Below are 53,289 nucleotides of genomic sequence, written 5' to 3'. Positions count from 1 at the left end.
CGTAAACCATCTCTGTCATCTGAACACCGCTACTGCCTCGAACTGCCCGGTTTGTCCCGGGTCTGCCGACCAGTGTAGCGCAGAATTTCCGATCAAGCCAAAGGTTTCCGGCGGCTCTTGGGACGATGTGCCCCCACCGACACGCGTCGGCGGGATCTACGCCGCCCTCAGAACCGCGGCCGCCATTCCACGTCCTCGCCCCGCCGCGCCTTCTCGCGCGCCTCTTCCAGCCAGGTCAGGTGCTTGCTGCGGTCGCGCAAGCGGCGCTCGCGCTCCTCCCGGTCGCGCTGGTCGATCTCTTCCAGCGCCTGAACATCCCAGGGAGAGACCAGCCCCGCCACCACCTGCCCGCTGCGCGTGATCAGGAAACGGTCGCCTATCATCTCCAGCTTGCGCAGATAGCGCGCCATCTCGGCGCGGAACACTCCGGCGGGCACTTCGGTGGCCCTAAACATCATGATCGGTTTGCGTGTCATGCCGCGACCCTGCCCCGCAGATGGTAAACGCGCCCCTTTCTCACCGTGCGCTGCTCGGTTAAGAGCAGGTTACCGCTTTGTACAAAATGCGGAAATCGACGTACAAAACGTACAAAACGTACAAACTCCGGACCCCCATGCACGTCACCACCCTGATCCTTGGCGCCGGCGCCGCCGGCATGATGGCCGCCGCCTTTGCCGGGCCGGACGTGCTGGTCGTGGATCACGCAAAGACCCCCGGCGAAAAGATCCGCATCTCCGGCGGCGGGCGTTGCAACTTCACGAATATGTACTGTGATTCCAACGCCTTCCTTTCCGAGAACCCGCATTTCTGCAAATCCGCGCTGGCCCGCTACACGCAATGGGATTTCCTCGATCTTGTCGGGCAATACGGCATCGCCTGGCACGAAAAGACCCTGGGCCAGTTGTTCTGCGACGGAAAATCCACGCAGATCGTGGACATGCTATTGAAAGAAATGGAAAAATCCGGCGCACAACTCTGGCTGAAGACCGGGATCAGGGAGGTCCGGCATGCCGACGGCCGTTTCGTCACCATGGTCGAACGCGACGGCAAACCTGTTGAAATCACGTCAGAAAATCTTGTCTTGGCCACGGGCGGAAAATCCATCCCCAAGATGGGCGCCACGGGGATTGCCTATGACATCGCAAGCCAGTTCGGCCACACCCTGATCGAACCCCGCCCGGCGCTGGTCCCGCTGACCTTCGGAGAACGCTTTGCGCCGCTCGCCGGTGTTTCTACCAACACGCTGGTTTCAAACGACAAAACCAGCTTCGAAGAGGCCCTTCTTTTCACCCATCGCGGGCTGTCCGGCCCCGCCATCCTGCAGATCTCAAGCTATTGGCGCGAGGGCGAAGAGATCACCGTCAACCTCTTGCCCGGACAGGATTTTCCCGAGGTACTCAAGGCCTGCCGCCAAACCGAAGGCCGCCGTGCACTGACCACGGAACTGGCCGCGCATCTGCCGGCGCGCCTCGTCGAATTCCTGGGACAGGACATTGATCTGAAAGGGAATATCGCGGATCTCTCCGATCGCCGCATCGCCGAGTTATCGCAGGCCCTGACCGGCTGGCGCCTGAAACCCACCGGTTCAGAAGGCTACCGCACCGCCGAGGTCACGCTGGGCGGGGTTTCGACCGAGGGGATCAACTCCAAGTCCATGATGTCAAAGCATCTTCCCGGCCTCTACATCATCGGAGAGGCGGTGGACGTGACCGGTTGGCTGGGCGGCTACAACTTCCAGTGGGCGTGGGCCTCCGGCGTGGCGGCCGGCCGCCACATCTCCTCCTAACCCACTCTACTCCCTTGCCAATTCCGTCTCGACGCAGGCGATGAAATCCTCGCCGCGCTTCTCGAAATTGTCGTATTGATCAAAGCTCGCGGCCGCTGGCGCCAAGAGCACCACCTCACCCGGCTCTGCATCCGCTGCAGCACGGGCCACCGCCGTGGCCATGTCGCCGCAGATTTCCACTTCGGTATCAGTCAGTTGCAAGGCAAAGCTCTCGGGTTCCCGCCCGATCACATAGGCCTTGGACACATGCGCCAACCCCGGCTGCAAGGCCTCCAGCCCGCCTTCCTTCATCAACCCGCCGCAGACCCAGCGCACCTTCGGGAAGGCCATCAGCGCCTTCAGCGCCGAATCCACGTTTGTGGCTTTGGAATCATTGACATACGTGACGCCCTTCGACTCGCCTACCCGTTGCGAACGGTGCGGCAAGCCGGTGAAGGTCCGCAAGGCGGCCTCGATCTCACGCGGGCCAAGACCCAGGCTTCGGCATGCAGCAAAGGCCGCGCAGGCATTCTGATGGTTATGCGCTCCCGGCAGACCGACGATCTCCCGCAGGTCAATCGAGGCCACCTGCCGCCCCTTGCGCCATTCGGACAGAAATCCTTTACGCGCAAAGACATACCACCCGGGGCCCGAGAGTTTCTGACCGCTCGCCACACGGATCACCCGGTCATCCGCGCGCCCCTCGGACAGTTGTCCGGCCAGGTAGGCGCCTTCGATTTCGTCCACCCCGATCACGGCCCGGTCCGGCCCGCCCTCGGCAAAAAGCCGGCGCTTGGCCGCGAAGTACCCGCCAAGACCGGCGTGCCGATCCAGGTGATCGGCGGAAAAGTTCGTGAAAACAGCCACATCCGGCGTCAGGCTGCGGGCAAGATCGGTCTGGTAGCTGCTGAGTTCCAGCACCACCACACCGCCATCCCCCGGCGGGTCGATGTCCAGCACACCCCGACCGATGTTGCCCGCCAACTGGCTGTCCCGCCCCGCGGCGCTCAGGATGTGATGGATCAACGCCGAGGTGGTCGATTTACCGTTCGATCCGGTGACGGCCACAACCTTTGGCGGCTGGTCATAACTGTCCCAGCCATGCCCCAAGCTGCGGAAAAACAAGCCGATATCGTTGTCCACGGGCACACCCGCACGCAGCGCCGCCGAGATCACCGCGTTGGGCTGCGGATACAGATGCGGGATCCCCGGCGAGGTCACCAGGCAGGCCACATCGTCGAATGCATCCTCGCGGTCCAGCCGCCGCGCCTCGAACCCCTCGGCCTCGGCCCGCTCCCGGGCAGCCGCCGTATCGTCCCAGACCAACACGCGCGCCCCGCCTTCGCGCAGCGCCCGCGCCGCCGAGAGACCGGATCGCCCCAGCCCCAGCACCGCGACAATCGCTCCGTCAAACCCGCGTACCGGGATCATGCGCCCACTCCCGTCACTTCAATTGCACCGGCCAAACCGCTGGTATCCTTCAACGAACCTTCAGCGTGGCCAGCCCGATAATCGCCAGGATCAGCGAGATGATCCAGAAGCGGATCACGATGGTCGGCTCGGCCCAGCCCTTTTTCTCGTAGTGGTGATGGATCGGCGCCATGAGGAAGACGCGCTTGCCCGTCCGCTTGAAGTAGAGCACCTGGATGATCACCGAAAGCGCTTCGACCACAAAAAGTCCGCCCACGATGGCCAGCACGATCTCGTGCTTGGTCGCCACGGCAATGGCCCCCAGCGCGCCCCCAAGCGCCAGCGATCCGGTGTCTCCCATGAAGACGGCCGCCGGCGGTGCGTTGTACCACAGAAAGCCAAGCCCCCCGCCGACAACACCTGCCGCAAAAACAAGGATTTCCCCTGTCCCGGGCACATAGTGCACGTCCAGGTACTCGGTGAAATCGACCCGGCCGACCGCGTAGGCGATAACGCCCAGCGTCGAGGCGGCGATCATCACCGGCATGATGGCCAGCCCGTCCAGCCCGTCGGTCAGGTTGACTGCATTGGCCGCGCCCACGATCACGATCATGGCGAAGGGAATGAACATGTAGCTGAGATACAGCAGCGTGTCCTTGAAGATCGGGAAGGCGACGCTGTAGGTCAGGTCTTCAGGATGGTAGGCAGAGGCCCAGAAACCCGCGATCCCCGCGATGATAAAGCCCAGCAAAAGCCGCAACTTGCCGGACAGACCAGCTGTGTTCTGCTTGCTGACCTTGGCATAGTCATCGGCAAAGCCGATAGCCGCATAGGCCACGGTGACGAAGAGAACCATCCAGACAAAGGCATTGTCCAGCCGCGCCCAGAGCAGCGTCGAGGTCACCAGCGCGCCGATGATCAGCAAGCCGCCCATCGTCGGCGTCCCGGCCTTGACGACATGCCCTTCGGGACCGTCGTCGCGGATCGGCTGGCCCTTGCCCTGCCGCTTGCGCAGCACGTTGATCAAGGGACGCCCAAAGAGGAAACCAAAGATCAGCGCGGTCAGAAAGGCGCCGCCCGCGCGAAAGGTGATATAGCGGAAAAGGTTGAAGGCGTCCCCGCCGTCACTGAACTCTGTCAGCCAGAAAAGCATGGCCTGTCCTTTTACCCGTCCAAGTCCGGTGTCGCTTGGCGCAATTTGCGTATGGCGTCAACTACGCGCCCTACCCCCATCGAGAGTGACCCCTTGGCCAACACCACGTCACCCGCATCGAGATCGCGCGCGACCCGTTCTGCCATCTTGTCGCTGGTCTCGGTCCAGTGCCCGCGCTTGTCGGCGGGCAGTGCGCGCCAGAGATGCTGCATCAACGGACCGATGCAATGCACCATGTCGATCCGTTGCAGCGCCGGATTGCCGGCAATGGCACGATGCAGGTCCACCTCGCCCTTGCCGAGTTCCTTCATGTCCCCCAGGTAGGCGATGCGCCGCCCCTTGGCCACGCGTCCGACATCGTGCCGAGGCTGAGCGGCCGCCAGAACCTCCAACGAGGCGGCAAGCGAGGCCGGGTTGGCATTATAGGCATCGTCGATCAGCTCGACGCTGATCCGCGTATCCACGGGGTCCAGCATGATCTTCTCTCGCTGGCCGCGGCCCGCGCCGGGATGCCACTGCCCTATCCCCATGACCGTCACCGCCGGGTCAAGTGCCAGCGCCTCAGCCACCGCCAGAACGCCCAAGGCATTGACCGCAAAGTGCCGCCCGGGGGCCATGACCTTGAAAAGACGCGGTTCCGTGCCCGCGCGTCCGATCGCCACTGTGCAGGCGTCGCGCACGGTGACGCGGTACAGACGGTACTGGTTGCAGGCACGCTCGCCAAAGCTCACCGCCCAGCGACGCCCCTCTTCGGCCTTTTCCCGCAGAATGGGGCTGACCGGCAGATCGCCGTTGAAGATCGCGGTTCCGTAGGGTTCCAGCCCGCCGAAGATCGAGGCCTTTTCATGTGCGATGCCCTCGATGTTCTCGAAGGCGGCCAGGTGCGCGGGGGCGACAGTTGTGATCAACGCCACATGCGGGCGCGCCATCCGCGCCAGCGGGGCGATCTCGCCCGGGTGGTTCATTCCGATCTCGATCACGGCAAAATCCGCGTCACGCGGCATCCGAGCCAGCGTCAGCGGCACACCCCAATGGTTGTTGTAGCTTTTCTCGGCCGCGTGCACGCTGCCATGCGCGCCCAGCGTGGCGCGCAACATCTCCTTGGTCGAGGTCTTGCCTACCGATCCGGTAACCGCCACGACCCGCGCCCGCGTCCGGGCGCGCGCGGCTTTGCCCAACGCCTCCAGCCCCGCCTGTACGTCGTTGACAAGCAAGAGCGGCGCCGTGTCATCCACACCCTCGGGCACACGGCTGACCAGCGCCGCTGCGGCGCCCTTGTCCAGCGCCTGTTGCACGAAGTCGTGCCCGTCGCGGGCGGCCTTGAGCGCCACGAAGAGATCGCCGGGTTCCAGCGTCCGCGTGTCGATGGACACGCCCGTAGCCGCCCAGTCGCATGGGGTGCTCCCTCCCGTGGCAGCGACCGCCTCGGCAGAGGTCCAGAGAGGATCGCTCACAGCCCCCTCCCATCCAGCGCCGCCACCGCGACGCTGGCCTGCTCGACATCATCGAAGGGATAGACCGTGTCGCCGATCGTCTGGCCCGTCTCGTGGCCCTTGCCGCAGATCAGCAGCGCATCGCCCGGTCCCAGGCCGTCGACACCGCGCAGGATCGCCTCGGCCCGGTCAGGCACCTCGAAAGCGTCGGGCGCACCGGCCAGAACCTCGGAACGGATGGTCGCCGGGTCCTCTGTCCGCGGGTTGTCGTCGGTCACGATCACCGTGTCGGCATGTTCCGTGGCCGCCATGCCCATCAGTGGGCGCTTGCCCTTGTCGCGGTCGCCCCCGGCGCCAACGATCGCCACCAAACGCCCCATCACATGCGGGCGCAACGCCTGGCAGGCTGTCGCCACCGCGTCGGGCGTATGGGCGTAATCGACAAAGATCGCGGCGCCGTTGTCACGCTTGGCCGCCAGCTGCATCCGTCCACGCACCGTCCCCAACAGCGGGAGCACGTCAAAGACGTCCTCAGGATCGCCGCCGCAGGCAATCACAAGCCCCGCCGCCACAAGGATGTTTTCCGCCTGAAAGCCACCGATCAGTGACAGCCTTTCCTGCCGGACGGTTCCTTCAAAGCTGAGCCGGATTTCCTGCCCCGTCGCGTCGAAACGCTGCGCCTCAAGGCAGAGATCGGCGGCTTCGCGCCCCACGGTAATGACCTCCTGCCCACGCGCCCGGGCGATGGCCAGCATGTCCACGCCGCGCGGGTCGTCGATGTTGATGACGGCCACGCCGTCCTCGGGCAGGACGCGGGCGAAGAGCCCTGCCTTTGCGGCAAAGTATTCGTCAAAGCTCGCGTGGTAATCCAGGTGGTCCTGGGTAAAGTTCGTGAACCCGGCTGCCGCCAGCGTCACACCGTCCAGCCGCCGCTGTGCCAGCCCGTGCGAAGAGGCCTCCATCGCCGCATGCGTGACACCGGATTGCGCTGCCCCCGCCAAAACGCGGTGCAGGGTTATCGGCTCTGGCGTCGTGTGTTTCAGCGGCGTCTGCCAGTCCCCCTCGACACCGGTGGTGCCGACGTTGACAGCCCGCAGCCCCAGCTCCTGCCAGATCTGGCGGGTAAAGCTGGCGACGCTGGTCTTGCCGTTGGTGCCGGTGACAGCGACCATCGTGGCCGGCTGCGCACCGAACCACAGGGCCGAGGTATAGGCCAGCGCCTGGCGCGGATCCTCGGCAATCACCAGCGCCGCGTCGGCAGCAGCAAGGTCATCGGCTGCGATCCTTGCGCCCTCGGCATCGGTCAGAATCGCGGTGGCGCCCATGCGCAGGGCGTACTGGATGAATTCGCCCCCGTGCACCCGCGTGCCGGGCAGCGCCGCGAACAGGAAACCTTCTTGTACTTCGCGGCTGTCCACCGCCAGCCCCGTCACCGTCACATCGCGCCCACCACGGGCATGAAGCCCCAATTCCGACAGGCTTTTTGACAGGATCTTGCGTTCCGACGCCATCTCTCGTTTGCCCCCAAGGTCGTTTGCTTGCCCGCCGGCCCCGGCCATGAGGCGCGCGGCGGACGACCTCAGTCCGAGGCCGTCGTCAACGTCTTCACTTGCCCCTTATCATACTCCGGAGGCAAGCCCAGAAGCGGCGCGATCCGTGCGATCATTTCGGCGGCCACCGGCACGGCGGTCCAGCCCGCGGTGCGCCGCGGCCTGGAGCCGGTGGTCTCTACCGGCTCGTCCAGCATCACGACAAGGGCATAACGCGGCGCGTCGGTAGGGAAAAGGGCCGCGAAGGTGGCGATGACCTTGTCCTTGTGATAACCACCCGTCTTCTTGGGTTTTTCCGCCGTCCCCGTCTTGCCGCCGACACGGTACCCCGGCACCTCGGCAAAGGTCGCCGTGCCCTTCTCACCGATCACGACCTTGCGCAGCATCCGCAACGAGGCCTCTGCCACGTCGTCCCGCAACAGCTTGTCCCCCACCCTCGGGCGGTCACGTTTCAGCAGTGTCGGTTCAACGACATGCCCACCGTTCCCGATCATCGCATAGGCCGCCGCCAGATGCAGCGGCGAGACAGAGATACCGTGCCCGTAGGAAATCGTCACCGCCGACAGGTCCGTCCAGCGCGACGGTACCAGCGGCTTGGCCCCCTTGGCCTCGACGATTTCCAGTTGCGGCGGCTCGAACATGCCCAGGTTTCGATAGAATTCTTGCTGGCGTCCCCGCCCGATCATCATGACGATCTTGGCCGTGCCGCGGTTCGAGCTTTGCGCGATCACGTCCGTCACGGAAATCTTGCCGTAGTTCTTGCCGTTGAACTCGCCCACCTTGAAGCCCAGTACCTCGTAGGGCGGCGAGGTGTCGATCATGGTTTCAGGATGGACCAGCCCCATCTGCAGCGCCTGTGCCACCGTCAGGATCTTGAAGGTCGAGCCCAGTTCGTACAGGCCCTGCACCGCGCGATTGAACAGCGGGCTGTCATCGGGCTGCCCCTCGACCGGCGGACGGGGCCGGTCATTGGGGTCGAAATCGGGCAAGGAGGCGAGAGCGATCACTTCGCCCGTATGCACATCCATCAGGACACTGGCAGCCCCCCGGGCGTTCAGCATTTTCATGCCCGCGTCCAGCACCTCCTCGGTCGCCGCCTGCACCGACAGGTCGATCGACAGCGCCAGGGGCGCACCCTCACGTGCCGGGTCCCGCAGTTCCTCGTCAAGGTATTTCTCGATCCCGGCGGTGCCCACCACCTCGGCCGATGCAACCCCCTGCCGGCCGAAACGCGCACCACCAAGGAGATGGGACGCGATGGCACCGTTGGGATACAACCGCATCTCACGCGGGCCGAACAGCAGCCCGGGCTCACCGATGTCATGCACGGCCTGCATCTGCTCGGGGCTGAGTTTCTGCTTCACCCACAGGAACTTGCGCTTGGGGTCCGTGAACCTGCGCGCCAGAGCTTCGGCCTCCATCTCGGGGAAGATCCTGGCCAGTTCCTCGGCCGCCCGCAGCGGGTCGATCATCTGCTGCGGATGCGCGTACAGGCTGTGGGTCGACATGTTGGTGGCCAGCACCCGGCCCTTCCGGTCGACGATGTCCGCCCGACTGGCAATGATCGATGCGCCGCTGGCCTGGGCGCGCGGCTCTTCGGGCTCCGAGGCGGACAACATCCCCATCCGGGCCCCCACGACGCCATAGGCGCAGAGGAACATCATCGCCAGCACCAGCAGGCGACCTTCGGCGCGCAGGCGCATCCGGTCACGCATTTCCTCGTGACGCAGCCGGCGGTTCTCTCGCTCGATGGCATCGGGGTTCTCGCCGTTCTGGCGGGCCTCGAGGATACGGGCTAGCGGTCGAAGTGGGATACGGGTCATGGATTCGTCGCCCCGGAAGAAGTCACGTCGATGGGTTGGGTCAGCTCAAGGATCTGAAGCTGGGGAAAGGCGACCTGATCGACCTTGGCGAAATGGTTCGGTGTCAGCGGCAACAGGCCCAGTCGGTCAAAGTTCAGTTCAGCCAGGTCGCGCAATCGGTCGGGCCGATTCAAATAGGCCCATTCCGCCCGCAGGATGGCCAGCCGCTCGCGCGCGGCCCCGATTTCGCGCCGCAGGTCGTCAACATGGTCCAGTTCCGCCTTGGTACGGTAGTTCTCATGATAGGCCCAGTAGCCGGAGGCGATGACGGCCGCGGCCGCGAGCAGGAACAGAAGGCTGCGCATTTCATCTTCTCCTTGTGGTCGGTTTCATCTGCGGCGTGGACAGTTCCGCCGCCTCGACGGGACGCGCGGGAACGGTGGTACGTCGCCCCACCCGCAGCTTTGCGGAACGGGCACGAGGATTATCCTTTAGTTCGGCTTCATCCGGCCCGATCGCCTTGCGTGTCAGGACTTCGAAGGGCTCCGTGACCTCGGGCGCCTCGGCGGCATAGCGGTTGACATGAGTCTTCTTGTCGCCGTGCAACTGGAAGAAACGCTTTACCATCCGGTCTTCGACCGAATGAAAGGTCACGACCGCCAGCCGCCCGCCCGGTTTCAGAACCCGTTCCGCGGCCATCAGCCCCTGCCACAACGCGTCGTATTCGCCGTTCACGGCGATGCGAAGCGCCTGGAAACTGCGGGTGGCCGCATGGGCCTGACCGGGCTTTGTGCGGCCGATGACCCGCTCGATCAGTTCGGCCAGCGGCAATGTCCGATCAAAGGGCCGATCCTGCACGATGGCCCGCGCGATACGGCGAGATTGCCGCTCTTCGCCGTAGATATAGAGGATGTCGGCGAGCTCCGACTCGTCTGCAGTGTTGACGATGTCAGCGGCAGTGCGCCCCGCCTGCCCCATGCGCATGTCCAGCGGCCCATCCTTCATGAAGGAGAAACCGCGATCGGCCCGGTCAAGCTGCATCGAAGAGACGCCCAGATCCAGAACCACGCCATCTACGGCCTCTGCGGCCTCGTCCATCTGTGCGAAATTGCTTTCGACCAGTTCCAGCCGGTCGCCGAAGGCCGCCCCCCAGTCGCGCGCCAGGTCATGCGCCAGTGGATCACGGTCGATCCCGATCACCTTGTCGGCGCCCGCCTCCAGCAGGCCACGAGTATATCCGCCAGCGCCGAGGGTGCCGTCGATCCAGATACCCTCGACCGGCGCAACCGCCTCCAGCAGCGGGCGCAGCAGCACCGGAACATGAGGTGCGCCGCCGTTATGCGCCGCGGGATCACTCACTCAGACCTCCTCGACCTCGTCCAGCCATTCCATCGGGTCCTCGGGCAACTCGTCCATCAGGTCGCCTTCTTCGATCGCATCGGTCGGCTGATAGCGGTCCGCCGCCCAGATCTGGAACTTGTTCAAGCTGGCCACGGCATAGGTTTCGCCATCGATGCCATAGCGCGCACGCAGTTTGGCCGGGATCACGATGCGCCCGGTGTCGTCGACCGAGGCATTGACCGAACCCGAGGAGTAGATCTTGGACAGAATCCGCTTGCGCTCGCCCGATTTCATCGCGTCGATACGGTCCTCGATGCGCTCCATCTCTTCGACGGTATAGCACTCCAGGTAGGGCAGACGCGGGTTGCCGTAGACCATGACAAATCCCGGGTTGCCATTGTCCTTGGAGTCCTTTTCCCAATCGGGGTCACCGGCCTCGAGGACACGACGAAAGGAGGCGGGAATGCTCATCCGCCCCTTGCCATCGACCTTTAGTCGATGCTCGCCTCTGAACCTCAGCCTGCGGCTCACTGCCCTCGGCCCCTCAACTCCCCCGCTTGAAACGAAATACGGCGGGTTGATCAGCTGCCATTGATCAACCCGCCGCTTGACCCGCTAAGCGGGTGTCTCCGACTGCGCGCGCCACCTGGGGGGATGTCTGCTCGCCCGCGCGCCGGATCCTTGTTGTCACGATGAGAGCGAACGCCTGTATGAAACCTGCTCTTTTGTTTTTGTGAGTTCGGTGCTGGGCCTTGGGTGCCCCTGCCTCCGCGTCTCATCGTGTGAACTATTGATGCCATGTCACTTCATGGTAATCAATCCCTTTTTGGGGGAAACTGCGGAAAGCACTGGTGATCAGAGCCTTGCAAAAAAGGGAAAATCGCGACCACAGGGCAAATCTGACACAAACCTAGCGGGACGCCAGAAACCCAATACAAGATATAGACACGAACAGACGTGAGAAAAAACTTCCCCTACAGTCCCATGAAATCCTGGGAAAAGGCGTGCCGGGCGGTCGCGCCCCCGGCCACACGCGTCAAATGCCTGATCTCGGCCCTCGAATCACCCTAAATCTGACCGCACCTGGCGCTCCCGGCGCAGATCTGCCCAATCGACCCATGGTTTCCCACCCCGGGTGCCATCAATTCCCAAACGGGCCACGGGCGGAGCCAGTCGACCCGCTCGCTGTGCAGCCCGGCTTTAGCCAGTGTAGCGTGACGCTGACTTTTGCAGTGAATTACACTAGGATTTACAGCAACGCTGGTCCTGCGTTGCCCTAGCGCGCTGGTTCATGGAACAGCGGGATCAGCCTATGACGGATATAGAAGGGCAACCCGGTTCTGTTGAGCTTGTGTTTGGTACGAAACCATAGGCGCTCTTCAATTTTGTCCTCAACAACTGAGATCTCGGCTTCTTGTTCCTCAACAAGATCCTTCCACTTGCTGAGAACGTGTGCCCCGTCGCGCACTCGACAATAGATAACGATCTCACCGTGGTCTTGCCCATAACCACCAGTGGCGTACCTGGTAGAGAGTTGAAGGAAACCTTTGACCAACCATTCGTAGTCTTTATGGATTTTCGCCTCGCCTATCCACAAGAAATGGTCTTTTCCCTCAACGTGGATGTCACAGTGCCCACCTGTCTGAGTGTCGTGGGTGGCCTGAATGGACAAACTCCTAAGTTGCTCGACGATGGTGACTGAGAGCTCGTCTTCGCCCTGCTCCTTGTTAAGGTGGCTGTTCCGCACCAAGCTCGCGTAAGAAAATTCCAATATCTTCTCGAGGGCCTCAACCCGCGCACTGTGGTCTTTGGCTAAGTGGTATTGAAGCACAGCCCCGTCGCAAAGGTTGCCAATGATGCCCTCAAGTTGGGCCAAGGTCACCCCGTCGGTCATCCCGCCTGCACTTCAAGTTCTGCAGGAAAATTGACAACAAAGTACGGCATGACCTTGGTGCGGGCGTCCGGGACCGGATCTCCGGTTGCTGGGTGGATGAGTTCGCCAGTGGCCAAAAGATGCTGGAAATCGTCATCATCCAATGAGAACTCGGAACCATCATCTGCAACAAATTGTCCGTGCGCTTCAAGCAGCGCCCACCTCGAAGAGGTCAGAAAGTTGATTGCGGACACCATGTCCGTGTCAACTTTGTCGCGCCCAGCAAGACCACTTAGAGCGTTGTACGTAAGCATCGCCCTTCGATCCTCTGGCAACCTAGCGATAACATCGACAAGTTCAGAGCACAGGTCAGCAACGTCGGATCCCCCCAACGCTTCGTTGATACCTCTTTTGAACTCTTCGATGTCCATAGCAGACGGTTGTTCGCTCCCTGTTCTTGTTCAGCTACTTCGCTTCAAGTGCTTTGGCCAAGATACTTGTGTATCACCTCCAAAACGCGGCCATAATCCGCCAATCCAACGCAGTTGCGGACAACAGCACCCGACATACCGACGGCCCCTGGTAAGCCCACTGTGGAGCGACCGCGCGAGGTTCCAATCAGCCCCATCTCTGGGGCAGAAACGACGTTGTCTCCGAGAGGCACTTTCCAGCGAACGAACATTCTGAAGGGTTCAATGGGCGTGCCTAGCCCTTTCTTGCCGTGGATATGATAAGGCTCCTTCCGAAGATCTAGCCCGCTACGGCGCATTTTCTCATTCTTTACGGATGCCGATGTCGTTGTGAAACTCAGCTCGACGACAGTACCTTCACCATCGGCGTCGTAAACGGCGTCTAGCACGGGGAAGAGGTCGATGGGATCGACGAGTTCGACTGCTCCCAGCTCATTGCAGATCAACCGAATTTGCTTTTGGATGCCATGAACCAAGTCCATCGTCATCCCAGCAGGCAGATCTGAGCGGATCTCTACATACGGAAAGTTATGCGGCACCCAGATGACACTGAACAACTGGACATTTCGATATTTGAGGCCAACGACCTCATCGTAGAGAGCTTCAAGTGCGGATGGATCTTCCAAAATTTGATCTAGGTCGATGTGCACCCGAGTTGTCAGCCTGGTTGCATGCGCATAAACAGCTCCAACGCCGTCATCGTTTTGGACGACGTCAACTAACTTTGGCACACCTGACAAGTCGTTGATGGCGTCCGAAGGAACCGACTTCGGGTAGGCTGAAGAAAAGCCATTTTCCACCACCTCGAGTAGCTTGATCTTTTCTTGCAGAGCCAGCCTATCTTCATCATCAACCCGATATAACTTAACGAATTTCTCACCGCAAAGGTTGTGTTCCTCAAGTGCATCCTCGAGCTTGCCCTCTGGCAACTGAACCTTGGATTCCGCTAATTTTTCGATGGTGTTATCCCAACCTCTGCCGACGTTGACACCTTCGCGAACCAAAATCATTCTGCCAACTGCCTGCCACGGCATGCGTTCACGCATGCTCTCTATCACTGCACTCATGGTCACCTCGAATAATCCTTTGGAGCACACGCTACACGGCAGGATGTGATTCGTCACAGGTGACACATGGCACAGCGTCGAGTTGCTTTCCGAAGTGGCGATAGAAACGGGCATCGAGGCGCACCGCCTCACATGCCGCAACTAAGGAACCGGACGCCCTCACCGAGCAGACCTTGAGGCGCCACCTTGGTGGATTCCCTCTTCATCCCCCCTTCAACACCCCCTTCAAACCCCGATGGAGATGCCCTGCACGCCGGCCGCGAAGGCGGCGAGATCGCGGGGTAAGTGGCGTCACACGAAGATCGTGCCGCCGCTAGCGGCGATGCGTGCCTGCACGCGGGTCCAGTCGGCGTCCAGCACGGTTTCAGGATCGCGCCCCGATGCGTTCAGGTCCTCCATGAACCCCCTGTAAAGGCGCACGTCAGTAGCCAAGGCATCCTCCGAGCTATACGCCCCATTAACAGCGGTGCGGGCGTCTCCCCAGACCGGCGCAAGGCCGGTGTAGTCCTCGACGTTTTCATCCCCGACCGGCATGGTGGTTGACACCGTGCCGTCCGCCGATTTCATCCGAAAACCCTGCCCGTCCGCATTGCGCCAGTACGAGAGCTGGCACAGCTTGTCATAGTGCGCGCTGGTCGGGGTCAAGCTCAGAGAGTCCCGCGCGGCGCCGACCGTGTTACGTTGACGGGTGGCCCGGATTTGCCCGTCTATCTGGGCAAAACTGAGCGGTTCCGGCTGGGTATAGTACCCGTTGGCAGTCTGGCTTGAAAACATGTGTACGAAGCCTCCGCTCGGCTTCCATTTCGCCTGCGTCGGCATCTTGAAGTAGGCGCACACCATGAAATAGGCATTGTCTGCTGCATGGATCGGGTTCCATGCATCGGCCGGCCCCCTGACGCCCCAGGGGTTCCTGATATCCGTGGCCCCGAAATCGAACCCTCCACCGGCATAGGCTGCCGTCGGGGCCTCGAAGTAATCCGCATTTGTGTATGCGCCGTCAGACCTTTCGCAAAGGTCATAGACAACCTGCTCCCGAACCGGATCGGTCTGCGCGGGCCGGGACGCCAGGGGACCGCCAGGGTAGCACCACGAAAAATCGAGATCGAACGCGAAACGCATGGCCCCGGCGTCCAGCCCCGACAAGAGAGGATCGCGAACCAGGGACGCGCTCCCGGTTCCACCGGGGACGGCCAGGGTGGATATACTGTAATCGGTCATTTCTCTTTCTCCTCAAATCGCCGGGGCGATCATCCTCAGAATGGCATCTGTCACCTGCATCCCCCCCTCCGGTCGGCTTGGGTGCCCGGCATTGCCGCCGCTCAAAGGCTCCAGGAATGGCGTGTTGGTGGTGTTCTCATAGATGTCGGTGCTGTCCCCAACTGCATATTGCAGGTCGAGATAAGCCCACCCCCCGGAGACCGAGGCGGTGCGGTGCGCGGCGGCATAGTCCGTCATCGGGTAGACAGAACCACCGCTGCGAATATTCTCGAACGGGCTGATCCACAGGAGGTCCATCGTCGGGGCCTCATCCCGCAACGCGGTCATGAGCGTTGTAACATTTACTGCAGACTCATCTGGCGTTGCAGTAGGAGAACCAGACTGGTCGTTGGTCCCGTGCAATCCGGCCGTGAAATCGGCCCCCAGCACCGCCACGCGGCCCGCCCACTCTGCCACATCGACAGACGCCCACTGGTTGCTGTTCGACCCGGACGCGCCCAGGGCATTTACACGCACGCCGTCCGCGCTGCTTTTCATATCGACACCGGCCAGCGAGACATTGCCGCTCACCCGCTCGATGCGCAGCGATCCACTGGCGGTGGCGGGGACATTGGAAAGCGCAACATGGGACACCCCCACCGTCGAGAGGCTGGTGTTGGCCTCCCAAGTCGCGCCGCCGTCCCAGCTATGACGGATCACCCCGGTGCCGTCCCCAAAATAATGCAGGTCCGCGGCGTCATGGGTCGCGCCGGTCCAGGAAAACCGGACATAGCCGGAACCACTGGTGCAAGTCACGCCGCCAATCGACGGGTTTGCAACGGCGCCCGTGCCGCCGTTGTTGTTTGACCATGTGCCATCAATCACCGGCGTCGTCACCAGGTCGTCACGCGCGTTGCCTTGCAGGGTGTTCGGTTGCGTGCCGCCGTCCGTGTATGCCGTGGAGGCCGTTGCGCTGAAATGCTGGAAGCCAACCCACCCGAGGCCCGCGATCCCATAGACATCATGCAGCGCCTTTGCGAGATACGGCATGATAAACGGCCCCTCGATCCAGCTATCGCCAAAGAAATTCAGGACCAGTTGCGTGCTGTATCCTTGCTGCAAGAGCCGCAACTTGTTGCGTGCGCTCCGCAGCTTCCACTCGCCCCAGATCGGCCCAAGTAGGTCACCGTAGTCCGTCAGGCCGCGATCCAGCCTCTCGGTGAGGCTCGCCGCATCACCCCGCGCCGCGTTGATTTCCGCTTGCGCAGTCGCCGCATCCGCCACGCCCGCCCCAACCTCGGAAAGGTCGGCAATGACGTTACCGCTTTCATCCACCAGGTAAGGGCCGCCCTCCGCCAGCGTCTCGAAGGTCGAGAACTCCAGGGCACCCGATGCGTCCAGCTCCTGCTGCACAAATTCGGTCGTCGCGACCTGGGTCGTGTCGGTGCCGGTCGTCGCCGTGGGCGCGGTGGGTGTCCCGGTGAGCGCCGGCGAGGCCAGCGGCGCCTTCAGGTCGATCTGGTCCTGAAGCCCGGTAAAATCGCCGCTGTCCACAAAGATAATGTCGTCGGTATCCAGCGTCGTGACCTCGGTGTAGGTCACGTAGACTCGCCCACCGTTCGCCATGCCACCGGATACGCGCACCGCGGTGCCTTGCACCTCGCCTGCCGCGTCCATGTCTGTCGCGCGCGACCAGGCGCCCGCCGCGGTGACGTAGATCCCGTTCTCGCTGGCGTCTGCCTGGTCCTTGACCAGGATTCGGTCGGTGGACGTCAGCACTCCGTCGATGGTCTGTTCGCCGCTCAGCGAGATGTTCGCCGTCGTAGCACAGGCGACCGGCCCGCCGGAGGTATATGCCGCGCCATCGACACCCGACGCTTCCAGCGCCTCAACCCGCGTATCCAAACCGTCCGTTACGGTCGTGTCAGCTTTGCCAGTTTCCAAGTCGTCAACCCGACCGGCCAAGGTGGAGACGTCAGATGCAGACGCCGTCAACGCCAGTGCATCCGCCACGGCGCCGGAGGCCACGAGTGCGGTCGCCAATGCGGTCGAAGACAGCGGTCCCGTTGATCCGTTGTGAAGGGCAAAGACATAGTCGAGCCCTGCCAGGGCGTCCTTGTCCGAGATGCGAATTCCTGTGCTCATGTGATGCCTCAGACGATTGTAACTTTGATTTCCGACGACACGGCCGAGCCGATGCCGTCGCTGTTCAGGGCCGCAAAGCGGTACTCGAAGTTGCCCTGCGGGGCGCAACCCGCGGTTTCCCGCAGCATCTGGACGGCCTCGATCGTGCCATCGAACCCGCCGTAACAGCTGATCCGCAGGTTGTTGTTGCCGCTCAGGGCCGTCAGCTTGATCAGCGTCACGCCATTCTCGGTGATGAGATCGCTGACCACCGCTGTACCGCCGGACAGACGCACGTCGAAGCTGCTGGCGGTCCGCCCGGAGACGGTGACCGCGATGCGGTAGGTCTCGCCCGCGACAAAGGCGAATGCCTGGTCCAGCGTGTCCGCCGTGCCCGGCGTGTGGGTGGAGGGTAGCGTTGCACTGTTCCAGCCTCCGCTTTGCGTCCAGGTCGCCCCGACCAGGTCCGTGCGGGTGGTGTCGCCATCGATGTAGGAGACGGGCTGACCGGAGGACACAGGCTGGCCGAGAAAGTCCACCTCCGTTTCCGTCTCTGGTGCACCGAGCGCATCCGCGACGGGATCGAAGGTCATACCTTCCTCGGTGCGGAAGATCTGCACACTGGCTGTGTTCCCATCCCCGACCACGACCGAGATATCGACAACACCGAGGCCAGCCGTCACCGTGACGCTCTCCAGGTCGATCGGGGCGGCCAGGGCCGCTGTATCGGACCCGACCGTGAAAGTTATTACCGATGTGTCGGCACCGATGTCCCCTTCGAAGTCGATAGCCCTCGCGCGCAGTTCGACCACATCGTCGTGATCGTAGCTGAGGCTCGCAAAGGTGAAGACATCGACCGTAGTCCAGGAACCGGCGCCCTGTAGCCGGTGGTCCAGTTCGTAATAGCCTACATAGGCGACTTCGTCGGCGGCCTGGGCCAATTTGACAAGGAGCGTCCGTGCCGAGCTTCCGTACTCGCCTGCAGCGGCCGTGGTCTGCACGCCTGCGAACACCGGCGCCAGCGGGTCGACGCCCGTGTCTACGATTTGCCCCACGATGGGAGACCAGGTCGTTGGCACATAGGCATCGGTCAGTTCATCGATTTCGGGGGCAGCATTGGTCAGGGTGACCGTCGCCCAGAAATCCTCACCCGGCTCGATGTCCAGAACCAGCGCTCGCTCGGACACGTCCGATGCAGGTCCAAAAAGGACGATCGCGCCGGCTTCCGGAACTTCGGCGCCAGTGACATGCAATGTCCGCGTCTCACCCGGCACGGTCTGCACCGCGCTCAGCACAGAGTGCCCGACCGGGTCCGACTCGTCGAAGTCCAGGAAGCGGATCGCGTAATTCCGCCCCTCCTCCATCGTCACCACCTCGTCGAGGATGATGAGCGTGTCCTGGACCGAAAGCACCCGGGCCGATGCCTGGGCGCTGTCCAGGACGGGATGGGTCAGCCAAACCCAGTCGCCGCGCGTTTCCACACGCACCGCACCGTCGCGTTCGACGGTCCAGCGGTCGCGCCGGTACTCGACCACCAGCATGTCGCGATAGATTTCGCGGGCAATTTCCGTGGCATTGGTCTTACCCGGTTTCGACCACTCCTCGACCAGGTCGAAAGGCGCGCTCTTGCCCGGCCAGGGCACCACGATCTCTCCGTCGAGATAGTCGTTCTCTTCGTCCTTGAAACGCACGCGGATGGCATCCGGCGTGCGCAGGAAAGAACGCTGACCCTGGAAGTTCCGGCTGTTGCGTGGCGCGATATGGGTCCTCTCGCGCGCAGGCTGGCGGTCCAAAATCACCGACCACTTGGCGCCATCGTGCCAAGGGCTGGCCCTTCCGGCGGCGGCGATGGCCGTCAGGCGGTCCAACAGGCTTTCCCAACGCCGTTGGTCGCGGTCGTAGTGCAGTTCCTTGGCAACGCAGAATTCATGCCATTCGGCCAGCGCGTCCCAGTCGATCTCCCCGTCCGGAACCGGCTCGGGGTTGTCCGGTCCCTGCAGCGCCATGAGGTAGGCCGAGGCGGGGTTACGGGTCAGCGCCTGGTTCCAAGTCTCGCCATCCCACTCCGGGGCGTACCGCGCTACCAGAGCGTTTACATTGTCCAGTGTTCCAGACAGTTGATGCGTAGCTCGGATCTTGAGCGAAATGAGCGCCAGCGGCTCATTCATCCGGTCCAGGTTGATCGGGTACTCCGGCCGGAAGGACTGCACGGCTGCGAGAAACACCGTGCGCGACCGCTTGGCGTCCGCGTCGCTGGCACTGAGCCGTGTGACCTCGATCTCCCAGGTGCCGCGCGACGGCAGCCCCCAGGAGTACTGCCGGAAAAACCCGCCACCCTTGGCTTCACGGTATTCGAGCGTGTCGACATCCAACCATGTGACGGTGCCCTTTTCGCGATGGCGAATGCGGATCGTGACGCTCTGCGCCTTGCGATCGCCATCGTCATTGACCCGGTAGAGACCGCCCGGGAAGTTGAAGATCACGCTGGCCCGGATCGCATTGCCGGCCGTGGTACGCACGACGGGTTGCTCCTGGCGGCTCCCGCTCTTGTCGTCATTGCCCTGCGCGTCTTTCGGCCAAGTGTAGACCAGTTCGACGCGCTCCGGTTCTTCGAGCACCTGGACGGGGGTGATCGAAACCGGATCGTCCGTCTCTACCCCTTCGCGCACTTGCCAGGTGACAGCGTCGAAGGCATCGATCGGCGTATCGCCGATGCGGAGATCCGAAATGTCCAGCCGCCCGTAACCAAACAGGAACAGCGCGCGGACGTATTGGTCGTCACCGACAATCTCCTGGTAGGGCTGCATGGCAAAGACCGGTGCGACGCGCACCCGGCCCATCGGCATCGGGACTGGCTCGCCGGGGATCGCCTGGTTGCGCCATCCCGAAATGGCATAGTCCGCTTCCGGGTTGCCTGGACCGTCTGGGATTTCCGGCAAAGGGATCAGCGAAGTCAGGGCAGCGGCACCAAGAGCAGTGACCGCCAGTGCGCCGCCGTAGGCCAGGACGTTGATAGCCAACGTCCCGAGCCCAGTGTTTGCAGACAGCCAGAGCGCCGCATTGATTGCGATGCCGAAAGGATCACCCGGCACCAGACGCAGGGCAACGTCAGTCCCCGCATGCGGCGTGACGCGGGACCACCAGGCCCGCGGCACGGGATGCCAATCGCACCCGCTCGCCATCGTCACGCGCACCCGGCTCAACACGCTTTCAGGAGCGCCGGGGAACACTTGGTCGACGATCTGTGCGATCGTCAGCGTCGGTGCCAGCTCGAAGCTCTGGCGCATCTGGTCGGGCAGCATCCCGCGTGCAGCGATCACCCGCACCGGCGCAGGCCCTGCGTAGCGGTAGGCTCCCACCAAGCGCTTGCGCCACATGGCTTCCCGGATCGGAACGATGCAGCTCTCACTGTGCCCGTGTATATGCAGCATATCCCGGTCATCGACGGCGACGGCCACATGGGTGGCATGCGGGCCGATGCGGAAGAGCAGCACATCGAAGGCGGCGATTTCGTCCACCTCGCGCCAGGGCCCCTTGTCCCGCTCACCGGTGATCAGCGCGCCAAGTTCGGCGCGCTCCGCGAGATCCGGACAGACCTCGGTATAGCTCGGAAGCTCGATCCCCAGTTCGCCGGCATAGACCAGGCGCACCAGCCCCCAACAATCGGCGCCATCGCGCGTGCGCCCATGATCCTGCTGAGGAATGCCAAGGTATTTGACCGCCCAGCAACTCACCGGAACAGCCCCGGAAAGCGATCCTTGGTCATCAGGTCGCGGGGCACGCCCCGCTCCTCGATGGCCCGGCGGGCGGAGGTGATTACGAGCTGCTCACCATAGGAAATGTCCGAAACTTCAAGACCCCGGTACTCGATCTCGACCGAATCCGGGGACGCGGCATAGACCACGGCCAGGTGCGCCGTCGCCGGGGTGATGGTCGAGCGCAACTTCTTGACCAGAGTATCATCGAAGAGGTCGAGAATGACGCGTGCCGCGGCCGGCGCATCCTCCTGGTCGCCGGGCATCTGGTAGCTGGCGAATGCGAACTCGTAAGGCTCGGTCTCAGGGTCGGCACCGTTCCAGGTCGACCGCGTGCCGTAGAGCAGCGGATCAACCGACAAACGGGTCGCGTCAGACGAGATCCGGATTGGCGCTTCCAGGTCCGCATGTTCGAACTGCATCAGCAGAACTTCGACCTGGTCGGAGTGGAGGGCCTCGTCGTGGCGGCGGGCTGTGATGGAAACAGAACGGCTCATGGCAGGTCGTAGACGGCAAAGGAATAGTCAACGGAGCTCCCGCGAACGGGGCCTTTAAGAGGGGGTTCATCACCCCAGAGGCAGAGCATCACGCGCTCGCCTAGGATCGGCGTGTCGTCCTCGAAGAGCAGCAGAGTGCCGTCTGTATCCAGCAACGGCAATCCGTCGCGACGCGGGTCCGGCATCCAGAATGGCAACGTCCCGGTGGCCAGGTCGGCCCGGTAGAACCGGTCGAGGATGCCCTGCTGTTCCGGATCGAGCACCAGGGTCAGCTGCACCAGAGCGGGCACCGCGGAATAGCGCGGGGCATAGCGTGGCACACCGTGTTCGGCAGCGCGGCGGCGGCGGTTGTCCTGCGGCGTCTCGGCGTAGGCACTGCGGAGCGGCCGGGGCAGTTCGGAGGGCCATGTCGGAACCGTCATGTGCGCACCATCGGATCGCGCAGCCCCTTGCGGCGCAGGCTGCGGCGGGCCTTGCCTCCGGGCAGGTTCATGGCCTCATCGACCATGTCGGAGGCGACGAAGGCGGGCTGACGTCCGTCACCACGCTCCTGGCGTACTATCTTCAAGCCCCGCTCCGTCTGGTCGATCAGCTCGAATTGCACCTCGACCGGTGCCGGGCTGTAGCTGCCACCACCATGCGCGCCGCCCTCCGCGAAACCCGGGATCGGCGCGCCGGCGTTGATTGCCTCCAGCAACGGTCGGTGCTTCTGCGTAGCCTTCGCGTTGACGGTGAACTCGCCGGCGGAGGTCAGGATCGGGATCCTGTCGGACTTCGGCCCGCCCAGCCCGTAGTGCATTCCAGCCGCTTCGTGGCTGCCGCCTTCGGCAAAGCCGAACAGCCCGCCGATCCATCCCAGCAGCCCACCGCCGCCGCCTCCCGAGATCCCGAAGAGCGTATTGACCAGCCCCATCAGCGGACCTTCACCCAGCAGTAGTGCCTGCCAGGCAGCGTCTTCCAGCGCCCTGCCGAACCGCTGCCAGGCCGAAGCCGCATCGTCACCGCCACGCACCAGGTCAGGGATCAAATCCGACATGCTGGTGCGGAAGAACTCTGAAGTTTCTGCAGCCTGGGCCTTGGCCAGTTCTTCCGCCTGGATCGTGGTGATCAGGCCAGCCACCGCCCGGATCTCACCCTCCGTCGCACCGGTCAGATCCTCGCGCAGCCGGATCATCTCCTGCTGGATCGGATCGCTCTCCCGCAGCAGGTCCAGTTCCTCTTGTTTAGCCGCGATCAGGTCGCGGACGGCGTCGCGTTCGGTTTTGGCGGAGCGCCCGCCCCCGCTGGATCGCCTTGGCTCCCGGGGCGGGCCGCCCGGTGGCGTCCAGTCGCCATACTCCAGGTCCAGCAAGGTGATCCCGGTGCCGGTCGTCATCCCCTTGGGGAGGTTCTCGTTGAAGCGTCGGGCTGCATCAGCAGCGGCGGCACCGGCCATGTTCCGGGCCATCGTGTCCGCAAGTGACGCGCGTGCCAGGTTGTCAGCCAGGCGAGCGGCCTCATCGGCAGCGGCTCCGACACCCGACGACAGGTCTAGAGAGGCAAAATCCAGACCCGATTTCACGACATCCAGCAGGTTCTGGTAGAGTGAGATCGTCTCCTTGTCGGCGCCCTTCAGACCATCCGTGGCATCGTAAAGATGCTGAGCGAGCTTCTGCGCGGCGGCGGCCTGTTCCTCGGGACCTTTTGCGGCATCGACCTCTGACAAGAGTTTGGCGAACTCAGTGGCCGCTTCAGCCGAGATGTTGAACTTTTCAGCGAGCTGGTCGATGGCCCGGCCAACATCGCGCAAGTCGCGGATCTCCTTGCGAAGCTCCTTTGTGCGCCGGATTGCGGCCACCATCTGCTTGTCGGAGAACTCGCCGACCCCCGCGTTCAACCTGTCCAGTTCGGCCTGCGCATCGCGCAAGGCCTTTGCCTGGTCAGCCACCTGCCGAGGGCTGAGACCGAGGGCGCTGCCCAGGCTGAAGGCATCAGCCAGCCCGCCCATCGCCGCGCCGAACGCTTGCTGCGCACTGATCCTGGCCAATTCGCGCTGGATCTCGAAGAAAGCCTGCGCCTCATCGGTCAGGGCACCGTATTCGTCGCGCAGATCGGTGAGACCAAGGGCGCCATCACGGGATGCGTTCTGGAACTTCTTGACCGCAGCCTCCAGCGCGTCTAGCTGGTCAGTGAGATCCTCTGCCTCTTCCCCCACATCGAACAGACCTTGCGACAGTCCGAAGAGGATCGGGACAAGTGCGCCAACAGCAATGCCAACGGTGCCGAAGCCAAGCGCAAGGTCAGGAGCCTGGACCGCGAGGGCTTGCAGGTAATTCCCCGTCACCGCGCCCTGCTGGGCGACCTGGCTGAACTGCATGGACATCTGGCGCAAACCACCGCCGGCAAAGGCCGAGGTCGCCTGGTTCGCGCGCGGGGCCTTGCGGCCGACGTCCTCGATCTCGTCGCCGAGATGGCTCGCCGCCTGCGCGGTTTTGCCGATTTCCGCCTGCGCCTGCTTGCCATCGGCCGTGAGGCGCGCATGCATGTTCAGCGTCATGTCACCCCCCCATTCAATCCCGGTTCAAGGCCTCTTTGGCGCCCTGCTCGATCTGCCGGATGTCCGCCCAGAGGTCGGGCGTCACATCGATCCCGGCCAGGCGTAGCCCGGCCTCCGCGGCGGTGTAGTCCAGACCCAGCCAGCGGGTCGCGGCACCGAAGCGCGGCTCGATCCGCCACTGGCTGCTGACCACGGCAAAGGCCTCCAGCGCGGCGACATGCTCGGGCCAGAGCGCCTCCTGTGCATCCTTTGTCCGCAAGAGTTCGGGCGGGATGCCCCAGAACGCCGCGTCCCGGTCGATCTGTCGGGCCGGGCCGGACTGGTCCGAGAAATGCCCCTCGATCAGCGCGCGCCCGGCCCATTTCAGTTTCCCCGGCGGGCCTCGATCCGACCTTCGTTGTAGGCACGCAGGAGCGCGATCCGCAGGTCGGCAAAGCCGATCACCCGCTCCAGCAGTTCGGGTGAATACAGGATCGGTTTCTTGTCCTCGCCCTCGATGTCATCGAGGCGCCGCACGATTTTGCGCATGACGGCCTTCTCGCCCTCGACGCCCTCCGCGCTGACCTCGCCCATCTCGTCGTCGGGCAGAATGACGAACTCGGCGCGAAAGTCCTGTCCATCGGCGGTCTGGACGGTGCGGGTGAACACACGCTCTTCAGCGATGCGAAATGCCATTGGGGGTCTCCGTCAGGTCAGGGTGAGGGTCCATTGGTCGTTGCCCAAACCGGGCAACGGGACCAGGTTGAGCGGCCATTCCATGATGCCCTGAGCCTCGGTCGGGTTGCCGGGGCGCTGCATCTGGCAGGTCGGCGCCGAGAGCGCCGCGATGCGGCCGGCGCCGGTGCCGTGGGTCAGGGCCACCGCGACGGAAGTCTGGTCGCGGGCCAGCGCCCAGGGATCGAGCGTCGCAACGGCCACCGCCTCGACCTGGCATTCGATCATGTCGGACCGGTCGACGATCACGATCTCCTCGGCGCCGACCAGGAACCGCCCCTCCACCTGGTTGCCCAGTCCCAACTTGAAGCTGCGCATCACCATGTCCTCGCTGTCGATGGTGAAGAGCGGCGTGGCGGTGTTCGACGCGACGCGGGGCTTCTGCCAGGCGCTGTAGTCGGGCGTGGGCAGCGTGCCGGCGGCGGGCTTGGTCCAGAGGCCGGTGAAGGTGAACTCCAGCACCGGGATGCCACTGGCGTTGATGGTGATATCGCAGTTTCCGCGCGCCCCGGTCAGGGTGAACAGATGCCCATCGATGTGCAGGTAGAATGTGGCACTCTCGAAACTGTCCGAGACGGGGTTGTAGACCACCGAGGTGCCGGGGGTCACCGTCTCGGCACAGCCGCAGGCGCGGATGAGCGGTCCCCAGGCGGGGACAGTCCCCGCGGTGCCCGAAGGCTCCAGTTCGACCTTGAAGCTCATAACGGCATGCAGATCATAGGGGATCGTGGCATTGGCGCCGAGGTAAGGCGTGTCATGGCCCCGGTCGGCATCGGCGCCCTGCATCGGCTGGATACTGATCTCGGAGGCGAGGATGGCATTGGCCGCGCCCGTGGGGGCCGCATCGGTGCCGTAGGTGGTCTCGATCTTGGCCAGAATGACCTTTTTGCGGAAGTACATCGGCATGGATCAGGCCTCCTTCTTTGCAGGCTCTGCCGGTTCGGGCTTGGGACGTGGCGCGGGTTTCGGAGGCTTGACGGTCTGCTTCAGCGCGCCCTTCTCGGTGCGGGTGAAGCTGCCTCCGGACTGCGGGAGCCTGGTCATGTGGTGATCCTCAGCTGGTCGTTGATGCGGAACTCGGTGACAAAGGCCATCAGTCCACGTTGCGAGGGTGCCGGGCGCTCGGCAGAGAGTTCGAAAACGCCGACCTCGCCCCCCGGCGCCCAGCCGCAGATTGCGCTCTGAATGTCGGCCAGGAAGTCATCGAGGCGGCCCAGGGCGCGCTGGCCGCGCGCGTCGGTCGACTGCACAAAGGTGGCGATGGAGACGCCGCGCCGCACCGGCTGGATGAAGAGACCGGCGCCCATCGTCTGGGCGGGCACGCCCGTGGTCGTGCCGGGCAGGACATAGGCGTTCACGCCGCCGCTCGGAACACGGCCGTCCTTCAGGATGGCGGTGAACTCGGCGGCGAGACCGACCCGGCCGTCCAGCTCTGGAACCTGCGCCTCAAGGCGTGCCTTGACCTCGGACAGCATCAGATGAAGCCCTTGAGGTTCTCGGCCGTGAACGGCCGCTCGCGATCGTTGACGCGCACGCCGCCTGCCCCGGTCTCCGAGGGGGTCACGCCGTCGGCGTCCAGGATCACGTTGCCCTTGGCGATCTCCTGCAGCGTCTTGATGGCCTGTTGATAGTCGCGGACGATCTTCTCGTTCGGCTCGTAGACATGCAGCGTGTAGATCGCGATCTCACGGCTGATCTTGGGGATCGGGTCGGGCGTCACGGCGAAGGGCAGCGTGTAGCGGCCCTTGACGTAGCCGTCGATCAGCGCGTCCGCCTCGGAGATCGCGCGGGTTACGGTGTCGGTGTCGATGGTTCCCGTGGCCAGCTCGCCCCGGTCGGTCAGGTCGATCAGCAGCTGGGTGCCGTAGCGCTCTTCGAGATCTGCCTGGGTGCAGTAGGGCATGTGAAGGACCGTTCAACAAGGGTGGAAAGCCCCGGCGGCGCGGGGGCGCAACCGCCGGGAAAGTGGCCCGCCGCGCCCCCTCCGGCACGGCGCGCGGTGTCAGTCTTGAGGCAGACCGGACAGGGTAAGTTTCGGATCATCGGCCAGCATGGCGATCTCGTCATCGCTCAGCTCGGCAAGGGGGATCTTCACCGGCTCGGGGGTAAAGTGTCGATTGATGCGCCTGCGGCCCTTCTTGGGGCCGACGACGGTCAGCACGCCTTCGGGCGGCTGCTTCGGGTCGGAGGATTTGATGGGGGCGGCGCCTTCGCCCGCCCCCTGCACCGGCCCAGAGCCGTCGAAGGCCCCTCCCGGCATGGTATCCTTCGCCTCCAGCGCGGCCTCTGCCTCGGCGATCTTCTCGGCCACCGTTTCGTCCTTCCAGCGCGAGTTGGTGTTGATCCCGAGTTCGTCGGCGCGCGCGTCAAGCTCCTCGCGGGTCATGCCTCACCCCTCACGCCAGCCAGGGCACGACGAGCAGTTCGGCGGTGCCTTTCCACTCGTTGGTCTCGCCACCCGAGGCGTACTCGGAGTTGAGAATCTTGCGGCCCGCGCTTTCCAGCTGGGGTGGCACCACCAGGAGGTTCGGCATCAGGCCCAGCGGGCGGCCGTAGTCGCCCTTCATGCCCGAGAGCGCGGCGCGCGCCGTTGCGTAATTGGCGGCATTCAGGGTCTGCTTGGACCCCCAGGCCATCTGCCAGAAGCCGAAACCCGCGTTCATGTAGCCGTCGGCGCCGTAGACGAACTCAGCGTTGTCGAAAACGTTGTCGTCCTGTTCGCGGTCCTTGGAAACGAACTTGAATTCCTTGCCGATCTGCAGGATCAGCGGCTTGAGCGCGCGCGAGGTATCCAGCAGGAACCAGGGCGTGCCGGAGCCGCCGTCGGTGTTGGCAACGGAGATATCGTCGCCATTCTCGTCCTTCACCGGGTGGTCGGTATCGAAGAAGTTCTGGCCATCGTAGCACTCTGTGGTGAACCCGGCCTTCAGCAGGGAATAGATCAGCTGGTCCTTCTTGGCCCCGGTGGCGCGCCCCATCTCGGTGAACATGGGCGCGTAGATCCCGAGGTTGTCGGTCTCGACATGGCGGCGCTTGACCCCGACCGTCAGCTCGAAGCCCTTCTCCTCGATGGAGTAATCGTGCTGTTCTAGGTTCTGGACGGCGCGCGGCCCGATCCACTCGCGGACGTTCGGCATCTGGCCCAGCCAGCCGTATTTCTGGCTGGTCTGCGAGGAACGAACCTCGGTCGCGACGCTGCTCCACTGGCTGGGCGCCATGCCCAGGCCGTTCTTGAAGGCCCCGGAGAACCCGACGCGAAGGCTGTTCAGGTTTGCGGCATTGATGAGCATGTCAGGTCTCCTCTCAGGCCGCGGCTGCGGCGGTCAGGGCTTCGTCCAGTCGGACCCAGACCCCGTTGGCATCGACACCTTCGATCAGCCCGGCGGGCGAGCGCGTGGAGGTGCCATCGGTCTTGGCGACAGTCTGATCGTCGACTGCGTAACAGACGTCGCCGATCTCGGCCTTGGTGATCTCGTCCGCCGCCGCCGAGTTGGCGAAGCGGTAGATGCCAGGGCGGTAATCGCAGGTCAGGTCACCCGCCGACCCTGCTGAGTTGTCGACCCGCTCTTCGGCGCGGCCCGCACCGACCAGGCCCGTGGCGGTCTGGCCCTCGACCAGGTTGCCCGAGGCATCCCGCATCACCAGGGCGCCGGCATAGATCAGGGTCGAGGCGGCAACATCGCCCTGGCGGATGTCACCCTCGAAACGGGGTGTGTTGCGGTCTGCGGTCAGTGCGGCCATCAGGCTGCCTCCTCTTCGCCCGCGTCAGCCTTCAGCTGCGCAAGAAAGTCCTCGTGGGACACCCCGAGCTGGTCGGCGACCACCTTCTGGTCGGCGCTCAGTTCGGTGATCGCCTCGCCCTTCGGGGCGGGATTGGCGGTGTGGGTCCGCGAGAGCTTGGGCAGCCGGCTAACCAGCTTCTCCGCGCGCTCGGGATTGTCGATCCAGAGCGCCGACAGTTCCGCGCGCAGCTCCGCATCGATGGCGCGACCTTCGGCCACCTTCTGGTCCAGCCACCGCTCGGCGCGCAGATCGCCCAGCTGCTGGGTCAGTTCGGCCACCTCGTCGGCGTCGCCGGCATTCGCCACGGCCGCCTTGGCCAGGACGGCCAGTTCCGCCACGCTGGCGCCCTCCTCGGCCCCCAGCGCAAGCGCCAGGGTGGAGAGCTCGGCGGGCTTCTCCGCGCCCTTCTTCAGCTTCGAGATGGCGGCGAGGATCGCGTCCTCACCGGCATCTTCCGCGAGGCCCAGAGCCTTCGCGATTGCGGCCATGTTCATGTCGTCTGTCTCCTCGGAAAGGGATGCGATGGCCCCACCCAGGGCGGGGGTATTGGTCAGGGAGGCGTGGAAGATCCGCGCCACCTTGCCGGTGGCCTTGTTGAAGGACATCACCGGCGAGATGCCGTGATAGGCGCGGTCCGCCATCAGCTCGGCGCCCTTGCTGTTCCAGGTCACACGGCCCCAGATCCCGTCCGGGCGGCCCTGAAGCTCCTCGATCCAGCCCACCGCCGGCGCATCGCCACCCTTCGGGGCGGAGCGCGTGGTGGCGTGGTTCACGTCGATGAAGATCCGCTCACCGGAGGCGGTGCTGGCTGCAATCAGCTCCTCGGCGCTGTCGTAGAACCAGGGGCCCCGCCCATCGATCGAGCGGAACTTCTTGCCCGGCGCGGGCAGGAGCTGGATCCAGTCGGGCGGGGCCTCGCCTTCCAGCGAAAGGGCCACCGCCTCGAAGGACGAGATATCGGGACGCGTGTTCATGAGGGCAAAATGCCCGCTTCAACGCCCCTGTTACGTTGGCAAGGTCGTGCGGGGGATCAGTCGTCGACCAAGTCTTTAAGATAGTCTTCAATGGTCTCCAGAATGGCGGTCTCATCCTCGGGGCCAATGCCGACGAAAGGCCGGGCCGGGATGTCGCCCCAGGGGATCGTCATGAAGAAGTCGCGACCGTTCTTGTCCTTGCCGATCCGCGCGCCGAACTGCCCCTGGGCCGCGCCGAACTGCATCACGGCGGCGTAGATCATGTTTGAGCCCCAATCGACGTGTCCGGCCGCGACCTCGTAGGCAATCGTCGTCGATAACGCGCGTGTCACCCCGACAAGCGGACCGCCCTTCGGCGTGTCGCCCCGCGCGGCATAGGCGTCCAGCGTTGTCTGGCTGCGCGGTGCCCAGGCCGTGCCGTCCGGCGCTGTGCCAGTCTTGAAATTGCCCTTCGTCCGCTCGGCCATCAACTCGCCAATATCCTGCATCAGAGGCGTCAGGTCGGAGAGCGCCTGTTGCGCCTCCCCCAGCGCTGGCCGCAGGGTGTCGGTGGTGACATCGACTTCGATCATCGCTATATTCCTCTGCGCAGGCGTGACACGGTGATATTCTCGCGGCCGTAACACGATCTTCGGATCGGAGTGCCATGTGGGGTTTCCGGGCAACCGGGGGCGAGGCCCCACCGCCTGCACATCAATCCGAATTCCTCCTACGAAGTCGCTCGATAGTGCGACGTTTCACTTCTTCGGATCCGCTCAGCCGCCTGAAGCTCGTGACGAACAGGGCCTTGCCCGTGCGTGTTGCCTTTACGACCAGGACATGTCCGCTCATCCCTTGCGGTGCCAAAACGAAAATCAGGTTCTTGTCACCATCATGGAGCACCTCCGTCGCCTCCTGGACAACGCGCTGTGCCTGGCCATAGTCGAAGATTGTCAGCTCGGGATGCTCGCGCAGCTGTTTCTCAGCCGTCCTTTCCGACATCATGGCCACACGGGTCGATGCGCCAATTCGTTCGGCTTGCTCGTCGCTAAGCCGCAGCATGGGCCACAGCCCCTTGGGATCTGCCAGCCAATTGCCAAACAGGTTCTCGGTCAGCCAGCTCTGGATCAGATCCACCGACGGCTGTTCGGGAAGACTGTCCAGCTTGCCTGCAAGCGCTGACACCGTATTCGAGACCGTGGCCCCGGGGGCGTACCCCCAGCCCCGATCTATCCCGTCCGGCTCGCCGCTCTTCGGGTTCAGATCCCTCCAGTTGTCAGGCAGCGTGACGTCCGGGTTGCCGCCGAGGCGTATCGCCTGCCGCAACGAACGGGCGCCGACGACATAGCAGCTGCAGCCCCAGCCGTTAGGTGGATAATGCGTCGCCCAGAACGGGTGATCTGCGGGCAGGATCAGACCATCCCATGCAAGGTGCTGCTCGCGCGGTTCCAGCGCACCGCCGTGGCGATAGACCCAATATTTGAACCCGCCCTCGACCAGCTGGGCATGTCGGCCGGCGGCGTAGCTGGTGCGCATGTTCGTCTGGTAGATGATCCGGGTGCGCCAGGCCTCGCCCTTTTTCGTGCCCTCCCCGGTCCAACCATGCCAGCCGCGCCGCTCGACGATCTGCCGGAAGTCACGCCGGAATTCTTCCAGGCTGGTACCCTCGGCGATGGACTTCTCGACCGCCTTTGCCAGGTCCGCCAGCAGATCCGCCTTGGCGGCGCCCGCCACCATGAAGGCGCGGTCATGCTGCGCTTTCCACAGATCGTCCCATTTGGCCGTGGGCACCTGGTTGCCCAGCCGCAATCGGAAGGCCGCCACTTGTTCCTTGAACGGCTTCCGAAATGTCGTGGCGAAATCAGCCATCGCCATCCCCTGCCATCAACCGGCCAGCAAGATCGCCCGCAATGAAGGCTTGCGTCAGGACCTCTGCCAGCGCGTCCTGCGAGATCTCGGGATAGGCCCCGAGCAGCATCTCGCGGAGCTCGTCCAGGCTCTCGGCCGCGGCCATCATCGCCTCGATCCGCCCCAGCATCGCCTCGATCTCGGGCGCGGCCTCCTCGGTCAGTCGATCGACCGCAATGTCGAGAGGCGCTGTGTCGCCCGCTGAGGGGTCTTTCCTCTCGTCACGGGCCTCCGCCGCCGAAAGAGCGGCGAGGGTATTTAATGGGTATTTAACGGCGCTCTCAGGAGGGGTTCCGTCCCCCGCCCCCGGCTGACCGGGCGCCTGCGGCGCATTCTGCCCCCCGGGACGCAGGATTTTGGCCCCCTCGGCGGGCCGTCGCAGGCCGAGCTTGGCATAGACATCGTCCTCCGACACGGCCAGCCCACGGTCCACTGCCGCGCCGACGGTCTGCATCCACTTGACCAGGTCCTCGGCCTCGGGCCGGGCGATGACGATCCGGGGGTAGCGGCCATGCCCGGGATAGTTCAGATCCACCCAGGGGCGCACAAGGTCGCGGTTGAGCGCCCCGGAGAGCGCCTTGGCATCCGCCCGCTCGATGTCCTCCTGCACCATGCGGTGCTCTTTGCCGGACCCCAGCCCGCCGACCTCGGCGTCGGTGGTCGCGGTCTGGCCCAGGACGGCCTTCGAGACCTGCTTGTCCAGCCAGTCGGCCCGGCTCTCGTAGAGATCCACAGAAGCGCCGACATTGCCGGTTTCCACGAACTCGATCTCCATGCCCTCGGGCATGATCGCGGCGCAATCGCCGGCGATGTTCGCCACCGCCCGGAACAGCGTGTTCCGGTCATCCTCGGAGGCTCCCACCGGATATCTGCCCACGCGCAGGGGCTGACCGTAGGTCTGGGTGAAGATCGCCCAGTCCCGCAGGGTGTACATCTTGAAGAGATAGGCCCAGGTCACGGCCCGACAGATCCCAGACCGGGGCGTGATCCCGCTCTTTGCCCGGATGCGGGGATGAATGAACTTGTAGGCCGGCAGAGGTTCGTCCTGGCCGTTCTCGCCGATCAGCATGGGGGTGCGCAGATCGCCCTGGTCGAAGCGGAACCATCGCGGATCCCGTTGCTCCAGGTAGGACGGCTGCCACTGCCCCATCGAGTTGTCCCACATGATCTCGGTGAAACTGTAGCCCTTGCCGATGCAGTCGAGGATGTCGAAGAGCTCGTCGTTCAGCTCGTCGCGCAGAAGCCAGGTCCGCAGATCCTCGGCGATCCGCTTGTCGGTCGTCTCCGAGCTGGCGTCCTCGACCGTGATGTCGAGCTGGGTGACAGACCGCTTTCGCGTGCCCAGCACGCCGACATAGTGCAGGTCGCGCTCCTCCATCGCCTCGGCCAGCTCCAGTTGGCGTTCGGGATGCCCTTCGTCCGCCTCGCGCAGGATGTTCGCCAGGCGGCGCGGATCGAGCCCGTCGCCGGGATAGCCCGTGAGCGGCGAGCGCACGCCTGTCAGGGTGGGGCCTGCCACTTCGCGCGTCAGCTCGCCCTTACGGACTGGGCGGCCCCATTGATCGACCAGTTGGGTCATTGGTCACTCCTTTCCGGATGCGTTAGCCGAAAGCGGGAAATTCGAGATCAATAGCTCGCCCCGGCCGGTCTGTGCTGCGCCCTTGGCGACGGAATAGGTCGTCCGGATCGGCGTCAGCTCGGCCCAGTCGAAGATCTCGCGCACCTCGAGCACGTCATTGATCGACAATAGAAACCGCCCCTTCGCATAGCGGAGCTGCCCGGCCAGGTCGGCAAAGCGCTCGCGCGTGAAGGCCTGTTTGCCGTAGTCGCTCTCGCTGCCCCAGTAGGGCGGATCGAGATAGAACAGCGTCCCCTCCCGGTCGATCCGCCGAATGAACTCCGCAAAATCCAGGCAGGTCACGGTGACCCCGGCGAGGCGCTCGTGCAAAGCCTCCAAGTCCGGTTCCAGCGTGGTCAGATTGAACCGGGCGGGACGGTCAGTCGAAAGGCCGAAATTCCGACCGCTGACCTTTCCACCGAAAGCGCAGCGCTGCAGGAAAAGAAACCGGGCAGCGCGCTGCATGTCGGTCAGGGTCTCCGGGTCGACGGCAATCAGCCGTTCAAACCCCGCCTGCGTCGTGATCTGGAACCGAAGCAAGTCGAGGAAGGCGACATAGTGTTCCTGAAGGACGCGAAAGAGCGTGTAGACCTCGCGGCTGAAGTCGTTGATGAACTCGGCCCGCACCGCCTGCCGACGGCGCAGGAATATCCCGCCCATGCCAACGAAGGGCTCGGCATAGGTTGAGTGTGGGGTCGCGTCGATGATCTTGCAGATCCGTTTCGCCAGGTTGCGCTTGCCGCCCAGGTATGGGGCGATGGGGCGCGCCTGGCGCATTTCGGGATCTCTCATGTCGGTTAACTTTCTGTTTACCGCTTGCCGTGCAGGGTCTGCATCGGGCGGCCGGACGTGAGTGACGGTCGGCGGGGTGGCAAAGCTGGTTCCCCGTGTCGGGAGCACTGGTACTGCTCCCGGCCCCTTCGGGCCTGTTGTCGGCGCGGGCTTCAGAAGATCCCCCCGCGCAGACGCGCGCCCAGCGGCTGGCGCCACCAGGGCCGGTCATTGTCCCTGTCGTCGGGACCGTCCCGGCGTTCTGTCACCGGCTGGTAGGCGATCTCGGTGCCGGTCTGCCGGCTGGCGTACCAGGCAAGCGCCCCGGCCACTGCGCTGTCGCCGTGACGATCCAGCCCGTCCGATCCCTTGAAGCGGAAATCGCGCGGCACGCGGATGATCCCGTCGACGAACTGCAGCGCCTGGTGATCGGCCAGAACGTCGGCGTGCCTGGGCAGTTCGATGGTGCGGTCCGTGAAAGCCTCGATGTAGGAGGGCATCTCCGAGGCGTACCATTCGCGGCTGAAGTTCACCTCCTCAATCCGGCTGCCGTAGCGCATGGCAGCCTCCTCGGCGAGGTAGGCGCCATTGCCGGTCTTGTCGACGGCCCCCTTCATGAAGCGGGGCAAACGGTCGGCGATGTAGAAGAAGACCTGCTTCTGCTGGCCGAAGGGGATGTTGCGCATCTCGACGATCAGGCGGCAGCGCTGGCGCAGGTCCTCCCCCTCTTCCAGGATCACGATGTCGGTCGCGTCGCCGGTGCGGGCAAAGTCCTCGCCCAGGTTGTGGCGGCGCTTGGGGTCCAGGCCGTCGAGAGCTGGCTTCAGGTGTTCCTCACACCAGGCCAGGGTCTCGGCCTTGCGCTGTTCCTCCGGCGCGTTCTTGAAGGCGTCCGGCTGGTGCCAGCGTTCGAATGGCACGCCCTCCACAAGGCAGGCCTCGATCTGCACCCGGGTCAGCGCGGCGCCGGCCATCTCCGAGGGGATCGCATCGAGCTCCTGCTTCATCGCGGCGTCGCGCGCGCCGTAGGAGCTGCGGATCTGCGCTTCCCAGGCGTCTTGAGCCTTCTGCGACCACGTCTCGCCCTTCATCAGGCAGACCCGCTTGAAGAGGCCGTTCAACACCGCGTCGCCGAAGGTGAACTTGTGAACGTGGAAGCCGTTCTTGCCCGCCCGGGCTTCGCGGATCAGCTCGTTGAACGGGTTCAGGTGCCCATTGTGGGTCGAGATCACCCGCACCTTGCCGCCCCAGATCAGCAGCGCGTTCACCGCGTCGATGACCTCGCGCACGTCACGGTGGAACGCCGCCTCGTCGATCACGACGGTGCCCTGAAGACCACGGATGTTCGCCGGGTTCGACGACAGTGCCTCGACCCGGAACCCGGAGGCAAAGCGCACACGGTAGGCCGCGATCTGCTTGGTCGTGCCATCGGGCTGCTGGTCCTCGAAGAGGAACTCCTCGACCTGGCCAAGTTCACCGGCCACCACCTTGGCGAAATGGGCGACATAGCCGATGGCCTCGCGGCCCTTGTCCTTGGTATCGCCGATGTAGAAACAGTTCTGCCCGCCGGCCGAACGCGAACCGGCGGCAACCAGGGTGCAGCCCAGCATCTCGGCAAAGGTGATCCCCGTCCGGCGTCCCTTTTCGCAGACCTTCAGATCCGACTGATCCTCCAGCCAGGTCTTCTGGTGCTCCATGAGGATGCCCTCGGCGAGCGGGTCGAGATCCGCTGGGATGTCCCCGCCGCGCGGCAGGTCGACGGGGAGTTCCTCGGGATCGCGAGAGAGGACGGGCTGGGTCATGCGGCGCGTGCCTCCCGTAGAAGACGCTCGATGCAAAGGCGCGCGCGGGTGAAATCGGGATAGCCCTTGACGTGCCAATCGACATCGTGCCGCTCCAACCTCAACAACCGCCGGTGCAGCCCGCCCCAAAACCTGCCATCCAGCCGTTTTCCGGCCAGCAGGACCCGGATCGCGCGCGCGGCGTCGCGACAGGCGCGTTCGGCCTCTCGGTCGCGCCCCGCCCAAAAGCGCGCGTGCGCGTCCATGTCGTTCGCCACCTCTGCCGGATAGACCATTAGCGCACCCCCTCGATCTTCCAGCCTTCCGGTTCCAGCTCGCGGAAGGTCTCTTCGGCCTGCTGCGGCGAAAGGCGTTCAGGCTCGGCAATCACGCCCAGCCGCGCGAACAGCTGCACGACCATGAAACGCACGGCCTCGATCACTGCCTCGCTGCGCGATGGATAAGCCTTTGAGCGATGCCCCGCGGGGGTGATGAACTGCCAGCCACGCATCAGCGGAACGCCTCCCAGCCCGGCCACTCATCTCCGTAGGTGCGCCAGACTTCCGCGACCCAACGATCATCCAGGATTACCAGAACCGGGTTCCAAAGATGGTAGCAGGCATGGATGCAAATCCGGTCCCAGAGCGTCATTCTATGCCACCTCCCAGTAGCCATCCCGCAGCCAGCCGTGCCAGCCGGTGCAGGTCTCGTTGCGGTGGACCTTGACCGATGGCTGCAGCGTCGGCTCGGTGCGCGAACCGTTCCAGTTCCAGGTCGCGCCGTGGGCCTTGGGCTTGTGCCGGTGCCCGACCGTGATCCGGCTGACCTGGCCGCACCCGCAGGGACAGACGAACCAGAGCGCGGCCTCCTCGCCTTCCTCGCAAGGCGCGATCCAGATTGAGCCGCAATCAGCTCTGCGGCGATGTTCTCGCCGGTCGGTGAGGACAATGGCGCGCAGTGGCTCGGTCATGACGCCTCCTTGAGTGCGACCAGGTAGGGTTCGCCCCGCCACCAGCTCACCTTGGCAACATCGCCCAGATGGGTGACAAAAACCTCGCGGCGGCCAAGGCACCAGGCCAGCGCGGCACGCCACTTCGACCCCCTGCGCCAGTGGTAGTCGCCAACCAGCAGGATCGCGTCGATCTGTTCACGCGACCGTTTCATGTCCGCAGCCCCAGCACGCCCCTGCGCAGCCGGTCGAGCATTTCGGCCGAGAGCCCGGCCTCGGTGGCCGTGGCCTCCAGCGCCTCGTCCATCTCCGCCTGCGCCGCCTCGCGCGCCTCCCGCGCGACGCGGGCGCGTTCGTCTGCCAGCAGCTTCTCGCGCATGCCGGAGCTACTCATGAGGTCCTTCAGCATTCGGCCAAGGCTCATCAGGTCCTTCGGGTCGAGGTGCTGGTCCTCGGCACGAACCGACTGGATCATGTGGATCGCGCTGGTGGCGATCATTTGCATCAGCACCTTGTGCAACTCACCCTCAGCCTCGATGTCGAGATCTGACAACAGGGTCTCGGCGATGGCGAAGGCCTCGCGCTGGTCCTTCAGCGCCTTCGAGAAATCGCCAACGGCCGTCTTGCCCACGGTGACTTCCAGGCCAGCGTCCTGCAGCCTGAAGTTCAGCGCCTCGGTGACACCGATGATGTCGGAATAACCCCGGTCGCGCAGTTCTTCGGCCAGCCAGCGGCGCAACTCCTCCGGGATCAGGTCCAGCTTCTTGGGCGGGGGCATGGTTCAGCTCCCCGGCCGGGGACGCTGGACGCCGGGATGCTTGGCGATGCCCTGGGCGATCTCGACGCCGCGCGTGGTTGCCGTGGCGACGATGAAGCCGCCCGCCAGCTCCTCGGTGGTCAGCATGCCCTGTTCGGCCAGCCAGCTCAGCTCGGTCACCACTTGGTCGCGCGAATAGGTGATCCCGAAGCGCGGCAGGAGATCGGTCATGATCGAGACGTTGGAGGTGTAGCGCGGCGCGTCCTCCAGCATCCGCAGGATCGCCAGGCGGGCGTGTTGCTGCAGTTCTTCGGCGTAACTCATGGCCGGTTCCTGTCGTTCAGAAGGTGGTCCTCGTGGCGGCTGACGATGGTTTCCAGCCGTTGCATGATCTGGGCATTGCCCCCGATCACGGCCTCCATCCGGTTCAGCGACCCGCTCATCTCGGCGATGCTCAACTGGATGCTGTGAACGTCATCCTTGGAGGGCATGCCGCTGATGGTCTGCTCCGCACGCGCGATCCGGGCCTCGTGCCGGTCCATGCGGTCGGACCCGGCCTTGAAGCGCTCATCCACCTCGGAACGCCGGGTACGGATCACCGCCACGATCATGGCGGCGAAAGAAAGCAGGATCGGGATGGCCTTCAGGGCCATGTCGAATAGATCGGCGGCAGTCAAAGGGCATCCCCCTCGGGCGCGGGATCTGCGTCGATCGCCTTAAAGGTGTCCCCGCTGGCGACCAGGCAGGAGATGCCGTTGGGCATCGTCACGGTGATCGTCCAGGTGCCCGTCCCATCGGAGGCAAAAACCTCCATGATCGCGCCGTTCGCACCCAGGCCAATGGCCTGGCGGGTTTCGCCATACATCGCAGCCAGCCGCTCGATCACGTCGGCGCGCGGCGCGCAGTGGCGCAGGGTCTGCGCCTCGGCCGGCAAAGACAGGGCGGCAAAGATCAGGAGCGTGAGGATCGCGGCGATCATTCCCATGGTCGCGGATTTCATATCGGGTCCTTTCTGGATCACTTCGACGCCCGCCAGGCGTCGAGGGCGGGATTGTCGGAAACTTCAGGAGCGCGCACCTGGGGCGCATCTCCGGCCTCAAGGGCCCCGAGGCTCTCGCGGCTGTTCAGGACGGTCTGCGTCTGCGCCATGAGGCCCGCGACGTCGCGCTGGAACTCCAGCCCCTTGGCCTGCTGACGCCCCCCGAAATAAAAGGTCACGATGACCATGATCAGCGCCCAGACCGGGGCCGGGATGATCGCCCAGGAGGCAAAGACCTTCGCCATGAAGACCGGATCGGCCACGCTCCAGATCAGCATGACGAAGACCCCCAGCACGAGCATCGGGCGCGGCAGGCGGTTCAGCCCGTCGATCAGGCTGTCCCACCAGGTGCGCCGCGTCCGGCGGCAAAACTCGGCGGCAAACTGGTCCAGCGCCGCACTGTCCAGGTCATGGCCGCGTTTCGACGCAGCCTCGGCATTGACGCGGAACACCTCCGCCAGCTCGCGCACGGCATTGCGGTCACCGCCGAAGAGCGTGGAGAGGATCTGCCCGATCAGCCCCATGCCGCCACCCGCGCCCGGAACTGCGCATCGGTCATGTGGTACTTGCGCGAGATGAACTCTTCGGCCCGCTTGATCCAGCCGCCCTTGCCGCCTGCGCGGGTGCGCGCGTACTTGCGGCTAGCCGGGCGCCGGTCGGCGATGCGGAAGTAGAAGTTGCGCCGCTCGATCCCGTAGGCATCGACCAGGAACGCCCCGGCCCGCTCCCAGGCACGGTTGGCGGCGGCGATAGTCTGCGGACCGATGACGCCATCGACGGCGATCTCGGGCGGCGCCATCTCGCACAGAAGCCGCTGCAGGATCTTCACGGCGTTGGCGCCGGCATTGACGTACATGTCGAAGACGGTGGCCCGCAGCGCCTCGGGCAACTCGTCGATGCGCGGCCCGAAGAAGTAGCGCTCCTCGAAGATCGTGACGGCATGCTCTTGCGAGAGCGCGTGCACGTCCATCACGTCGATGTCTCCGTCGCCGTCCAGGTCCCCCCAGGGGATATTGCGCAGCGTGTGGATGGTGACGCCGTACTTGGTCGCGCCGCCCGGATCGTCGGGATCGTTCACGAACCCGCCCTCTCGCGCGACGATTTCCTCGGCCATCCGGCGCACGTCATGTTTCGTGGACATCTGATACCCCCGTTGAACGGGGTCAGAATGCCGGCTTGAAACGGGTGTTTACGTTGGCAAGGTTGTCGTCAGAACAGCGACAGCTGGTCCGGATCACTCGGAGGCTGTAGCGCACCGGCTTCGCTGAGGGTGCGCTTGACGTTGGTGTAGCTGGTCTTCAGCGCGCGACAGATCTGGGACATCGTCAGACCCTCGGCATGCAATGCCCGGATCAGCCAGTTCTTCGGCATTGGGATCGTGACCCTGTTCGAGGGCATGCGGCCGCTCAACTCCCGCAGCTTGTCGGCGCCGATCAGCTGCTCGGCCGCACTGCGGCCACGGGGATCGTCAGGGAAATAGAGAGGCGAGCCACCGAACATGACCAGGAAGCTGACCGCCATGCGCGGCCCCAGGACCTCGATATAGGGATCCAGGTGCGCCGGGTGGCGCGGATATGCCACCGGCGCGGTCATTCGATGTCGCGCCTCCGGGGTGGGCCGCTGTGGCCCTTGTCGGGACGGTTCCGCTCGAAGCAAGTGGTGACATTGCCGTTCTGGCTCAGGCGGAACGAGATGCCTTCGATATTGACGGCGCACATGCCTTCAAAGCCCTCACAAGCCGCGTCGATCCGCGCGCCCAGCTCGCGCCGAAGGGCCTCGATGTCGATGCCCTGCACCCGCTCCAGGTAGCGCAAGACGGCATGGTCGGTGACCCTGTGGCGCGGCTTTTTCATTTTCCGATCCTCGACCAGTCGAAGTCGATCTTCGCGCGTTTGCCCCACTGAATCAGCGCCTGCAGCACCGCGTCGATCTTGTCGTGATCGAGCAGGCCGTCGATGTCGGCCGGGACAAAGCCCCAGGCTTCGCCGAACCGCTTCTGGATGAACTTGTTCAGCCCCTTGCGGGTCGGGTCCATCAGCTCGCCCGCGTGGCCCAGTTTCGCCCAGAGCACATGAACCAGCCGCAGATCCGCGCGCGGCGCCTTGGGGCGCTTGCCCGAAGATGGCCGGAACCCCCGAGCCTTCAGCTCGTTCAGGATGCGCTTCCGCTCATCATCGGACATCTCCGAAAGGCTGGCCTTTCCCACCAGGCGCAACTGCAGATCGTGCCGGGTCTCTGCGTCGATCCCGAGCTGACGGCAACCGACGTGGATGGTGCGGATCATATTGGCGGTCATGAAATTAACCCCGTGTAAACTCGGTTGGCAGAAGGTCATCGGATGGTGTTCAAGATCATGATCCAGGTAGATCGCGACCTGCCCGACAGGCGCCAAGGCTACGCGCGGGCTGAAACCGAGGACGAGGCCCTGGCAATGAGCGGGGCCACCATCGCGATTGCCCAACCGGGAAAGCTCTGGCCCGGCGGACCCGAAGAGACCTTCTACTGGAACATGTGACCTGACAAAGGTCCGGCGCATCATCCCCGTTCCTTCGCTCGATCGACCTCATCGTCCATCGACGCTTTGAGTGCCGTGAACCCTCGGTCGATATCGTCCAGCAAGCGGTCGATATCGGCACTGACCGGCCCTTCCTCGAAGAATCCGGCGATCTCGTAGAGCGTGCTCCTGGCCCGCTTCTCCAGTGCCTTCAGCTTGCGAAGCGACCGGGCACGCGCGTCTTTCTCACTACGGGGGCAGGCCATCACCCCATCCTCAGCGCAGCTTTGTACATCTCCAGCACCGCCTCTTCCTCGGCGATGTCGTCGGCCTCGCGCTTGCGCAGGGCGATCACCTTGCGCATGACCTTGGTGTCGTAGCCGCGCCCCTTGGCCTCGGCCATCAACTCCTTCTGCTGCTCGCCGATCTCGCGCTTTTCTTCTTCGAGGCGCTCATAGCGTTCGATGAACTGTTTGAGCTCTCCTGCGGCAATGCCGTAGCTGTCGGTCTGGTCCTGCATCACATCCTCCCTCACGCCTTGGCCAGGTCGATGGTGATGGCTTCCCAGGGCGCCTCGCCGTGGTCGCGCTGGTAGCAGCGGACGTAGGTCTTGGAGCCGACGACGCGCACGGCATCCCGGATCGCCTCCATCGCCCGTTTCCAGCGCTCGTCCGCGATCTCCAGGCGCAGTAGCATAAAGATCTCGGCGCGGTTGATCTGGCCCGCCTTGTCGGTATTGAAGGCCCGGGTCACGACCGCGCGCAACTCGTCGCCGGCATCCGCCGCCCATTCGTTCAAGCACTCGTCGATCAGATCCTTGGCGATCTGAAGCTCGGGGCCGAAATCGATCTGGTCGGCCACTTGGACCTGCACCTTCATCGTGCCGTCGAAACTCATGAAGGTCTTGTTGCCTTTCGCACCGCCCTTGGTCTCACCGTACTCCTGCGCCAGCAGCGCCTCGAAGCCCGAGAGATCCTCGAAGGTATGGTTCTTGAACCGGCTGACCTGGCAGCTCAGTTCCTTGGCGTAGCCGATCACCTTGCGAACCACCTCGTCCTGCAGCTGGTCCTGTGCCTTGACGGTCGAGAGCGGCTGCAGCCGCCCCTTGGCGTCCTTCATGTGCGGGGTGCCATCGATGTCGATGACACCCGGGATGTTCTGCTCGGTCATAGGTCTGTTTCCTCTTCTTGTGCTTCGATCAGCGAGCAATGGCACGCTGGCTCCATTTCGACGGTGCAGCGGATCGGGCGGTCGCATGTCGGGCAGACTTGATCGCCCACCCCGACGTTGCCGAGATCGGTGTAGCAACCGGGACAGGTCCAGTAATCGTGGCGGTTCGGGTTGCTGCAGTGGGTTGCGTGCGGTTCGAGAGACGGAAATCGGCTCACAGCGCCACTCCCGCCGCCCGGGCGGCGTCGGCGGTCTTAACCTGCGCATCGTGAAATACCCGTTGGCAGATCGGGCCTGCGCCCAGGCATTCGATCAGCGCGGCCATCGCAATGGTCTCTTCCATCGTCACCATCGAAGCGCCGCGCTGACCACTGCGGTCGATCTTGGCGATGGCAGAGCCAGCCTTGGCCAGCATCTCGGCCTCGGTCATGGGGGTATCAGGCATTCCTGGTCTCCTTGTTCATGGGGCAGCGATTGCAGGCGCGGAACATCTGCACCGCGCGCGTGTTGCGGGACGAGAAGGAGGTCGAGCGCCCGCGCCAGTCGCGACAGACCTTCTTGTCGATCTCGCCAAGGACCGGGCAGATCAGCGTCTCGCCCATCAGGGCGCCGCGGACCCGCTCCTCGACCGCCGCCATGTCGCCACTGTAGGTCCGGGCCAGGACGGTCGAGACCAGGGAGGCGCTGCGCCCGATCCGGAGCGCCGCCTTGTTCTGGCTGGTACGGTCGCATTCCTCGGCCAACTCGCGAATCCAGGCGGGCATCTCCGCGCCCCAGCCGGTGCGGGCTTTCTCCAAGGCGCTCATGATGTCCCTCCGGTCAACGGCTGGAAGGCATCCTCGTTCGGGTCCATCAAGCCCTTGACCCGGCGAACCACGGGGGCCTGCGGGCCGGTGTTGCGGATCAGCTGGTAGCGCGGCTGACGCCTGCCAGGGATCGCGGTCTCACGCACCTTCAGATAGCCCGCCGCCAGCAAGGACCGGCAATAGGACCGGGCCTTCTCGACGGTGACCTCGACCCCGCCCGCGTTGGCGTGCGCCGCCAGGTCGGTCGGGGTGAAGTTCGGCATGCGGCGCATGGCGCGCCACATGTTTCCCTCGGGCGTCGGGTCGGCCTTGACCGACGGCACGACGGGGATCGCCCGCGCCGCGTTGACGTAGATCTTGCGATGGCCGTCCTTGCGGGACACCCGGATCCACCCAAGGCGCGCCCAGCGACGCATGAACTTCTGCGCGGTCTCGGCGCACATGTTCATCTCTTCGAGGTCCTTCCAATGGAACTCGGCCAGTCCTTCGACCTTACGCCAGGCGTCACGCTCCATCGGGCTGCGGAAGTCGTCGCTCATGCCGCCCCCCGCTTGCGCTGAGTGCTGGTCTGCGCGCTGATTGCCCCACCGATCCCGTGGAGCTTCACCAGCGACAGGAAGTCAGTGTCGACCTGACGTTGCCCCCGCCGTCGCGCCGCCTCGCGGATCCTCTCTAAGTTGACGCTCAGCTTGCGCGCGCTGCCATCGGTCAGGCGCAGCAATTCATCAATCGCGTCAGGTGAAACCTCGATCCCGGCGCAATAGATGCGCGCCAGGTGACCCGCATCAGCGGCGTTGCATGGCAGTGTTTCGGTGCTGACCAGGACCCGGTCATAAATGTTCGGCCACTTGGTCAGGTTCGCCTCGAAGTCAGGCTCGCCCACGAAGATCAGCGGCGTGAAACAGCCCTCGTAGATGTCGCGGGCCACGTCCATCATGCCGGACTTCATCAGGTACTGGGCGTCGTCGATGATCAGCGGGCGGTCTGAGAGCGCCAGGGCGCGGCTGATCGCGTCGGCCTTGCGGGGCAGCGTGCCGCGCACCCCCTTCATCTCCAGCTCTTCCAGCAGCACGTCGGCCATGTGCTGGCGCGTCCAGGTGCTCTTGGCCTGCACGATATGCGCGTTGTACTCGTTCGCGGCCAGGGTCGTTGCCGAAGTCTTCCCCGCGCCATGCCGCCCGAAGAAAACACCGATCCCCGGAAGGGTGACGCTGCGGTGCTGCAACTGGTCGACCATTTCAAGCAACGCGGCGACGTTGCGGAGGGGGGCCAGATCGCCTTGCATGTTCTGCTCCTTTTTCATTCGTTGTTCTTGCCCAGCGCCCGGTGCATCCGAACACGGGAGCGGTATTCCGACGTGGTCTGGTACAGGGCGAGCCAGTCTGCCTGCTCGGGCGTCATGGGCTGACCGTCGACCTGCATCTGCTCCAGTTCCAGCGCCCGAGCGAAATCCTCGTCCGGATCGCGCTCATCCGGTTTCGGGGAGGCGCGGCGCTGTTCCAACTTCGTTATCCGGGCCGTCAGGCGCTCTTCCTCCTCGGGAACCTCGGCTCTGCGCCGTCCGCCCTTGGGCGCGGCTGGATGGATCTTGGGCAGTCGGATCACGCCCGCATCCGGCAACCCGTCGCCCAGCGCATCCTCTCGCGCTGCCGCAAGTCGCTTGGACGCGGCCGCATCGGTCATCTTCTTCTCGATCCGGGCTTGTTCCCGCGTCAGGCGCTTGAACGCCTTCTTATCGCGGTTGTGTTCCTTGGCATCCGCCACCGAGAGGAACCCTCCGGCACGTTTGACCGGCGCCTCACCCAGGAAGGTGCCATCCATCTGGTAGACCAGCAGACCGGCATGCAGATCGTCCGGGTCGAACCGAACGGTGACGTCCTTGCCTGCGATCTGCCACATCCACTCGGCCCAGTAACGCGAGCCGTAAATAGAGACCTCGCCATTCTTGCGATCCGCCCGGACACCTTCGGCCCGCATCAGCCAGAGGCGCTGCTGTTCCTCCGTTGCCTTGGTGATCGGCGAGGCCGCGTAACTCTCGTTGAACACCTCGTCGAAGGACCGATGATTGGCCACTTCCGACCGCCGTCCCCGCCGGGCGTTGTGCGCCGCGATCTCGCGTTCCAGGACCGCGCGGAAATCCTCCAGCGGGATGGCTCGTGCGCCGTGGTTTTCCGGCTTCTCGACCGTGTTGCGCCCGGTGTAGGCGCCCACGAAGGCCGGGTTCTTGGCCACCCGGTCGCACAGATCCCGGAAGGCGCGCTCGATGGGCTTGGCCTGGCCCCAGCCCGGCGTCGCGAAATGCAGCTCGATCCCCAAGAGTGGGAAGAGGCCCAGCACCTCACCCTGCACCAGCTTGAAGCGCTTCCGATGCTCGGTCTGGCCGGTCATCACCTTGTTGACGAACTCATGCCCGTTATCCATCAGGCAGTGCTGCGGGATGCCGTAGCGGCGCACCAGGTCACCGAAGGCCAGCTGCACAGTGTGCCCGTTCGCCGTTTCCGAGAGGCGGTAGGCCAGGAACTTGCCGCTGTAGATGTCGGAGATCGCGATCATCTGGATCCGGCCTGGCTTCTCGCGGTCCGGAAATTGGATGAAGACGTCGAACTTGTGATAGTCGGTCTGCACCGCCTCCATCGCATGCATGTAAGTCTTGTCGCGGGTCTGGTGCGGGAAATACCGGCTCAGCGCATGGGCACCTTTGCGCAGGTAGACCTGCACATGTTCGGGCACGGTCTCGGCAATGGTGCGACGCACCTTCCAGAGCGGTGCAACCGGGATGCCTTCCTTCTGCGCAACCTCCTCGGCCCAGTCATAGGCCGCTGTCAAAGGCGGCTGCGACTTGGTCAGGAAGTAGGTCTTCACCAGGTCGAGGAACGCGTCATCCAGCGGCGTCTGCGTCTTGCGTCCCCTACCTGACGCGGGCACTAGGTAAGGCAGCCAGTCTTCGGGCGCGATGCCCTCGACCAGGGCCAGCCAGTTCCAGAGGGTCTTCTCGGAACGCTTGGTCTGCCGGGCCACGGCGCGCACCGCCTCGGTGCGGGTCAGGCCTGCGCTCTCCAGTGCATCGATCTCGCGCAGCGCCGCCAGGCGCATCTCGGCGGTTTCCTTGGCTTTGGCCTTCAGCTTGTCGAATTCCGCCCAGGCCTGGTCACGGGGCCGCTTGGGGGCCTCCGGGGCCGCATTATGCATTCCATGCATTTTGCTCAGCGCGACCTTGGCCCGCGTCGGGAACAGGCTGACATGGTATTCGAGGCCCCCGCCCCGACCTTTGCGGCGGCGCACCTTGCCGGGCTGGCTGGCCCAAGCATTTCGGCGCGACAGCTCGTTGACGCCCTGCTTGGTTGCGGGCATGTCGGGCAGCCGGGCCTCGGCAATTTCGGTGGCCGTCCACCAGGTCTGGGAGGGGGCGTCTGTCATTCGGATAGCCCCTTGTCCATTTCGTCCAGGAGCGACCAAACCTCGGTGCCGTGCTCCTCCAGGAACCGACGACGCGCCTCTTTGTTGGCGCGCTTCCAGGCATCGACCATCCGGGTGTGAGCTGCGTCGGTGGCATCCTTCGGCGCAGGGCCTTCACCGCGCGCGGCCTTCACTCGGCGCAAGGCGTCGGCGGCACTTTTGGCCTCGCCCTTGGACATGAGATCGACCACGTCGTAGCGATCAGTCACTTCGGAGATCTTCGACAGTTCCATCAAATCGGCCAGCGCAACTGGTTTCGGCGCGCTGCGCAGCAGATGAATATCGCGAGGGTCCAGCACCGTCCCGGCACGCACGAGGCGGCGTACATGGCGGTCAGATACGCCCATCGTCTGCGCCACAGCCTCGGCAAAGGATACGACGGACATCGTGTCCGCCGTATCCCAGCGCTTGGCCACGAGACCCGCCCCGATCTGGGCTTTGGCCTCGGGATGCATTCGCTCATAGACCTCTTTGCGGCGCGCGAGGAAGACAGCGGTATCCAAGGCCGACAGTTCAGCGCCCGCTAGGTTATCGTCGATCTCCATCAACTGCGCGAAGTCATCGGCGCAGCTCCAGCAGGTGACCTTGATCGTCTCGTAACCGTCGACCCCTTCGTCGCGCAGCTCACGCGCGGCAGTCAGGCGGTGCCCGCCCGCCAAAAGGACGATCTTGCCGCCCTTCTTCAGTTTGCGAACATGGATCGGGTCCTTGATCACGCCCAGCTCGCGGATCGAGGTCTTAAGTGCCTCGACCCCGGCGACGCTGACCGGCCGCAGGCGGTTGCCCATGTCGATCTCGTCCACCGGCAGCTCGGTGATCGTGGTGATGATCTTACCCATCGGCGCGCGGCCCTTTCGTCATCTTGTAGTACCAGCGGGGCTCACCATTCGGCCCGTCGCTGCGGCGGGTGCAGTCGATCTTCGCGCCGATGCAGCGCAGTTCGGAAATGATCGCGCTGACGGCGGGCGCCTTGGCCCGTGTCATGATCTCCAACGTGGAATGCTCGCGCCTGTCGCTCAGCACCTTGAGGACACGCTGCAGGCGCGCGGACTTGATCGAGGCGTGATTCATGCGGATAGCCCCTGGCGACGGTCGAAGGGATCGGCTCCGCGCCGACACCCGTTGCACATGCGGTTGTGCAGTCCTTCGCTGATGAAGGGCGCGCCGCAGCAAAGGCAGGGGCGGCGACGCCGCCGCGCCTCGCGGTTCATCTCGACACAGCGGTCCTCGGCAACAGACCGGGAACTGACCTGGTTGCTGACCTTCTCACGCGTCCGGCGGTTAAACACGGCCCAGCCATAGCCGCTCTGTCTGACCTGGTACGGCTCATACATGGCGCCGCTCCCGCGCATAGCTGGTGGCACTGGCCACCAGGGCCTCGATGGCAATCAGCGTGCCGCTTGCTTCCAGCGCGTCGAGGAGGTCGATGGCGTCACGTTCCAGCACCAGGGCGTGCCCGATGTTTTGGGCAGACGTATCGATCAAGCCCACAGCCTGCGCCGATGCGGCCAAGCGGCGATGGTCGCGGGCCTTGGACATCAACTGCCGAAGAGAGATCAGGTTTTTCCGGGTTTCAGGGGGCATTGAACGCTCCTTCAAACGGGCAGGAACAGGGGCACAAACAACGCGCCGATCAGCAGGATCGCGATGCAGACACCGGCGATCCCGTCGCCGATCCAGCTGTCACTGATCCACCGTTCGGCGCGGACGATCCGATCCCACGCCGCGCGCCACCGGGAGGAGGTGGCGGCACGCGGCGTGAGGGGCTGCAACGCCGGGGCGCCGCAGGATCCGGACAGGCCCATCTGCTCGTGAGTGGTGGCCTTGCCTGTGCCAGGCCCGTCCGGTGTGTCGAGGTCAAAGAAAGCGTCCCGGAGCGCCTCGGCATGGTCGCGCAAATGCGTGACCGTGTAGGCAAGCTCCGGATGATAGCGGGGGTCGATCACCGTCTCGATGAGCGTGGCGCCCAGGGCGATCCGCTCGCGGTCGGTGAGGCCCGCGCCAACTTGGTGGGCACGGAGAACGATGTCGGCACAGGTCAGCATCACAGCACCCCCGTCAGCTTGAGAACGGCCAGCCAGAGGCAAAGCCCGGCTATGGCCAAGGGGATCATCCACCAGCCGTGCGGCATCACGCGGCTCCTTTGCTGGCGGGCTTGGCGACGGGACGCTCGATCTCCGCAGGCCATTCCAGATCGGACGGCCAGTTCTCGGAGAACCAGGTCAGGGCGGAAAGGAAGCGGTCTGGCGTAATGTATGCTGGCCGCCCCTTTGGAGTGCCCTCGCGATACACACGAAGACGCTTCCCGTCATTCAAGGCCAAAGTCGAGACTGTGCTCTCTGCCAGACCGGTGTGCGCTGTATACGCTCCCGCCAACGTCAAAACGTCGGTCACAAGGTTGCGGATTGATTTCATTGCTCTGCCTCGGTATGCATACCTAATTAGTATTTGGTACACTTACCGATAGTCAAGCAGAATTTTACTCGGTACATGTACCGATGACATGGATGTTAAGATGCGGTTCGAACAAGCAATCAGAGACCGGCTTGAACAGCTGGGCATGAAGCCATTTGCTGCTGAGCAAGCCTACAACCTGCCACCTGACACACTCAGGAACATTCTAAACCCGAGGAACAAAAACGGCGCCGGTCCGAAGCTCGCAAAAATTTCTGAAGTTTGTGAAGCGCTTGGGATCGAGATTTCCTTCGGCCCGCCCCGCTCAGTTGAACCGACCACGGAACTCGACGGCGAACGCTTCGCCACCATCGCCCGATACGAGGCCAGCGCCGCCGCTGGGCACGGCGTGGTCAACCTCGACGCCCCGCCAAAAGATCATCTCGCCGTTCCGCGCGACTGGCTGATCGAAACCGGCATCCGCCCAGACCGCTGCATCCTGATCACCGCACGCGGGGACAGCATGGCGCCGGCGATCTCCAACGGTGACCTGGTCATGATCGACCGGCACCGGACCGAGATCACCTCGGGCAAGCTCTACGTCTACAACGCGCCCGAAGACGGCACGCGGGTCAAGCGCCTGGAACTGCTCCCAGGCACAGCGATCATCGCCCGCAGCGACAACCCCGACCAGAAACGATACCCGCCCGAATACCACACCGGCCCCGCCATGAACGCGATCTCGCAGAACATCCTGGGCGAGGTGGTCTGGTCAGGGCATCTTTGGCGATAGAAAAACAATTAAAGGCCCCGATTCCAACCTAAGCCAGCGGTGGCACATTTACCTTGAAGACACTGTTTTGTCCCCGAACTCACTTGGATCCAAGATGCCCGACCTATCCGCTTTGCTGGCTCCCTTGAAATCACCAAAGACTGCCCTTGCGGTCTTCCTCTTCGCGGCAGCATTGCTGTTCGCGCCGTTCGATTGGTTGGGCATCGAGCGCCCGGCCTTCACAACCGAATATGAGAGTTTCTTTGTCGTCATTCTTTTTCTGTCAGCCGCCATCCTTGCCGTTGAGACCTTGTCGAAGGCGTGGAGACTGGCAAAGCGACCATACTACGCGAAGAAGCGAAAACAGATGGTCGAAGAAGCGTTTTTATCGCTGAACCTTCAAGAGCTGTGTGTTCTATGGGCGATGACTGATTCAGGCGTTAGGACCATCAAGGGGGCATCAAGTAACCCCATTCTGCTCTCTTTACGCGAAAAAGGCTGCCTTCGGCTCATGCCCGGTCTGCAATCCTTCAACCAACTGCACCACGCGATGCCTGATGACATTTTCAAGATCGTCGCCAAGCGCGGCTATGATCGGATGCCCGACGACTTCAAGAACTCTGTGCGTTTTGAAGACGAAGTTCGAAATATCCTTCACGAGGCGACAGACCCGTGGAGCTAAGTAATGGTGTAGATAGACCTTTCTAGACATCACTTATCTAATCCGGAGTTTGACATGAGAATTGCAAGAACGCTTTTGATCGTCGTAGCCTCGGCGCTACCGGCTTCCGCTCAGTCCCCCGAAGAGGTGGAGAAGATCAGCAAAATGATCATCGAAAACGCGGAATGTCGGATTGACATCCTACGCTGGAACGCCGGTATGCAAGGCGAGTTCTTAAGCAAGTACGGCGATTTTGCCGACGATGTGATCGGGGCATGCGGGTTGTCAATTCAAGCCCGGGAAAGCCTCATTCAGAGCTTCCTGGAGAAATATCCAGGGGCTCTGTCTGCACCCGACCAATGACCTGAACACCTAAAATCACTTTCCAGTTTGCACGAAGGTATGGCATGGCACAAATCCTGTCAGGCCTTTGTTTTTGCGCCCATAATCGCTTTCTGGAAAGTCAGAACCGAACTGGAAGCCGGATTTTCCGGTTCCCGATACCCAGAACCCGGTTCAAAGCCGGTTTACAGGCCCCTGAAACGCCGATTAAACCAGTATTGAAAGGGGTTTGCGCGTCTCACCCCTCCATCGCCCTGGTTTCGGTGCCTGGCACGCGGATCGGCCCGATTTGCCCGTTTTCAGGGGTTACTGAAAAACTCCGGCGCGGCGCGCTGGGTGACCCTCTGAACCTGTGAACGCCCTTATTTTATTGGCGATCCGGCTTCTACCGCCTTCATCGGGCCTCTTCCGCCTTCACTGTAAGAATAAGTGTCACCTAACAGCCAGCCGCCGATTTTCCAGTGAATTGAACTTGGTTGTTCCGCCAAGGCGTTGCGGCCTGCGCAGGCCAACAAAGACCGGGCCCGGGATTAGTGCTGCTCCTTCGATCACCTATCGTGATGCGAGGGAGCACAACGGTGACATGACAGTGAACGGCAGACTTTCGGTCGGAGGCTGCGCGCTTTGCCCTGACCAGTGACCTGTCGGAGGAGCTTGTCAATCTCTCCTTGGGGCAATCCCAGGAAGACCGTCCGTCTGCCACTTGGGCCGGGCAGCGTTCCCTAGACCCTTACCCACTTGCGACGCATGATGACCGTGACTTTCGAGGTTGGCGGACAGCGACACCATCGCGGTTCATTTGCCGCCGCCATGGTCCCAAGCGCCGGGAATGCCAAACAACAGTTCCTACCGATCCCGACCAAGCAGACAATAGCGCTGCCATGCGTGCGGATCGTTGCCAGGTTCAGGGAGAGGCGCGACCTCTGGATGGCAGCGGTCATCGGTCAAACCTCGCCGATCTCCCTTCGTCAAAGGCCAGCTCCCTTTCATGTCCACCGTTGTCCCGATCAAAGTCGATCTGAAAAAGGATTGCAGGTCTCGCACCACGCGCCGTTTCATGAGAACACTGTTGCAGGCCCCGATCGTCGCCTCAGAAAGACCCGTCCATGATGACCAGCCTGAGCACCCTCACCCAGTTCCTCGACCGCGGCGGCCCCGCACTCTGGGCCATCGCGATCCTCTCGGTACTGACACTGACGCTCATCCTGTGGAAGCTGTGGCAACTCCTGCGTCTGGGCACCTGGAAACGCGTCGGGGCCGAGACCGCCCTGCGGTTCTGGGGCCAGGGGCAAACCACGTTGGCGATGAGCCATATCTCCTTTGATCCGGCACCGCGGTCTCGCGTGGCACAGGCCGCGATGCAGGCGCGCCTCTCGATCCCCGAGGAAGACGCCCGCGAAGAGGCGGCCCGCCAGGCTCGCGCGGTGCTGACCGAAACGCGGCTTGGCCTACGGATGCTGGACCTGGTGGTGACCATCGCGCCGCTGATCGGCTTGCTGGGAACGGTGCTGGGCATGATCGACGCATTCCAGGCACTGCAGGACAGCGGACAGCAGGCCGACCCGGCGACCTTGGCCGGCGGCATCTGGGAGGCCCTACTGACCACAGCCGCCGGCATGGCCGTCGCCATCCCGGCCAGCGTCATGCTCTCGGTCTTTGATGGCATGACAGATCGGCTGGCGCATGACCTCGAGGACATCGTGACCCGCGTTTTCACCACGCCCTGGGCCTATGCTGGGGAAGAAGAGGACGCCCCGGACACCGCCTGACCCATGCTGAACCTTCCCGCTTCCCCGCGCCGACGCCGCCCCAGCCTGACGCCGATGATCGACGTGGTCTTCCTGCTGTTGGTCTTCTTCATGCTGGTGGCGCGTTTCGGCGGGACAGAGGGGCTGTCGCTGGTGCTTGCCACCCCCGAAGGCAGCAGCGCCTACAGCGGCCCGCCCCGGCTGGTCGGCGTTCTGCCCGAAGGCGTCACGCTCAACGGACGGCCCGTCATGGACCTGCCGGGCGCGCTGGCCCCGCTGATGGCCTCACCGCAGGACATCGTGGTGGTCCGCCCGGAGCCCGGTACCGGCGTCGCGCGCCTGGTTGAGGTGCTGGAAACATTGCGCAAGGCCGGGCTGACCGGGTTGACCGTGGTAGAGTAGCGCCATGTTTCCTTCCCGTCTCCACACCCCCCGCCGCTTCTGGCCCGGCCCGGCCAAACCCGGGCGCGAACCCGTGGTTCCGATGATCAACGTGGTTTTCCTGCTGCTCATCTTCTTTCTGCTGGCTGCGCAATTCGCCGATCCCGGCGGCACAGGGCGCAGCAAGCTGGCAGTCGACAGGCCCGCAGAAATGCAACGCGTTCTGGTGCTCGCGCCGTCGGGCATGGTCACCTTCGGCACCTTGCGCGGTGAAGAGGCCATTCGCGCCGCCGCCTCTGCGGGCATGGTACGCCTGCAGACCGACCGACAGACCCAGGCAGCCCTGCTGGCCCGCCTCCTCTCCCGCCTGGCCGAGGCCGGGGCGGGCCGGGTCGATCTTGTGACCACCGGGGAGGGCACGGAATGACCGGGCGTCACCTCTTCGAAGGTTTGGTCTGCCTGGGTCTGGCGCTGGCCGTCCACGCAGTGGTTCTGGCCCTGATCGCGCTACCGAACGGAGAGACCTCCGATCCGGCCTTGAACCTGGTCCCGGCCTCTCCGGAACTGGGCGCGCTTGTCGCCGCCTGGGATCGACCTCCGGACACGGACATTCCGCAAGCGCCCGATGCGCCGCCGGACGAGGCCGCGCCCGCAGCCCCCGCCAAGGGACCGCTGACACCAACACGTACGCCCGTGCCCCGTGCGCCCGGCATGCCTGCTGTGCCAAGCGCACCGCCCGAGGCCGATCCGACCCCGCGTCCGCGGCCCGTCTCCGGAGGCCCCGCCCCGGACGCTCCGCGCTTGCCCGCCCCCTTTTCC

At 64.1% G+C, this 53,289-nt stretch carries 70 protein-coding genes and 1 pseudogene (1 of these 71 only partly in view); 10 read left to right on the top strand and 61 right to left on the bottom strand.

What is annotated here, in order from left to right:
* Together RBB42_RS08830 and RBB42_RS08825 are read right to left on the bottom strand one after the other, a co-directional pair.
* Positions 1-19, bottom strand: partial view of a peptidoglycan glycosyltransferase FtsW gene (locus RBB42_RS08830; RefSeq protein WP_305970469.1) — the start only. It extends 1,151 nt beyond the left edge of the window; the window shows 19 of its 1,170 coding nt (coding positions 1-19); the start codon lies at positions 17-19; its stop codon lies off the left edge, out of view.
* Between the two features lie 148 nt (positions 20-167).
* Positions 168-476, bottom strand: coding sequence for a hypothetical protein (locus tag RBB42_RS08825; RefSeq protein ID WP_305970468.1), 309 nt, complete (start codon positions 474-476; stop codon positions 168-170).
* A gap of 137 nt (positions 477-613) precedes the next feature.
* Between RBB42_RS08825 and RBB42_RS08820 the strand changes: the two genes are divergently transcribed.
* Positions 614-1,786, top strand: a complete 1,173-nt coding sequence (locus tag RBB42_RS08820) for a BaiN/RdsA family NAD(P)/FAD-dependent oxidoreductase (protein WP_305970467.1) — start codon at positions 614-616, stop codon at positions 1,784-1,786.
* Positions 1,787-1,792: 6 nt separating this feature from the next.
* Here the strand turns inward: RBB42_RS08820 and murD are convergent, their stop codons facing one another.
* From murD to RBB42_RS08590, 46 genes are all read right to left on the bottom strand, one after another.
* Positions 1,793-3,196 carry a UDP-N-acetylmuramoyl-L-alanine--D-glutamate ligase gene (gene murD / locus RBB42_RS08815; protein ID WP_305970466.1) on the bottom strand — a complete coding sequence of 468 codons (1,404 nt, stop codon included), beginning with the start codon at positions 3,194-3,196 and terminating at the stop codon, positions 1,793-1,795.
* Between the two features lie 49 nt (positions 3,197-3,245).
* Positions 3,246-4,328, bottom strand: coding sequence for a phospho-N-acetylmuramoyl-pentapeptide-transferase (gene mraY, locus RBB42_RS08810; protein ID WP_305970465.1), 1,083 nt, complete (start codon positions 4,326-4,328; stop codon positions 3,246-3,248).
* An 11-nt stretch (positions 4,329-4,339) separates the two neighbouring features.
* Positions 4,340-5,782 carry a UDP-N-acetylmuramoyl-tripeptide--D-alanyl-D-alanine ligase gene (locus RBB42_RS08805; protein WP_305970464.1) on the bottom strand — a complete coding sequence of 481 codons (1,443 nt, stop codon included), beginning with the start codon at positions 5,780-5,782 and terminating at the stop codon, positions 4,340-4,342.
* On the bottom strand, positions 5,779-7,272 hold the full coding sequence (locus RBB42_RS08800; RefSeq protein ID WP_305970463.1) for a UDP-N-acetylmuramoyl-L-alanyl-D-glutamate--2,6-diaminopimelate ligase: 1,494 nt from the start codon (positions 7,270-7,272) through the stop codon (positions 5,779-5,781). Before RBB42_RS08800 ends, RBB42_RS08805 begins: the two co-directional genes overlap by 4 nt.
* Before the next feature lie 68 nt (positions 7,273-7,340).
* Positions 7,341-9,134: a peptidoglycan D,D-transpeptidase FtsI family protein gene (locus tag RBB42_RS08795; protein ID WP_305970462.1), complete on the bottom strand. Its 1,794-nt coding sequence runs from the start codon at positions 9,132-9,134 to the stop codon at positions 7,341-7,343.
* Positions 9,131-9,478, bottom strand: coding sequence for a cell division protein FtsL (ftsL, locus tag RBB42_RS08790; RefSeq protein ID WP_305970461.1), 348 nt, complete (start codon positions 9,476-9,478; stop codon positions 9,131-9,133). Before ftsL ends, RBB42_RS08795 begins: the two co-directional genes overlap by 4 nt.
* Position 9,479: 1 nt before the next feature.
* Complete coding sequence (gene rsmH, locus RBB42_RS08785; RefSeq protein WP_305970460.1) at positions 9,480-10,472, bottom strand: 16S rRNA (cytosine(1402)-N(4))-methyltransferase RsmH; 993 nt, start codon at positions 10,470-10,472, stop codon at positions 9,480-9,482.
* On the bottom strand, positions 10,473-10,925 hold the full coding sequence (locus RBB42_RS08780) for a division/cell wall cluster transcriptional repressor MraZ (protein WP_371931782.1): 453 nt from the start codon (positions 10,923-10,925) through the stop codon (positions 10,473-10,475).
* An 805-nt stretch (positions 10,926-11,730) separates the two neighbouring features.
* Positions 11,731-12,348, bottom strand: a complete 618-nt coding sequence (locus tag RBB42_RS08775) for a hypothetical protein (protein WP_306043669.1) — start codon at positions 12,346-12,348, stop codon at positions 11,731-11,733.
* On the bottom strand, positions 12,345-12,758 hold the full coding sequence (locus tag RBB42_RS08770) for a hypothetical protein (protein ID WP_306043668.1): 414 nt from the start codon (positions 12,756-12,758) through the stop codon (positions 12,345-12,347). The genes RBB42_RS08775 and RBB42_RS08770 overlap by 4 nt, the downstream gene beginning before the upstream one ends.
* Before the next feature lie 44 nt (positions 12,759-12,802).
* A complete protein-coding gene (locus tag RBB42_RS08765) occupies positions 12,803-13,870 on the bottom strand; it encodes a hypothetical protein (RefSeq protein WP_306043667.1) in 1,068 nt (355 codons plus the stop codon).
* Between the two features lie 285 nt (positions 13,871-14,155).
* The gene (locus RBB42_RS08760; protein ID WP_306043666.1) at positions 14,156-15,082 is read right to left on the bottom strand and encodes a hypothetical protein; all 927 of its coding nucleotides are present in this window, start codon (positions 15,080-15,082) and stop codon (positions 14,156-14,158) included.
* A 12-nt stretch (positions 15,083-15,094) separates the two neighbouring features.
* A complete protein-coding gene (locus tag RBB42_RS08755) occupies positions 15,095-17,074 on the bottom strand; it encodes an SGNH/GDSL hydrolase family protein (RefSeq protein WP_306043665.1) in 1,980 nt (659 codons plus the stop codon).
* 140 nt (positions 17,075-17,214) lie between these two features.
* Positions 17,215-20,919, bottom strand: coding sequence for a TipJ family phage tail tip protein (gpJ, locus tag RBB42_RS08750; protein WP_306043664.1), 3,705 nt, complete (start codon positions 20,917-20,919; stop codon positions 17,215-17,217).
* A complete protein-coding gene (locus RBB42_RS08745; RefSeq protein WP_306043663.1) occupies positions 20,916-21,437 on the bottom strand; it encodes a hypothetical protein in 522 nt (173 codons plus the stop codon). The genes gpJ and RBB42_RS08745 overlap by 4 nt, the downstream gene beginning before the upstream one ends.
* A complete protein-coding gene (locus RBB42_RS08740) occupies positions 21,434-21,859 on the bottom strand; it encodes a hypothetical protein (RefSeq protein WP_306043662.1) in 426 nt (141 codons plus the stop codon). The genes RBB42_RS08745 and RBB42_RS08740 overlap by 4 nt, the downstream gene beginning before the upstream one ends.
* The gene (locus RBB42_RS08735) at positions 21,856-23,973 is read right to left on the bottom strand and encodes a GumC domain-containing protein (RefSeq protein WP_306043661.1); all 2,118 of its coding nucleotides are present in this window, start codon (positions 23,971-23,973) and stop codon (positions 21,856-21,858) included. Before RBB42_RS08735 ends, RBB42_RS08740 begins: the two co-directional genes overlap by 4 nt.
* A 13-nt stretch (positions 23,974-23,986) precedes the next feature.
* Entirely contained in the window at positions 23,987-24,232 is a 246-nt protein-coding gene (locus RBB42_RS08730; RefSeq protein WP_305970450.1) for a DUF1799 domain-containing protein, read from the bottom strand.
* 104 nt (positions 24,233-24,336) lie between these two features.
* Positions 24,337-24,648 (bottom strand): hypothetical protein, encoded by a 312-nt coding sequence (locus RBB42_RS08725; RefSeq protein WP_305970449.1) that lies wholly within the window; start codon positions 24,646-24,648, stop codon positions 24,337-24,339.
* A gap of 12 nt (positions 24,649-24,660) precedes the next feature.
* Entirely contained in the window at positions 24,661-25,593 is a 933-nt protein-coding gene (locus RBB42_RS08720) for a phage tail tube protein (protein WP_305970448.1), read from the bottom strand.
* 3 nt (positions 25,594-25,596) lie between these two features.
* Complete coding sequence (locus RBB42_RS08715; RefSeq protein ID WP_305970447.1) at positions 25,597-25,731, bottom strand: hypothetical protein; 135 nt, start codon at positions 25,729-25,731, stop codon at positions 25,597-25,599.
* A complete protein-coding gene (locus RBB42_RS08710; RefSeq protein ID WP_069208285.1) occupies positions 25,728-26,162 on the bottom strand; it encodes a phage tail terminator protein in 435 nt (144 codons plus the stop codon). Before RBB42_RS08710 ends, RBB42_RS08715 begins: the two co-directional genes overlap by 4 nt.
* Positions 26,162-26,590 (bottom strand): gp436 family protein, encoded by a 429-nt coding sequence (locus RBB42_RS08705; protein WP_306043660.1) that lies wholly within the window; start codon positions 26,588-26,590, stop codon positions 26,162-26,164. The genes RBB42_RS08710 and RBB42_RS08705 overlap by 1 nt, the downstream gene beginning before the upstream one ends.
* A gap of 99 nt (positions 26,591-26,689) precedes the next feature.
* Positions 26,690-27,073, bottom strand: coding sequence for a hypothetical protein (locus RBB42_RS08700; RefSeq protein ID WP_306043659.1), 384 nt, complete (start codon positions 27,071-27,073; stop codon positions 26,690-26,692).
* 10 nt (positions 27,074-27,083) lie between these two features.
* A complete protein-coding gene (locus RBB42_RS08695; RefSeq protein ID WP_306043658.1) occupies positions 27,084-27,977 on the bottom strand; it encodes a Mu-like prophage major head subunit gpT family protein in 894 nt (297 codons plus the stop codon).
* Positions 27,978-27,990: 13 nt separating this feature from the next.
* Positions 27,991-28,428, bottom strand: coding sequence for a hypothetical protein (locus RBB42_RS08690; RefSeq protein WP_172430440.1), 438 nt, complete (start codon positions 28,426-28,428; stop codon positions 27,991-27,993).
* Positions 28,428-29,444 (bottom strand): phage protease, encoded by a 1,017-nt coding sequence (locus tag RBB42_RS08685; RefSeq protein WP_306043657.1) that lies wholly within the window; start codon positions 29,442-29,444, stop codon positions 28,428-28,430. The genes RBB42_RS08690 and RBB42_RS08685 overlap by 1 nt, the downstream gene beginning before the upstream one ends.
* A 56-nt stretch (positions 29,445-29,500) precedes the next feature.
* Positions 29,501-30,016 (bottom strand): phage virion morphogenesis protein, encoded by a 516-nt coding sequence (locus RBB42_RS08680; protein WP_306043656.1) that lies wholly within the window; start codon positions 30,014-30,016, stop codon positions 29,501-29,503.
* Positions 30,017-30,137: 121 nt separating this feature from the next.
* Positions 30,138-31,292, bottom strand: a complete 1,155-nt coding sequence (locus tag RBB42_RS08675) for a phage head morphogenesis protein (RefSeq protein WP_306043655.1) — start codon at positions 31,290-31,292, stop codon at positions 30,138-30,140.
* A complete protein-coding gene (locus tag RBB42_RS08670) occupies positions 31,285-32,910 on the bottom strand; it encodes a DUF935 domain-containing protein (RefSeq protein ID WP_306043654.1) in 1,626 nt (541 codons plus the stop codon). The genes RBB42_RS08675 and RBB42_RS08670 overlap by 8 nt, the downstream gene beginning before the upstream one ends.
* 3 nt (positions 32,911-32,913) lie before the next feature.
* Entirely contained in the window at positions 32,914-33,741 is an 828-nt protein-coding gene (locus tag RBB42_RS08665; protein ID WP_069210648.1) for a DNA adenine methylase, read from the bottom strand.
* Between the two features lie 152 nt (positions 33,742-33,893).
* Positions 33,894-35,522, bottom strand: a complete 1,629-nt coding sequence (locus RBB42_RS08660) for a hypothetical protein (RefSeq protein ID WP_306043653.1) — start codon at positions 35,520-35,522, stop codon at positions 33,894-33,896.
* Entirely contained in the window at positions 35,519-35,797 is a 279-nt protein-coding gene (locus RBB42_RS08655) for a hypothetical protein (protein WP_069210646.1), read from the bottom strand. The genes RBB42_RS08660 and RBB42_RS08655 overlap by 4 nt, the downstream gene beginning before the upstream one ends.
* Entirely contained in the window at positions 35,797-36,012 is a 216-nt protein-coding gene (locus RBB42_RS08650) for a hypothetical protein (protein WP_069210645.1), read from the bottom strand. Before RBB42_RS08650 ends, RBB42_RS08655 begins: the two co-directional genes overlap by 1 nt.
* Positions 36,012-36,152 (bottom strand): hypothetical protein, encoded by a 141-nt coding sequence (locus tag RBB42_RS08645; RefSeq protein ID WP_306043651.1) that lies wholly within the window; start codon positions 36,150-36,152, stop codon positions 36,012-36,014. Before RBB42_RS08645 ends, RBB42_RS08650 begins: the two co-directional genes overlap by 1 nt.
* 1 nt (position 36,153) lies before the next feature.
* Positions 36,154-36,471, bottom strand: a complete 318-nt coding sequence (locus tag RBB42_RS08640) for a ubiquitination-like system serine protease family protein (protein ID WP_306043650.1) — start codon at positions 36,469-36,471, stop codon at positions 36,154-36,156.
* Complete coding sequence (locus RBB42_RS08635) at positions 36,468-36,665, bottom strand: hypothetical protein (RefSeq protein ID WP_069210644.1); 198 nt, start codon at positions 36,663-36,665, stop codon at positions 36,468-36,470. The genes RBB42_RS08640 and RBB42_RS08635 overlap by 4 nt, the downstream gene beginning before the upstream one ends.
* Complete coding sequence (locus RBB42_RS08630; protein WP_069210643.1) at positions 36,662-37,228, bottom strand: phage protein Gp27 family protein; 567 nt, start codon at positions 37,226-37,228, stop codon at positions 36,662-36,664. The genes RBB42_RS08635 and RBB42_RS08630 overlap by 4 nt, the downstream gene beginning before the upstream one ends.
* Before the next feature lie 3 nt (positions 37,229-37,231).
* A complete protein-coding gene (locus RBB42_RS08625) occupies positions 37,232-37,531 on the bottom strand; it encodes a VpaChn25_0724 family phage protein (RefSeq protein WP_069210642.1) in 300 nt (99 codons plus the stop codon).
* A complete protein-coding gene (locus RBB42_RS08620) occupies positions 37,528-37,884 on the bottom strand; it encodes a DUF2730 family protein (protein ID WP_306043649.1) in 357 nt (118 codons plus the stop codon). The genes RBB42_RS08625 and RBB42_RS08620 overlap by 4 nt, the downstream gene beginning before the upstream one ends.
* Positions 37,881-38,207 (bottom strand): hypothetical protein, encoded by a 327-nt coding sequence (locus RBB42_RS08615; protein WP_306043648.1) that lies wholly within the window; start codon positions 38,205-38,207, stop codon positions 37,881-37,883. Before RBB42_RS08615 ends, RBB42_RS08620 begins: the two co-directional genes overlap by 4 nt.
* A 17-nt stretch (positions 38,208-38,224) precedes the next feature.
* Complete coding sequence (locus RBB42_RS08610) at positions 38,225-38,770, bottom strand: 3TM-type holin (protein ID WP_306043647.1); 546 nt, start codon at positions 38,768-38,770, stop codon at positions 38,225-38,227.
* Positions 38,761-39,387: a holin-associated N-acetylmuramidase gene (locus tag RBB42_RS08605; RefSeq protein WP_306043646.1), complete on the bottom strand. Its 627-nt coding sequence runs from the start codon at positions 39,385-39,387 to the stop codon at positions 38,761-38,763. The genes RBB42_RS08610 and RBB42_RS08605 overlap by 10 nt, the downstream gene beginning before the upstream one ends.
* 68 nt (positions 39,388-39,455) lie before the next feature.
* A complete protein-coding gene (locus RBB42_RS08600) occupies positions 39,456-39,839 on the bottom strand; it encodes a hypothetical protein (RefSeq protein WP_305970429.1) in 384 nt (127 codons plus the stop codon).
* The gene (locus RBB42_RS08595) at positions 39,836-40,099 is read right to left on the bottom strand and encodes a hypothetical protein (RefSeq protein WP_305970428.1); all 264 of its coding nucleotides are present in this window, start codon (positions 40,097-40,099) and stop codon (positions 39,836-39,838) included. The genes RBB42_RS08600 and RBB42_RS08595 overlap by 4 nt, the downstream gene beginning before the upstream one ends.
* Positions 40,096-40,542 (bottom strand): gp16 family protein, encoded by a 447-nt coding sequence (locus tag RBB42_RS08590; protein ID WP_306043645.1) that lies wholly within the window; start codon positions 40,540-40,542, stop codon positions 40,096-40,098. Before RBB42_RS08590 ends, RBB42_RS08595 begins: the two co-directional genes overlap by 4 nt.
* A gap of 57 nt (positions 40,543-40,599) precedes the next feature.
* Here RBB42_RS08590 and RBB42_RS08585 point away from each other — a divergent pair, with 57 nt between their 5' ends.
* Positions 40,600-40,761: a hypothetical protein gene (locus RBB42_RS08585; protein WP_305970426.1), complete on the top strand. Its 162-nt coding sequence runs from the start codon at positions 40,600-40,602 to the stop codon at positions 40,759-40,761.
* Between the two features lie 20 nt (positions 40,762-40,781).
* On the opposite strand, the gene RBB42_RS08580 is transcribed toward RBB42_RS08585, so the two are convergent.
* From RBB42_RS08580 to RBB42_RS08520, 13 genes are all read right to left on the bottom strand, one after another.
* Complete coding sequence (locus RBB42_RS08580; RefSeq protein ID WP_305970425.1) at positions 40,782-41,006, bottom strand: hypothetical protein; 225 nt, start codon at positions 41,004-41,006, stop codon at positions 40,782-40,784.
* Positions 41,006-41,260 carry a DUF2312 domain-containing protein gene (locus tag RBB42_RS08575; protein ID WP_306043644.1) on the bottom strand — a complete coding sequence of 85 codons (255 nt, stop codon included), beginning with the start codon at positions 41,258-41,260 and terminating at the stop codon, positions 41,006-41,008. Before RBB42_RS08575 ends, RBB42_RS08580 begins: the two co-directional genes overlap by 1 nt.
* An 11-nt stretch (positions 41,261-41,271) precedes the next feature.
* A complete protein-coding gene (locus tag RBB42_RS08570; RefSeq protein WP_306043643.1) occupies positions 41,272-41,910 on the bottom strand; it encodes a DUF3164 family protein in 639 nt (212 codons plus the stop codon).
* 214 nt (positions 41,911-42,124) lie between these two features.
* Positions 42,125-42,355, bottom strand: coding sequence for a hypothetical protein (locus RBB42_RS08565; RefSeq protein WP_069210632.1), 231 nt, complete (start codon positions 42,353-42,355; stop codon positions 42,125-42,127).
* The gene (locus RBB42_RS08560) at positions 42,348-42,716 is read right to left on the bottom strand and encodes a hypothetical protein (RefSeq protein ID WP_069210631.1); all 369 of its coding nucleotides are present in this window, start codon (positions 42,714-42,716) and stop codon (positions 42,348-42,350) included. Before RBB42_RS08560 ends, RBB42_RS08565 begins: the two co-directional genes overlap by 8 nt.
* Positions 42,713-43,255 carry a hypothetical protein gene (locus tag RBB42_RS08555; protein WP_069210630.1) on the bottom strand — a complete coding sequence of 181 codons (543 nt, stop codon included), beginning with the start codon at positions 43,253-43,255 and terminating at the stop codon, positions 42,713-42,715. The genes RBB42_RS08560 and RBB42_RS08555 overlap by 4 nt, the downstream gene beginning before the upstream one ends.
* The gene (locus tag RBB42_RS08550; RefSeq protein WP_306043642.1) at positions 43,252-44,001 is read right to left on the bottom strand and encodes an AAA family ATPase; all 750 of its coding nucleotides are present in this window, start codon (positions 43,999-44,001) and stop codon (positions 43,252-43,254) included. Before RBB42_RS08550 ends, RBB42_RS08555 begins: the two co-directional genes overlap by 4 nt.
* 14 nt (positions 44,002-44,015) lie before the next feature.
* Positions 44,016-46,133, bottom strand: coding sequence for a transposase domain-containing protein (locus RBB42_RS08545; RefSeq protein ID WP_306043641.1), 2,118 nt, complete (start codon positions 46,131-46,133; stop codon positions 44,016-44,018).
* A complete protein-coding gene (locus RBB42_RS08540; RefSeq protein ID WP_306043640.1) occupies positions 46,130-47,011 on the bottom strand; it encodes a ParB/RepB/Spo0J family partition protein in 882 nt (293 codons plus the stop codon). Before RBB42_RS08540 ends, RBB42_RS08545 begins: the two co-directional genes overlap by 4 nt.
* Positions 47,004-47,243 carry a hypothetical protein gene (locus tag RBB42_RS08535; protein WP_306043639.1) on the bottom strand — a complete coding sequence of 80 codons (240 nt, stop codon included), beginning with the start codon at positions 47,241-47,243 and terminating at the stop codon, positions 47,004-47,006. The genes RBB42_RS08540 and RBB42_RS08535 overlap by 8 nt, the downstream gene beginning before the upstream one ends.
* Complete coding sequence (locus tag RBB42_RS08530) at positions 47,240-47,506, bottom strand: hypothetical protein (protein ID WP_306043638.1); 267 nt, start codon at positions 47,504-47,506, stop codon at positions 47,240-47,242. Before RBB42_RS08530 ends, RBB42_RS08535 begins: the two co-directional genes overlap by 4 nt.
* A complete protein-coding gene (locus RBB42_RS08525) occupies positions 47,499-47,756 on the bottom strand; it encodes a hypothetical protein (RefSeq protein ID WP_069210623.1) in 258 nt (85 codons plus the stop codon). Before RBB42_RS08525 ends, RBB42_RS08530 begins: the two co-directional genes overlap by 8 nt.
* A gap of 11 nt (positions 47,757-47,767) precedes the next feature.
* Positions 47,768-48,217: a hypothetical protein gene (locus RBB42_RS08520; RefSeq protein ID WP_306043636.1), complete on the bottom strand. Its 450-nt coding sequence runs from the start codon at positions 48,215-48,217 to the stop codon at positions 47,768-47,770.
* A gap of 458 nt (positions 48,218-48,675) precedes the next feature.
* Between RBB42_RS08520 and RBB42_RS08515 the strand changes: the two genes are divergently transcribed.
* The 8 genes and pseudogenes from RBB42_RS08515 to RBB42_RS08480 all read left to right on the top strand — a co-directional run.
* A complete protein-coding gene (locus RBB42_RS08515; RefSeq protein WP_306043635.1) occupies positions 48,676-49,359 on the top strand; it encodes a S24 family peptidase in 684 nt (227 codons plus the stop codon).
* A 94-nt stretch (positions 49,360-49,453) separates the two neighbouring features.
* Positions 49,454-50,020: a super-infection exclusion protein B gene (locus RBB42_RS08510; protein WP_306043634.1), complete on the top strand. Its 567-nt coding sequence runs from the start codon at positions 49,454-49,456 to the stop codon at positions 50,018-50,020.
* A gap of 54 nt (positions 50,021-50,074) precedes the next feature.
* On the top strand, positions 50,075-50,362 hold the full coding sequence (locus RBB42_RS08505) for a hypothetical protein (RefSeq protein WP_306043633.1): 288 nt from the start codon (positions 50,075-50,077) through the stop codon (positions 50,360-50,362).
* A 44-nt stretch (positions 50,363-50,406) separates the two neighbouring features.
* A complete protein-coding gene (locus tag RBB42_RS08500) occupies positions 50,407-50,697 on the top strand; it encodes a hypothetical protein (protein WP_306043632.1) in 291 nt (96 codons plus the stop codon).
* Positions 50,698-51,450: 753 nt separating this feature from the next.
* Positions 51,451-52,110: a MotA/TolQ/ExbB proton channel family protein gene (locus RBB42_RS08495; RefSeq protein ID WP_306043631.1), complete on the top strand. Its 660-nt coding sequence runs from the start codon at positions 51,451-51,453 to the stop codon at positions 52,108-52,110.
* A gap of 3 nt (positions 52,111-52,113) precedes the next feature.
* The gene (locus RBB42_RS08490; RefSeq protein WP_305970411.1) at positions 52,114-52,491 is read left to right on the top strand and encodes an ExbD/TolR family protein; all 378 of its coding nucleotides are present in this window, start codon (positions 52,114-52,116) and stop codon (positions 52,489-52,491) included.
* Between the two features lie 82 nt (positions 52,492-52,573).
* Positions 52,574-52,897, top strand: coding sequence for a biopolymer transporter ExbD (locus RBB42_RS08485; protein WP_305970410.1), 324 nt, complete (start codon positions 52,574-52,576; stop codon positions 52,895-52,897).
* Positions 52,894-53,289: pseudogene (locus tag RBB42_RS08480) on the top strand (hypothetical protein); the annotation flags it as partial. The gene RBB42_RS08485 and the pseudogene RBB42_RS08480, both read left to right, overlap by 4 nt.

Origin of the sequence: Mameliella sp. MMSF_3455, assembly GCF_030733205.1 — a bacterium.
GTDB lineage: Bacteria > Pseudomonadota > Alphaproteobacteria > Rhodobacterales > Rhodobacteraceae > Antarctobacter.
Note: the sequence above shows the minus strand (reverse complement) of the source record. Positions and strands in the feature narration are given on the sequence as shown.

Coding starts and splice junctions, on each gene's coding strand:
- RBB42_RS08825 (WP_305970468.1), bottom strand. CDS start 476: ATGACACGCAAACCGATCATGATGTTTAGGGCCACCGAAGTGCCCGCC.
- RBB42_RS08820 (WP_305970467.1), top strand. CDS start 614: ATGCACGTCACCACCCTGATCCTTGGCGCCGGCGCCGCCGGCATGATG.
- murD (WP_305970466.1), bottom strand. CDS start 3,196: ATGATCCCGGTACGCGGGTTTGACGGAGCGATTGTCGCGGTGCTGGGG.
- mraY (WP_305970465.1), bottom strand. CDS start 4,328: ATGCTTTTCTGGCTGACAGAGTTCAGTGACGGCGGGGACGCCTTCAAC.
- RBB42_RS08800 (WP_305970463.1), bottom strand. CDS start 7,272: ATGGCGTCGGAACGCAAGATCCTGTCAAAAAGCCTGTCGGAATTGGGG.
- RBB42_RS08795 (WP_305970462.1), bottom strand. CDS start 9,134: ATGACCCGTATCCCACTTCGACCGCTAGCCCGTATCCTCGAGGCCCGC.
- ftsL (WP_305970461.1), bottom strand. CDS start 9,478: ATGCGCAGCCTTCTGTTCCTGCTCGCGGCCGCGGCCGTCATCGCCTCC.
- RBB42_RS08780 (WP_371931782.1), bottom strand. CDS start 10,925: ATGAGCATTCCCGCCTCCTTTCGTCGTGTCCTCGAGGCCGGTGACCCC.
- RBB42_RS08775 (WP_306043669.1), bottom strand. CDS start 12,348: ATGACCGACGGGGTGACCTTGGCCCAACTTGAGGGCATCATTGGCAAC.
- RBB42_RS08770 (WP_306043668.1), bottom strand. CDS start 12,758: ATGGACATCGAAGAGTTCAAAAGAGGTATCAACGAAGCGTTGGGGGGA.
- RBB42_RS08760 (WP_306043666.1), bottom strand. CDS start 15,082: ATGACCGATTACAGTATATCCACCCTGGCCGTCCCCGGTGGAACCGGG.
- RBB42_RS08745 (WP_306043663.1), bottom strand. CDS start 21,437: ATGAGCCGTTCTGTTTCCATCACAGCCCGCCGCCACGACGAGGCCCTC.
- RBB42_RS08740 (WP_306043662.1), bottom strand. CDS start 21,859: ATGACGGTTCCGACATGGCCCTCCGAACTGCCCCGGCCGCTCCGCAGT.
- RBB42_RS08735 (WP_306043661.1), bottom strand. CDS start 23,973: ATGACGCTGAACATGCATGCGCGCCTCACGGCCGATGGCAAGCAGGCG.
- RBB42_RS08725 (WP_305970449.1), bottom strand. CDS start 24,648: ATGGCATTTCGCATCGCTGAAGAGCGTGTGTTCACCCGCACCGTCCAG.
- RBB42_RS08720 (WP_305970448.1), bottom strand. CDS start 25,593: ATGCCGATGTACTTCCGCAAAAAGGTCATTCTGGCCAAGATCGAGACC.
- RBB42_RS08715 (WP_305970447.1), bottom strand. CDS start 25,731: ATGACCAGGCTCCCGCAGTCCGGAGGCAGCTTCACCCGCACCGAGAAG.
- RBB42_RS08710 (WP_069208285.1), bottom strand. CDS start 26,162: ATGCTGTCCGAGGTCAAGGCACGCCTTGAGGCGCAGGTTCCAGAGCTG.
- RBB42_RS08705 (WP_306043660.1), bottom strand. CDS start 26,590: ATGCCCTACTGCACCCAGGCAGATCTCGAAGAGCGCTACGGCACCCAG.
- RBB42_RS08700 (WP_306043659.1), bottom strand. CDS start 27,073: ATGACCCGCGAGGAGCTTGACGCGCGCGCCGACGAACTCGGGATCAAC.
- RBB42_RS08695 (WP_306043658.1), bottom strand. CDS start 27,977: ATGCTCATCAATGCCGCAAACCTGAACAGCCTTCGCGTCGGGTTCTCC.
- RBB42_RS08690 (WP_172430440.1), bottom strand. CDS start 28,428: ATGGCCGCACTGACCGCAGACCGCAACACACCCCGTTTCGAGGGTGAC.
- RBB42_RS08685 (WP_306043657.1), bottom strand. CDS start 29,444: ATGAACACGCGTCCCGATATCTCGTCCTTCGAGGCGGTGGCCCTTTCG.
- RBB42_RS08680 (WP_306043656.1), bottom strand. CDS start 30,016: ATGATCGAAGTCGATGTCACCACCGACACCCTGCGGCCAGCGCTGGGG.
- RBB42_RS08675 (WP_306043655.1), bottom strand. CDS start 31,292: ATGGCTGATTTCGCCACGACATTTCGGAAGCCGTTCAAGGAACAAGTG.
- RBB42_RS08670 (WP_306043654.1), bottom strand. CDS start 32,910: ATGACCCAACTGGTCGATCAATGGGGCCGCCCAGTCCGTAAGGGCGAG.
- RBB42_RS08665 (WP_069210648.1), bottom strand. CDS start 33,741: ATGAGAGATCCCGAAATGCGCCAGGCGCGCCCCATCGCCCCATACCTG.
- RBB42_RS08660 (WP_306043653.1), bottom strand. CDS start 35,522: ATGACCCAGCCCGTCCTCTCTCGCGATCCCGAGGAACTCCCCGTCGAC.
- RBB42_RS08655 (WP_069210646.1), bottom strand. CDS start 35,797: ATGGTCTATCCGGCAGAGGTGGCGAACGACATGGACGCGCACGCGCGC.
- RBB42_RS08650 (WP_069210645.1), bottom strand. CDS start 36,012: ATGCGTGGCTGGCAGTTCATCACCCCCGCGGGGCATCGCTCAAAGGCT.
- RBB42_RS08645 (WP_306043651.1), bottom strand. CDS start 36,152: ATGACGCTCTGGGACCGGATTTGCATCCATGCCTGCTACCATCTTTGG.
- RBB42_RS08640 (WP_306043650.1), bottom strand. CDS start 36,471: ATGACCGAGCCACTGCGCGCCATTGTCCTCACCGACCGGCGAGAACAT.
- RBB42_RS08635 (WP_069210644.1), bottom strand. CDS start 36,665: ATGAAACGGTCGCGTGAACAGATCGACGCGATCCTGCTGGTTGGCGAC.
- RBB42_RS08630 (WP_069210643.1), bottom strand. CDS start 37,228: ATGCCCCCGCCCAAGAAGCTGGACCTGATCCCGGAGGAGTTGCGCCGC.
- RBB42_RS08625 (WP_069210642.1), bottom strand. CDS start 37,531: ATGAGTTACGCCGAAGAACTGCAGCAACACGCCCGCCTGGCGATCCTG.
- RBB42_RS08615 (WP_306043648.1), bottom strand. CDS start 38,207: ATGAAATCCGCGACCATGGGAATGATCGCCGCGATCCTCACGCTCCTG.
- RBB42_RS08610 (WP_306043647.1), bottom strand. CDS start 38,770: ATGGGGCTGATCGGGCAGATCCTCTCCACGCTCTTCGGCGGTGACCGC.
- RBB42_RS08605 (WP_306043646.1), bottom strand. CDS start 39,387: ATGTCCACGAAACATGACGTGCGCCGGATGGCCGAGGAAATCGTCGCG.
- RBB42_RS08600 (WP_305970429.1), bottom strand. CDS start 39,839: ATGACCGCGCCGGTGGCATATCCGCGCCACCCGGCGCACCTGGATCCC.
- RBB42_RS08595 (WP_305970428.1), bottom strand. CDS start 40,099: ATGAAAAAGCCGCGCCACAGGGTCACCGACCATGCCGTCTTGCGCTAC.
- RBB42_RS08590 (WP_306043645.1), bottom strand. CDS start 40,542: ATGACCGCCAATATGATCCGCACCATCCACGTCGGTTGCCGTCAGCTC.
- RBB42_RS08585 (WP_305970426.1), top strand. CDS start 40,600: ATGATCCAGGTAGATCGCGACCTGCCCGACAGGCGCCAAGGCTACGCG.
- RBB42_RS08580 (WP_305970425.1), bottom strand. CDS start 41,006: ATGGCCTGCCCCCGTAGTGAGAAAGACGCGCGTGCCCGGTCGCTTCGC.
- RBB42_RS08575 (WP_306043644.1), bottom strand. CDS start 41,260: ATGCAGGACCAGACCGACAGCTACGGCATTGCCGCAGGAGAGCTCAAA.
- RBB42_RS08570 (WP_306043643.1), bottom strand. CDS start 41,910: ATGACCGAGCAGAACATCCCGGGTGTCATCGACATCGATGGCACCCCG.
- RBB42_RS08565 (WP_069210632.1), bottom strand. CDS start 42,355: ATGCCTGATACCCCCATGACCGAGGCCGAGATGCTGGCCAAGGCTGGC.
- RBB42_RS08560 (WP_069210631.1), bottom strand. CDS start 42,716: ATGAGCGCCTTGGAGAAAGCCCGCACCGGCTGGGGCGCGGAGATGCCC.
- RBB42_RS08555 (WP_069210630.1), bottom strand. CDS start 43,255: ATGAGCGACGACTTCCGCAGCCCGATGGAGCGTGACGCCTGGCGTAAG.
- RBB42_RS08550 (WP_306043642.1), bottom strand. CDS start 44,001: ATGCAAGGCGATCTGGCCCCCCTCCGCAACGTCGCCGCGTTGCTTGAA.
- RBB42_RS08545 (WP_306043641.1), bottom strand. CDS start 46,133: ATGACAGACGCCCCCTCCCAGACCTGGTGGACGGCCACCGAAATTGCC.
- RBB42_RS08540 (WP_306043640.1), bottom strand. CDS start 47,011: ATGGGTAAGATCATCACCACGATCACCGAGCTGCCGGTGGACGAGATC.
- RBB42_RS08535 (WP_306043639.1), bottom strand. CDS start 47,243: ATGAATCACGCCTCGATCAAGTCCGCGCGCCTGCAGCGTGTCCTCAAG.
- RBB42_RS08530 (WP_306043638.1), bottom strand. CDS start 47,506: ATGTATGAGCCGTACCAGGTCAGACAGAGCGGCTATGGCTGGGCCGTG.
- RBB42_RS08525 (WP_069210623.1), bottom strand. CDS start 47,756: ATGCCCCCTGAAACCCGGAAAAACCTGATCTCTCTTCGGCAGTTGATG.
- RBB42_RS08520 (WP_306043636.1), bottom strand. CDS start 48,217: ATGCTGACCTGTGCCGACATCGTTCTCCGTGCCCACCAAGTTGGCGCG.
- RBB42_RS08515 (WP_306043635.1), top strand. CDS start 48,676: ATGGATGTTAAGATGCGGTTCGAACAAGCAATCAGAGACCGGCTTGAA.
- RBB42_RS08510 (WP_306043634.1), top strand. CDS start 49,454: ATGCCCGACCTATCCGCTTTGCTGGCTCCCTTGAAATCACCAAAGACT.
- RBB42_RS08505 (WP_306043633.1), top strand. CDS start 50,075: ATGAGAATTGCAAGAACGCTTTTGATCGTCGTAGCCTCGGCGCTACCG.
- RBB42_RS08500 (WP_306043632.1), top strand. CDS start 50,407: ATGGCACAAATCCTGTCAGGCCTTTGTTTTTGCGCCCATAATCGCTTT.
- RBB42_RS08495 (WP_306043631.1), top strand. CDS start 51,451: ATGACCAGCCTGAGCACCCTCACCCAGTTCCTCGACCGCGGCGGCCCC.
- RBB42_RS08490 (WP_305970411.1), top strand. CDS start 52,114: ATGCTGAACCTTCCCGCTTCCCCGCGCCGACGCCGCCCCAGCCTGACG.
- RBB42_RS08485 (WP_305970410.1), top strand. CDS start 52,574: ATGATCAACGTGGTTTTCCTGCTGCTCATCTTCTTTCTGCTGGCTGCG.